The organism is Pseudoalteromonas citrea, from assembly GCF_000238375.3.
Classification (GTDB): Bacteria; Pseudomonadota; Gammaproteobacteria; order Enterobacterales; family Alteromonadaceae; genus Pseudoalteromonas; species Pseudoalteromonas citrea.
Genome location: NZ_AHBZ03000023.1, coordinates 288,358 through 346,028, shown reverse-complemented (window position 1 = coordinate 346,028; position 57,671 = coordinate 288,358). Strand labels below are relative to the sequence as shown.

Here is a 57,671-nt window from a genome sequence, read left to right as displayed (position 1 = left end):
CTTGCAATGTGCTATCCGCATGCTGTGCTTGCGGCATGATCTTATACAAACTGCGCGTCAGTTTACGAGTTACCTCATTGGCTTTTTCATGTCCTAATGCTCTTTGTGTGAGCTTTGAGGCAAACACCCGCACACACGGTAATAACGGATACAATAACTCCAATGTACCAATGTGATCATAGTGCGAGTGAGTTATAAACCAATATTTCACCTGTGTTAGATCACCAACAATATGTTTTAATTGCTGCAAAATTAGCGGAGCCAAGGGCTCCACAGATCCTTCCAATAAAGCCCATCCACCAGATACTTTAATCAGATACATGGGCACATCAATGGTGCCTAATAAAAACAAATTATTGTCGTGTTCACCAATATGTTGGTGCCATAAGTTACTTTCACTCATCATCGCGCCTAAAATTTCACCAAGGCGCCAGCCCAAGTCGCGCCAGCACCATAAGACAAGATCAGTACCCAATCCCCTTTTTCGATAACACCAGACTGGCAGCTTTGTGCCAGCGTAACCGCTGTAGAAGCCGACGCCATGTTTCCATATTCAGTAACATTGATTGGCATTTTTTGCGGGTCTATATCCAATTTATGCTGAATTTCTTCCAACATTCTTAGATTTGGCTGGTGGACTATAAACTTATCTATATCAGCAACTTTCAACTGGTTTCGCATCAGTATGGTATGAGCAATTTCACAAAACTTTGACACCCCATGCTCAAAAACATTGGGGCCATTCATACGCATAAAACTATGGCCAATTTCACCGTCATCTGCTTGATGAAATTGCCGCTGTGCGGTGCCAGGAACACGGGTTACTAAACTCTGCCACTGTCGCCCATCAGCATTTATCGCCATATCCACCAGCTCACCACATTGCCTATCAGCATCAGGGGTATCTTTAATTACAACAGCCCCGCTGCCATCGCCGAGCATCACTGCGAGGTTACGGCCGGCATCACTGGTATCCATACGTTTGGATAACAGCTCTCCAGCAACGACCAGCACGCATCGCCTTTCTTTTGCTAAGATAAAGTTTTTGGCAATGTTAATGCCATACAACAAGCCACTGCATTGGGCACGAATATCAAAAGCAGTGACTTCTGATAAGCCCAATTTATCAGCCAATACACAGGCTTGAGATGGGTCATGAATGTCTGGGCTTAACGTATTTACAATTAACATATCAATGTCTGCAAGCTGCACATTAGCTTGTGTAATCGCCATTTTTGCCGCCGCTAACATCAGATCACTGCATGATTGCGTCGGCTGAGCATGAAAACGGGTTTTCACACCGATGCGAGTACGGATAAAGTCATCGGAGGTATTGATCCGCTTTGCAATTTCATGATTATCAACTTTATTCTCTGGCAAGTAATAGCCAGTTCCAACAATATAACTGTGGCTCATAACACGTCCTTTTTGCTGTGATTACCTGTTTCTAATACGCTTTGGTGGATCTCTGGGGCATACTTTGGCAATGCCCCCAACTGCCACACTTGGGCACCAAACCCCCAACCAACGGATGGGCTAGCAATGATAATTTTGCTGTTTTCGGGTATTAGGTGCTGTTGTAGTGCTAAATTAAATGCAATTGGCATGGCAGCCGATACCGCACAGCCATACTGTTGCATAATTTTCAGTGTTTTCTCTGGGGGGACATTTAACAGCGCACACCAAGCATCTATTAACTTGCGGGCCGGTTGATGGAAAACATAAAAATCAATATCGGCATTGCTCAACTCTGCTTTTACCAAAGCGCGCTTTACCAATTTAGGTAGATATTTTGGAACAAACTTTCCCATCTCACCTGCACCAGAGTCAGCCATTTGAAAACTCATATGGGATGGCGTATTCACCTGCTTGTCCCAACTCACAGTCGCTAGATCATAGTTTTTTGAAAAGCTTTGGTAAGCTTGTGATTGAATACCGAGTGCGGGGTCATCATCATGGCTGAGAATAATAGCAGCGTAACCATCACCAAAATTCATGCCATTCACATTCGTTCGATCCATCACTTCGTGTGTAGACTCTTGAACTATTAACAATACCTTTTTAGCCTGCCCAGTTTTGATCGCATTGTGACCAACTTGCATCGCATCCATCATGCTTGAGCACTCATTTTGAATGTCAAACTCCATCGCGTTATCAAGGCCTAATACGCGCTTTATGGCATAGCTAATACGAGGATAAAATAGATTTTTAGGTAACCCACAAACCGTATTTTGAGCTCGCTGAATGGCGTTTGTTGAGCTGGTGATCAACAAGTCAATGTCATTGTAATTAACCTCAGCAAGCCCCATTGCTTCACGTGCAGCATCACACGCCAATGTCATAGGGCTATGTTTGCACTCATCAGTATAAAAACGTTGCTCAATACCCCACTTCTCTTGCCAAGCTAGTTTGCTCTGCTTGTCGATGTCAGGAAACCACTTTTCATCAAAATTACCAACCGATATGGTCGGTACTCGTGTAGCAATAGCACGAATAGTTACGCCGCATGTCATAGCATATCTCCTTGTATAGATGTTTCACGTGTCACTAAACGATGACGGAACGGCTCATAACTCACCCAAGTAACATCTTCAGCTCCCCGTTTGGCAGCCTCCCAATTCCACCAACGAATATGTGGATACTTCGAGGTCAGTTCAGATGTAACTTGCATCTGTAAATCAGGCGGTAAATCAAGTAACACCGGCTTATTAATATTCGTAAAACCGTCGACTAATGGCTCGAATGCCGCTATTAACTTGCTGAATAACTGTGGGTTACAGGCAGACAATGTGCTTTGTTCCCCTTCGAAAGCCAATGTCATCGGTGAGCAATCCACCAATTCATGTATACCAAGTGATGCTTGATTCACCTCTGAGGACTTAGCCACCATCAGTGCGCGCGCACCATGAAAACGACTATTTGCTTGCTCTACTGGAAAGGAGTTTGCTTCTATCACTAAGACATATTGCATATCAGTGCCCGTTAAATATCCATTTGCGACTTCCAAAGCTTGTGACCAAGCGGTATCTTGCAAGTCCAATACAAACGCATTACTCGCCATAATATAATTTTGCACTGGGTAACCTAATCGCGGAGTATGGAGCTGTGTTTTCTCAACCAAATGATCGGTACTTGTTGATAGCGTTAAGATCAAATCAATCTTCTCTGGATCAATACAACATTGCGCAAGTAACCCAGGGAGCACATCTGACAAATAGTCCATACAAGCTAAACGGCCCCCTTCTGGTGGTAGTAATTGTACTGATAACGCCATAACTTCAGACATATTTTGAACGTAATGAATCATGCAAATTCCTCTTCTTCGAGTGCAATATTGTTTGGCTGTACACAATATGCATTGCGATGTGCCATCATGCTGTGCAGTTGTGTTAAATAGTCTTTTGGGAGTAACGCTTGATAACGTACTGATGCGCTCTCTCGACTTCGGTAGATATCTGGCAAACTTCTAATATGTGGAATGCGCTCGCTGAGCACCCCTTGTAAAACGGCATCCACACTGCGGACCAAATGTGCTAATACCATGGCCCATACATCCAATAATGAGTTCGGGGTAACACATGGCGCACGCAATAATGTGAGCACCGTAGGTAACACGTGTGAAAAGCGCATTAAGGCAGCATTAAACGCCGCCTTATCTACTGCCGATATAAGTTGGCTAATTGCGTCATGCACGCTATCGATAGCAGCCATATCATTCATCATTTTTGCCTTTGCCCATGTATTGGTAGGCAATAATTGATGCTCAGCATAAACCTGAGATAACCACTGCGAGATAACCGTTGAATCACACAATGCGTCATTATCAATAATGAGCGCGGGTACACGGCCCATGGGTGAATATCGTAATAACTGCGCAGGTTTGCTCGCGTAAACGTCTAATTCAATATAATGATGGTCCAACTCCAGTAGCGATAAGATATAGCGAACACGCAATACATAGGGACATATTTGATAGCCAAAAAGGGTTAAATTAGGGGGCAATAAATGTGATTTATTCATGCGACCTCCCTCAATTGACGAAGGCGGCGTTTAAGCTTCTTCCCTGTTACACCGGTATGTGCATTCGACGCTTGAAATTCTAAGCTCGAGAGCGCAGGAATATGATGTGAGTGTAATAAATGATTAATTCTATTGAGCAGCTCAAAATCGAGGATCAGTTCCGCGTCTGCAATTAATTCAACACAGATATGCGCCACACTATACGCATCATTGTCGAGACTTGGCCCTGCATAAATGCTGCACTCAAACACATCTTTAAAATTGCTTAATATTAACTCTTCGGTTTGGCAACTATAAATCGTCCCATCACAGGTATTGATTGGATCTGATGTTCGATCAACATGATAGAATAACCCTGAACTATCGTAATAAGCTAGGTCACCCGTTAACCAGTAGCCTGCTAATTGCGCTTCTTCGGTTTGCTGCTTATTATTCCAATAGCCAGCAGTGACCGTACCGGACTTCACTCCTAGCTTACCAATTTCACCTGCCGGCAGGATTTGCCCATTCTCGCTTAATATAGCCGCCTCAACCCAAGAAAAAGGTTTACCAATACACCGCTTGAATCGATTAGTCTTTAAGCTATGAATATTACGAAACATCGCAAAACCAAATTCAGACGAGCCTAAATTATCAATAAAAACAGACCCGGGCTGCGGCTGATCATTGACGTAATGTTGGCCCAATGAGATCAGCTTGCGGATATGCGATTCATGGTTGGCATCCCCAGTTGCAATCCAATAGTTCACCGATGCAAAGTCTTCCGCCACCAGCGGCTGCTTGCATAAGTCGACATAGGTCTTAGGAAAAGCAATGATCAGATCATGCTGATACTGTTTAATGCTATGTATCAGGTGCTCGGGACGCTTATCACTGAGTAAGTAAATCTCAGCGCCTCTTAATAAGCTCGACATCAATACGGATATAGCAGAACTATGTGAATGAGGAAGTGCACTGAGCACCTTGGTTCCCTGTTGCTTGTGCAACTGGGATTTCACACCAAAAAAGAAACTATGCTGGGTAAATGTAACCGCTTTTGGTATACCCGTTGTACCAGATGTATGGGCAAGTAGTACCACATCATCATCTTTGAACGACTTTGCTGGTGGGATGGATTGAGAACATAGCACCATGAGCTTATTAACATTCACCAACGGACTATCGACAGCAGCACACGCTTTAAGTGCTGCTTCTTTGTCGTCATCATGAATTAACACGCCGACGTTGGTACTTTTACAAAATGCCAATACCGTATCAGCAGGCAGTTTATCGTTAATACATACTGGGATCGCACCTAAGCGATTGAGCGCCAAATAATGCAAAAAATAACTTAAGCCGTCGTCCAAATATAAACCAACCAAACTCCCCTCAGACACACCCAAAGCACAATATTTACTGGCTACTTGATACACGATTTGTTGAATATCATTAAAGCTAAAATGTGTTTGCTGTCCCGCATAAAGTGGGATGGTTTTATCAATACTGAGAACCGGCTTATGCAAATCCACAGGCAATGCCATTATTGCTTCATAAAAATTACCTGCACCGATAGAGTCGTCGGCCTGAATTTGCGCGATCAAACTTTTCGAAAACATCATATATTCCTTATTTTTAGGCTGCTTCGGAATTGGCGGACGTGTCTATACACGCCAAACCTGTTTCAAGTAACCAATTTTTGAGCATACTCATCCCTCCTTCTGACGCGATGGACTCTGGATGAAATTGCACACCATAAATTGGCAACGCCTTATGCTTTATCGCCATTATTTCAGTATGTTCCCCCCCCTCACTGACCGTCATCGCGGTGACTTCAAGGCAATCAGGCAACGGTAGCGCAAGACTTAAACTGTGATAACGCACAACACGTAAAGGAGACACCAAGCCGTCAAACAACCCTGTTGCGTGATGAGAAATATGTGAACATTTGCCATGAATGGGTTCAGCTGCATGCTGCACTTTGGCACCAAATACATGACCAATAGACTGATGGCCCAAACACACGCCTAAAATGGGGATCTTTCCAGCAAAGTAACGAATGACTTCGCACGATACGCCTGCTTGCTCAGGCCCAAAAGGTCCCGGCGAAACAATGAGCCCATCAGGGGCAAGCGCGACAATATCAGCCAAGCTCAACTCATCATTGCGAACCACTTTAATGGTGTGGCCCAAGGCTGCCACATAATGTACTAAGTTATAGGTAAACGAATCATAGTTATCGATCATTAACAGCATGCTGTCATCTCCATATTGTGTGACGAGTCAGTAATGCCCAGTGCCAATAGCAAAGCTTTACTTTTATTTAAGGTTTCTTGCCATTCATTTTCAGCAATCGAGTCAGATACCACACCGGCACCGGCTTGGAGGTGTAAACACCCGTCTTTGATCAGGGCTGTTCGGATCACAATAGCCAAATCAACATCTTCTCCTGATATCACGCCAACACCGCCACCATACAAACCTCGTCTTACTGGCTCATAGTGATCAATTAATTGCATTGCACGTATTTTTGGCGCACCGCTGAGCGTACCGGCGGGTAACGTGGCGCGAATAAGATCTAACGAGCTAATATGCTTCAACTGTTTAGCTCTGACTTCTGAAGTGATATGCATCACATGCGAAAAATGTTCGACAGACATTATTTTGGGTACCGATACCGACGAGAGCTTTGCCACTTTACCTAGGTCGTTACGTGCAAGGTCAATCAACATTAAATGCTCAGCACACTCTTTGGTGTCATTAAGCAATTCGATTTCAAGCTGTTGATTTTCTTTTTCACACCCACTGCGATGCCGGGTTCCCGCCATTGGAAATGAAATTAACGTCCCATTTTCACTGCGGATCAACGTTTCAGGAGAGGCCCCAAATACACAACTTGCAGCAGTACGGACATAAAACTGATAAGGCGACGGACTCATATTACGAAGGCGCGCAAAAAACTCTATGCCGCTGCCTGTCACGTCAACACACATTCGCTGTGACAACACCGCTTGCATAATTTCACCATCAATAATGTGTTGCTTTAATTTGCCAACCGCATCGATGAACTCAGGTTTTTTAAATTGATATTGCACAGGACCTAAGACCGTATCTTTAGCCCACGTCTGCTCATTTTCAATTAAAGTCAGTGCCGGAACTTCATCGTCCAACGCATAGGCAATCGACCACATACGTTGCGTGTGATGATCCAATATCAATAACTGCTTTGGCAGTAGCATGGTTACATCTTGAGAATCCGTTAAGTCCTTTAACTGTGGATCCGGCAGTTTATTTGGCTCAAAGTAGCGCACGCTCTCATAGCCAAAACAGCCAAACCAACCGCCACTAAAACAAGGTATATCCGGCACCTCAGGAATCGAAAACTCCGAAAGCATGCTCTCTAATGCCGCCCATACTGCCGTAGGTTGATCAAATTGTTGTGTTTGCTCTGTATCTTGCATACTCAAACACAGCCTATTTTTCTTAACCGTAATGCGCGCAAGAATAGATAACCCGATCACACTAAATCGCGGCGGCATCGATTTAGTACCGGCATTGTTATATTCAAAAATAAATGAGTCATGTCGGTCGGCATAACGTTTGTAAAGTTCAATTACATCATTATTTTTATACGATAGCGTTTGTACTTTGTAAGTTAAGGTAGGCTGCATTACGCGACCCCTTCACTGAGACGCTGTAATTGGCGACGAATGACTTTGCCATTGTCATTTCTTGGCAATGCAGTAAGTGTTTCAATATAAATAGGTCGTTGAAAGTTCGATAACTCATCGGTACACCAACCCTTAATTGCTGCGATTAACTCATTGGCAGTGTTATTATTAATAACCACATACAATGCTGCGCGTGTTAGACCATATTCATCTTCTGTAGGAACTAGCGCCATTTCAACAATGCTTGAGAATTCAATCATGATCCGTGCTTCTATCTCTGCGGGGATCACCCAACGCCCATTCACTTTAAATAAATCATCGGCTCGGCCTTTAAAGTGAATATTTCCTTGTACGTCGCGCAGTGCTAAATCTCCAGAGTCGTACCAACCCAATTGAAATTTATCTTTCGTTGCTTGCGGGTTTCGCCAATAACCCTGTGCAACACTTGGGCCCTTCACCCACATTTTTCCACATACATTATCTGCTACGCTGTGTCCTGCAGCATCACGAATATCAATATCGTACCCTTCCAGTGGCTTACCAAGCGTGCCAGGTACCGCGGTCTCCCTCGTGTGACTACAAAATATGTGACATAACTCTGTTGAGCCCAAACCATCTAAAATCGCCGTGCCAAACATTGCCTGCCAGTGTTGAAATAGCTGTTCAGGTAATGCAGCACCAGCAGAAACAGCTATGCGAACAGAGCTAAATGCCGCGACGATACCCTGTTGAGATAAGAGTGCTTGATATATCGCAGGAACACCGAAAAATACGGTTGGTTTATATCGTGATACGTTAGCCATAACCGTTTTTGGAGTCGGCCAATTAGCATCTAAAACAACACTACCGCCACACTCAAGCGGAAAGAAAACACTGTTACCCAACCCGTAGCCAAAAAACGACTTTGCTAGCGAATAAAATCGGTCATCACTTGTCACGCTGAGCGTTTTTTGGGCAAATGCTTGGTAGCTCTGTAATGCATTATTAGAGGAATGCATTACCCCTTTTGGGTTACCTGTAGTGCCAGACGTGTACTGCATAAAAGCAATGTCATCGCCGTGCTTAAAATGAAAACCTGACCAGTTATCAACGCCGGTTGCTAGTAAGCTTTGATAGCCACAAAAGTGAGTTTCGTTGCCAGCACTATAAAACTGGCAAGATATGCCATCGACTGTGTGGTGTATCAATATACTCGCATCACTGTCTTCGATGATAAATTGCTGATTACCATCTGATAACTTGGGATTGATCACAATTGGAATAGCACCACAAGCCAAACTTGCTAAGAAGCAAGTATATAACTGTGTACTGTCATTCATTGCGATGACAATGCGATCATTCGGCTTTATATCAAATGCCTCAAATGCTGACGCTAATTGACACACTTGTTGCTGTAACGCCAAATACGTGACATTTCCTTGTTGCGAATAAACAACCACTTTATCGGGTGATTTTGGGTTAATAAGCCAACGAGCAGCTAAGTTTATAAAACTCATCACCTACCCCTTGGTACTGTTTCAGATCCAAGACATTGCGTGCCACAGTTAAATATATCAATCATTCCTTTTACCTCCCATTTCATGAGTAATTACTGCAAAAAGCCAAACATACACACCCACTACCTTTACTTAACCTGTAAGCAAAAGTTCCCTCATTCCTAGGCTGCTTTTCGCTGTGTGTACCCTATATCTAAAATTATTTTTATAGCGACAAAAAAGACATAAAAGATAAATAAAACATAAATTTAGATGACAACCTCACACATAAAAATTAATCAAACCGCTGATTTTTATGAATAAATTTATATTTATTTTTGAAAGGGAGATTTTTATAAAGAGATAAAAGAGGTTATTTAAACTGACAAAGTACACCTACTAAAACTCAACGAACGATGCAAAAAGTGTAAATGTTTTTAATGAAGGATCGCCACAACAGTTTGTTCAAAAAACAGCTGTATTATATTTATTACTAGGATATTTGTAGAAAAGCTGCAAAAGCTTGATTTTGAATGTTATTTGTAAATTTTAAATGGTTGTAATGACGCAATAGTAAGTTCATTCATGGTGAGCAAATAAGGAGTAGCGCGTGGATAATAGCGGATTGTAATGTTAATGCGCATCATGGCATGGCATACCAACTAATGCGCAAAAATAAGAATAAGGTCTTGTGTATTTCTACACCTTAATTCACTTTTATTTGGAAGTTCCATTCCGACTCACAGTAAACAGAATAGGGCTTTTGCAATAACGAAAACCATCTTTTGAGTTCACTTTGTTGAAGCTCAGAGTGCGTTAATTGTTTATATCGTCGTTCATCACTTAGTTGCCAATAATGCGAGAACTGTTGTTTCATTTTGTCTAGTTGTAAAATCGCATTATCAACATCGCCAAGTCTATAAAAAGCCAATGCCGTATAATCATACATTAGCTTCTTATTAAACTGACCCGAACTAGCCAATTCTATCGCGCTTTGATTATCCCCAAGCGTGAGGTAGGTGTACATTAAAGAATAAACCGCGTAGCTCAATGAGTCGTGCATATTTAAACGTTGATATAGTGTATGGGCAGCTTTTTGGTTTTTTAATGCAGAATGGCTTTGTTGTAAGGCAAGTTCGGTCCAGCTTAACAATAAATAAGCATCAGCTTTAATATTGTCATGACTGTTAAAAGCCTCTAGGTTACCAAGTAGTCGCTCAAAACTTAGTTTTGCATGATGCAACGCAGCCTTATCATTATTTGCAATACCATGATCCATTTTGGCCATACTCAGTAATAGCTGATTTCGATAGCGCAGTGGCGCCATATCGAGCTCATCGTTTAAGACTTGTTCAGCGAGTTCAATATATTCAATGGCTTTTTCTCCTTCATGTAGTTGAATGAAGTAAAATCCAAGATAATTTGCTATTTTTATTTGATACACCAATTCTTGCTGATCCGTAGCCAACTTTAGCGCCCTAAGCAAAGCCTGATTACGCTCCTCTAAAGGTGCTAAGTAATTTTGACCCAAAGCAAAATAGGTTTTCATCAAAGAGCTTAAATTGCCATTTTGACGATAATAGCGCACTGATTTATATAAACTTTGTAAACTATCCTCAAGATCAACCGTTTGATCTGTTTCAGGACCCGCGGGAGGGGGATTACCAATATAATATAACCGCCTAGCTTCAGACTCCGTCATATCATGTATTTCAAATAAGTTCTTAGCTTGAGAAATAAAATGCCGATATTTATGCCAATTCTGTTGCTGCCATGCAATTGTCGCGAGCTTTCGATAGATCTTTGACCGTAAGACATCATTATCTATCTCATCTGTCATCACTAATGCATGTTCTAGCAATGTGTTTGCTTGCGTATATTCCCCTTTGGCGACTTTCATTTCACCCCAATACTCAAGCATCCGCGCGTTAAGTGACGGCTTAGCCAATAAAGTCGGATGTTGCGATAGCTGCTCGAACATGTCTGCCGCTTTTTGCAATCGACCTGTATGCCAATACGTTCTGGCCAACTCAACCAATGCGTGAACATTATTAGGGTCATGAAGCACTGATGCTTCAAAATAACGCATAGCAAGGCCGACCCCTCGAGTTTCCAATGCATACAGGCCTTCTAAATAATCTTTGGTAGAAAAGTCACTTTCAGAAACATGGAATGTGCTTACCATGCCGGTTTTACCCACTAATTGTTGTGCGAAGGTTGTTGCTAGGTTTGGTAAAGGGTGGTTAAGATCATCACTATATATAACCCCCTTTTTAATATTTCCTTGAATATCTGACAAGGTGTAGTGAAACACAAAGCGACCACTTTCTTGCGACACCGTCGCCTCTAACCATCGCTCAGCATGCCCCTGCTCAACAAGAGATTGTAAAGTAGCACCAACATTATTGTGTGCTTCATGCTCTTGTGAAAGCAAGTGAAAAGAAGGTTTATTGGGGATCACGGTCACAATGCCTGATTCTTTTAAGTTTTGTATTAATAAATGCCGCAACCCGTAATTAAGCCAATCAAACTCCGTTTCGCCAGTCAAATTTTTAAACGGTGCGATCAATAATCTTTCATTGTGATGAGGTTCACTCATACTTGTTGGTCGTGTATCAACCATTGTAAAGCCGATCACCAAAAACAGTCCCGCAATCAAGAGTAATAGCGACAATAAAAATACCGGCAGGCGCTGATGAATACGGCTAAATAGCCCTATATTTTGCTGAGTATTCTGTAATGGCTCATCTATAGAAACTGCATCATCAGGCACGTCAACTTCACAGATCCAAATATAGCCTCGCTGCGGATATGTTTTAATAAATAAGGGGTTTTGTACACTGTCGCTTAACTGCTTGCGTAACTCTCTAATACTTTGTGTTAATGAGCTTTCCCGATATTCCCCATTCACCCACAAAGCAGAAAGCAGCTCTTCACGTGTGATTATTCGCCCCGCGTTGAGTAAAAAGTATTCCAATAATTGGGCGAGTTTAGGTCGCAGTTGTACGGCATCTTCTTGAAGATATAAAACACCCAATATAGGGTCAAATGAATAACTATTAAACGTGTACGACATAATTCCTTCACAGCTCTACGTTAAAAATAATCAAATATTATTATTAGATAAAATAATCCGACCTTATTGTAGTAGTAACACGCACTAGAAATTACATAAATGAGACAAAAGGTTTACAATATCGTTCTAATGGCCGCAATGGTCTGCTTTTAGTGTATAAACGCCCTCTTTTTGATTACTTTCCTTGTATTACCAAGTGCACAAAGACTAAAGAAGCGCATTCAGGTTTGTTTTTCATATTCGTTCTATCAGCAAAACAGCTCAGGTTGTTTGTCCAAGTGACTTAGTAATAAAAATACCACTTAAATGACTTTAAAAAGCAGAGCTAGATCAATCTATAGCTGTATTTTGTAAAAGTAATGCGTTATTGGTGTTAAATATAGTATCTATAACTCTTTAAAAAATGATAAGTAAGGTACTTAATAATGTCGCACCCTGTGCGTCACTAAAGCAGATTGACTCGTCGACTATTTTTCTTGTTTGCTTTTATAAAAACCGTCACGGTTGCTAATAGCTCAGTTTGCGCCTTTGCTGTACAATTAGTCTCAATATATATGCTTAACTAACGGCCTTATGAACACACAAGACACCATCGTAGCTCAAGCCACCGCACCGGGACGCGGCGGTGTGGGGATCATTCGCGTATCAGGCACATTGGCAACACTCGTTGCCGAACAGATTGTCGGAAAATGTCCAAAAACACGATATGCAGAATACTTGCCATTTAACACCCTGCAAGGTGAGCAATTAGATCAAGGCATTGCACTGTATTTCGCGGGTCCAAATTCATTTACTGGTGAAGATGTTCTAGAGCTGCAAGGCCATGGTGGCCCCGTTGTGATTGATATGCTACTCAAAGAAATTTGCCAGATCAGTGGCGTCCGCCTAGCTCAACCTGGTGAATTTTCAGAGCGAGCGTTCTTAAACGACAAGATGGATTTAACCCAAGCAGAAGCAATCGCCGATCTTATAAATGCCACCAGTGAACAGGCAGCAAAAAGTGCCCTTCATTCTTTACAAGGTGACTTCTCTAATCATATCAATACGCTGGTGGAGAAAGTGATCCATCTACGTATGTATGTTGAAGCCGCTATTGACTTTCCTGATGAAGAAATTGATTTTTTGTCTGATGGTAAAGTCAGTGGTGATTTAAATGCCATCATTGATCAGTTAAATGAAGTACGTAAACAAGCTAAGCAAGGCAGTATCATGCGTGAAGGAATGCGTGTGGTGATAGCTGGCCGCCCAAATGCCGGAAAATCTAGCTTACTTAATGCATTAGCTGGTCGAGAAGCGGCTATTGTGACAGACATTGCAGGTACAACCCGCGATGTATTACGTGAACATATTCATATAGATGGCATGCCACTACACATAATTGACACAGCAGGACTACGTGACAGCCCAGACAAAGTCGAACAAATTGGTATTGAGCGAGCTTGGGATGAAATAAGCCAAGCAGACCACGTGCTATTTATGGTCGATGGTACTGACACAGACCACACTGACCCAATGCAAATTTGGCCTGAGTTTATGGCGCGTCTACCGCAAGGCATGGCGGTCACGGTCGTGCGCAATAAAGTCGATTTATCACAAGAAGCGGTCGGGATGTGCCAACAAGGCGATTACCCAGTATTACGTTTGAGTGCAAAAAATACCGATGGCATAGATTTGCTACGCGATCATCTAAAAGCTTGTATCGGTTTTCAAGGTGCAACTGAAGGAGGCTTTATGGCCCGCCGCCGTCACTTAGATGCGTTAGAACGTTCAGCAGAGCACTTAGATATTGGTAAAACACAGTTAGAAATGCACATTGCCGGTGAAATTCTTGCTGAAGAGCTACGTTTAACGCAGCAGTATTTAAACGAAATTACCGGTGAATTCACCTCTGATGACTTACTGGGTAAGATCTTCAGCTCATTTTGTATCGGTAAATAAGCACTTTTTAACAAAATTAAGGGGAGTACTCCCCTTTTTTACACTACATCGAAGACTATCTCGACCACTCACACACAACATCAGAGACATGATCAGCTAAGTATTTTTACCACACTAAAGTAACCGTACCCTTCTGTATTTATGTTCAAATTATGCTTACTAAGTAAGCTATATTTATCGGACATTCGTTTCCCACACAACCGGTATTGCCCGCATTTTACTTTTACGCGGCCGGTTTATCGCATAACCTAAATGTGTATCAGCTCAAATTAACACCGCTTTTCGATCTACACATGAAAAACCTAGCTCCAGGACGTAAAAAACCAACATTTCATTGCGTAAATAACAGGCTAATTTTCCATAGCCGAGTACTCAGTATCGTTATTACAGATCAGATCCGGTCATTTTTAGATTATTTTAATATATGGATCTAACTTTATAGATCTAAAAAAGCAGATCGAAATCAAGCACTTGATCGTTATGCACAACTAAGTTGTCCACACATCCAAAAACCAAGCTAAAAACAGCCAAAGTACGCTAAAATAGTGTCTAGTAGGTGCTTGAGCAATAAACTTATCGCAAAGATTTACTCAGTTTATCCACATAAAGCTCACTAAAAACCAGTTTGGAATATTTTATTAATCCATTTAAATACAGTAAGTTAAACAAAAAATAATTATTTTGAGTGAAAAACGCACGCTATTTTTTATCCAATCAATTTACGCACCTCTTTACTTCTTCCACAGGCACTATATGATGACGCCATTAAAATTACTTGATCAATTATAATGACACAATTAGAGATCATCGTTGGAAGTCAAATGGGATCAGCTGAATATGTTGCCGATCAGCTAAAAGAAGCCTTAGAAAATCAAGGGTTTGTTGCTAATTTGCACGAGCAACCTGACTTAGCACACTGTGAACATGATCACTGGTTAATCGTAACCTCAACCTATGGTGCCGGTGATTATCCAGAGAACTTATTGTCATTTATTGATCAAGTAAATCAGCAAGGTAGTATGAGCTCTAAGCAGTTTGCTGTCGTCGGGTTGGGTGATACCAGCTATGACACGTATAACCATGCAGCAAAAAATATTGCACAGTTATTGGTAGATAAAGGTGCAACAAATATGCTGCCGGTTTTAGAGATCAATGTATTAGATGAAGCACTTCCAGAAGACACGGCACTGAGTTGGTTACCACTGTTTAGTAATGCACTCATGGTATCTCAGTAGTCCTCATTGATCTTTTACACATAAGTTATACACATTTTTAGAGATTTTAAGATCGGATTGTGGATAACCTTTGATCTACCTGCAGATCTAACCATAGTTATCCTTGGGATAATTATAAGATGATCTAGCCCTGTGTATAAATAGCCATTTTGATCAGAGCTTATCAGATACTTGATCCGATCCTATTCACACTAATTGATCTGATCTAAGTCTTTGCTGTTAAATAGGTATTCCACCTTACTCACAGAAAAGCGGATCACTAGTAGTAAGATCTAATAAAGATCTTTAAAAAGATCTTATTTATATTAAAAGATCTCTTTTGAGCTTTTTTACTGATTGGTTAGTATTTAGTCATTTCACTTCTGAGTATTTCTAGGTAGAATACGCATCCTTTCAAAATCGAACCGGTAATTTTTAAGTAGGATCCCGTAAATGATTTATCATGAACATTTTGACGTTATTGTAGTTGGTGGTGGACACGCAGGTACTGAAGCTGCGCTTGCTGCTGCTAGAATGGGTATGAATACCTTATTGTTAACACACAATATGGATACTCTGGGTCAGATGTCATGCAATCCAGCAATTGGTGGTATTGGCAAAGGCCATTTAGTAAAAGAAATTGATGCACTTGGTGGTGCTATGGCGAAAGCGATAGACAAAGGGGGTATTCAATTTAGAACACTAAATTCTTCAAAAGGCCCAGCCGTCAGAGCAACGCGAGCACAAGCAGATCGCGTACTGTACAAAGCTGAAATTCAAGCGATTTTACAAAACCAAGACAATTTGAAGATTTTCCAGCAATCTTGTGATGACTTAATCGTTGAGCAAGATCACGTAAAAGGCGTTGTAACTCAAATGGGATTACGCTTCAGTGCCAATTCAGTGGTACTGACTGTGGGAACATTCTTGGGTGGACAAATTCATATAGGTATGGAAAATTTCAAAGGCGGAAGAGCTGGCGATCCCCCTTCGATAGCACTTGCTGATCGCTTACGTGAATTACCATTTCGTGTTGATAGATTAAAAACAGGTACTCCACCACGTATTGATGCCCGTACTGTTGATTTTTCTGTTATGCAAGCGCAACCAGGTGATACACCTACCCCAACCTTTTCATTTGTGGGTAAAGCATCTGATCACCCACAACAGATCCCCTGCTATATCACTTATACCAATGAAAAAACCCATGATGTGATCCGTGAAAACTTGCATAGATCACCCATGTACGCAGGTGTGATAGAAGGAATTGGTCCAAGGTACTGTCCATCAATTGAAGATAAAATTGTTCGATTTGCCGACAAAGACAAGCATCAGATCTTTGTTGAGCCTGAAGGGTTAACGTCCTATGAGCTCTATCCTAATGGTATTTCCACCAGCTTACCTTTTGACGTGCAGTTACAAATTGTGCAATCGATAAAAGGGTTTGAAAATGCTCATATCTGTCGCCCAGGTTATGCGATTGAATATGACTTTTTTGACCCGAGAGATTTAAAGCAATCATTAGAGACTAAATTTATCAATGGTTTATTCTTTGCAGGTCAAATAAACGGCACTACAGGTTATGAAGAAGCCGGTGCTCAAGGTCTGATTGCAGGCATGAATGCTGCCTTACAAGTACAAGGTAAAGATGCCTGGACACCACGTCGTGACCAAGCATATACCGGTGTATTAATTGACGATTTAGCGACACTTGGTACGAAAGAACCGTACCGTATGTTCACTAGCCGTGCTGAATACCGATTATTATTACGTGAAGATAATGCCGATTTACGCTTAACCGAAAAAGGCCGAGAGTTAGGTTTGGTTGATGATGAAAGATGGGCTGCATTTAACGACAAACTTGAAGTAATGGAGCAAGAGTCACAACGCTTAAAAGCAACGTGGATCCATAAAGATCACGCTGCCATTGATCAAGTAAATAGTTTACTTAAAACCCCCTTAACACGAGAAGCTAGCTTAGAAGATCTGATCCGTCGTCCAGAGATCAAGTATCATGATCTGATGAGTATTGAAGGGTTGGGATCTGATGCGACGAATGTTCAAGCTCTTGAGCAAGTAGAGATCCAAACTAAGTACGCTGGATACATTGCGCGTCAACAAGATGAGATCAATAAACAACTGCGTCATGAAGAATCATTATTACCAAAAGAGTTTGATTATAGCCAAGTAAGTGGCTTATCAAACGAGGTGGTTGCTAAGTTAACCGATGCTCGACCAGACACCATTGGTCAAGCTTCTCGTATTTCTGGTATCACCCCAGCAGCTATTTCGCTATTATTAGTGTATCTGAAAAAGCAAGGGCTGTTGCGCAAGTCAGCGTAACGGCAATGGGATCTCGTGTTACATCAACAACTATCTTCTTTATTAGCGCAGACGGATATTGCGCTAACTGAACTTCAACAGCAGCAGCTAGTGCAGTATGTTGAATTATTAGACAAATGGAATAAAGCTTACAATTTAACCTCTGTACGCGATCCGAGTGAAATGGTTGTTAAACACATCATGGACTCACTTATGGTTGCCCCTCACTTAGCTGGTAAACATTATATTGATGTTGGTACGGGTCCTGGATTACCGGGTATCGTATTGGCCATTGCTTTGCCTGACACGCAGTTTGTATTACTCGATAGCCTTGGCAAACGAGTACGTTTTTTAATGCAGGTAAAACATGCGCTTGGCTTAGATAATGTCACACCAGTTCAGTCTCGTGTTGAAGATTATCAGCCAAGTGTTAAATTAGATGGTGTGCTTAGCCGCGCATTTGCATCATTACAAGATATGGTGCAGTGGTGTGAGCATCTAATTGATAATTCTGGTCGCTTCATTGCGCTAAAAGGTCAATTTCCTGAGCAAGAATTAGACAGCTTGCCAACAGGTGTGCACTTTGAGCAAAAGATTAGCTTAGAAGTTCCTGAACTGGATGCTGAGCGACATTTAATTATTCTTTCTAAAGACTAAGCTTTCCGAGGACACTGTGGCAAAAGTTATTGCAATTGCAAACCAAAAAGGTGGCGTTGGCAAAACCACCACGGCTGTAAATCTAGCCGCATCGATGGCTGCGACCAAACGTAAAGTGTTACTTATTGACCTAGACCCGCAAGGTAATGCAACTATGGGCAGTGGTGTTGATAAGTATGGTGATGTGCCAACTATCTATGATTTACTGATCGAAGAGTCTGCAATGGCAGATGTGATCAGTACTGAAACCTCAGGTGAATATCATTTAATCGCAGCTAATGGGGATGTGACCGCTGCCGAAGTTAAATTGATGGAGCTATTTGCACGTGAAGTACGCTTAAGAAATGCGTTGGAAGCGATTCAAGATCAATATGAGTTTATTTTTATTGATTGCCCACCTTCATTGAATATGTTGACAGTTAATGCGATGGCTGCGGCCGATTCTATTTTAGTACCCATGCAGTGTGAATATTACGCACTTGAAGGGTTAACAGCATTGATGGATACAATTACTCAGCTTGCGAAGTTAGTGAATCCGAATTTACAGATTGAGGGGATTTTACGCACCATGTATGATCCTCGTAATCGATTGGCCAATGATGTATCAGAACAACTGAAACAACATTTTGGCGAGAAAGTGTACCGCACTGTGATCCCACGTAATGTGAGATTAGCTGAAGCGCCAAGCTTTGGCGCACCTGCGATGTATTACGACAGGGCATCCAGTGGTGCAAAAGCATATTTGGCGTTAGCAGGAGAGATGCTACGCCGAAAAGAACAGCAATCTGCTGCGGTTGCCTAAGAGGATAATAATAACATGTCGGTTAAAAAACGTGGTTTGGGGCGAGGATTGGATGCCTTATTAAGCTCAGCGAAGCCAGCTCCTTCTTCAGAGCCGGTACCCATTGATGTGACTGTCGCTGACGAAAAGCCAGTGGAGTCTGAAAAGCAAAACTCTGCCGTGCACGTTGATGGTGAGTTACAACGGTTACCTATTGAATATTTGCGACCTGGGAAATATCAACCTCGTAAAGACATGTCAGAGCAAGCACTTGAAGAATTGGCTGGCTCAATTCGTGCACAAGGTATATTACAGCCGATAGTTGTGCGCCATATCAGTGATACGGATTATGAGATAATTGCGGGTGAACGACGCTGGCGTGCTGCGCAATTGGCGCAACTCAGTATGGTGCCGTGTATTTTAAAGCAGGTTGCTGATGAAGCCGCTGTAGCGATAGCGTTGATTGAAAATATTCAGCGCGAAGATTTAAACGCCATGGAAGAAGCGGTGGCACTACATCGTTTACTCACCGAATTTGAATTAACGCACCAGCAAGTTGCAGAGGCCGTGGGTAAATCGCGTACAACGGTGACAAACCTGTTACGTCTTAATAATCTCAATGATGATGTTAAAATATTGTTGGAGCATGGTGATATAGAAATGGGCCATGCACGCTGCCTATTAGCACTCTCTGGAGAAGCGCAATCTGAGGTGGCTCGAACAGCCGTCGCAAAAGCCTTAACAGTGCGAGAAACAGAGAAACTAGTTCGTAGTATTTTAGAGCCTGTGGACAAAAAAGAAACAAAAGAAAAGGACCCAGATGTCAGATTGTTAGAGCAACAATTAGGCGAAAACTTGGGCGCTAAAGTGGAAATTAACTATAATAATCGAGGTAAAGGTAAGCTGGTGATTTCTTACACTAGCTTAAATGAACTCGATGGCATCTTGGGCCGCATTCACCCAGACATGCAACAACCGCCAGAATGACCAATAAATAAACAATGGTGGTGCTGAAAAAGCGCCACTATTCGTCTCTTCAAGTTGCAAAATCACCAAAAATAAGTATAATTTCGCCAGTTTTCATACCCTGATTAAGTTTAAGGTCATAAAGGTTAATTAAAAGTGACTCATTCGTTAGCTGGCCCGTATAGACGTGCCGCATTAAAAGGCGTATTACTTCAGGGTATCGTAGCAATCGTCGCTGCAGTAATAGTTTTAATAGCTTGGGGAGTGCATGCGGGGGCATCAGCAATAGCCGGTGGCCTAGTCTCAGTACTGCCTAGCTTAGTGTTCGCTTTATACGCCTTTAGATATATGGGCGCGAGTAAAGCAGAGCAAGTATTTGACTCGATAAAACGAGGCAATGGATTAAAGTTTTTGCTGACTGTGTGTTTGTTCGCACTGGTATTTAAGTATTTTTCAGTCATGGCGCTGCCATTTTTTTGCTGTTACATACTGGTGATGTTCACACAATGGTTGGCACCGATTTTTTTTAATCATTAACTTTTGGGATAAAACATGGCTGCAGAAGAAGTTACTCTATCAAGCCATATTCAGCATCACTTGACCAATGCCAAGATGTGTTCGACCGACGCCGGTCTTGCCTTCAATAAAGCATGTGCGGATAGTGGTTTCTGGACATGGCATATAGATACCCTCGCATGGTCAATCGGTTTAGGTCTGATATTTTTATGGATCTTCCGTAGTGCCGCTACTAAATCTACCACTGGTGTACCGGGTAAATTTCAGTGTTTCATTGAAATGATCGTGGAGTTCGTTGGTGACAACGTACGTGACACTTATCATGGTAGTAGCAAACTTATAGCTCCATTAGCTCTAACAATCTTTGTTTGGGTGTTCTTAATGAACCTAATGGACTTAATACCTGTCGATTTCCTACCTGCATTTGCTGGCTTAGTTGGCGAAACTGCATTTGGTATGGACTCACATGATGTGTACATGAAAATTGTACCGACTACTGATATCAACTTGACCGCTGCGCTTGCGATTGGTGTGTTCTTATTGATGATCGGGTACTCAATTAAAATCAAAGGCATTATTGGCTTTATTAAAGAGCTTACGTTGCACCCGTTCAGTTCAAATAACAAACTGGTTCAGGTTCTTTTGATCCCGTTTAACTTGCTACTAGAGACGATTGCACTGGTTGCTAAGCCGTTCTCGTTAGCACTTCGTTTGTTCGGTAACTTATACGCTGGTGAGTTGATTTTCATCTTGATCGGCGCAGTTGGTTTAATGCAACTACCGTTGCACTTTATTTGGGCTGTATTCCACATCTTAGTAATCGTTCTGCAAGCATTCGTATTTATGATGCTTACAATCGTATACCTAAGCATGGCGAGCTCAGATAATCATTAATTTTTATTTTATATTTTAACTTTAATTTACAATTGAAACTTTGGAGAAAAAAATGGAACTAGTATTAGGTCTTAAGTACATCGCAGTTGCTCTACTTATCGGCTTCGGTGCTATCGGTACAGCGATCGGCTTCGGTAACATGGGTGGTAAATTCCTAGAAGCATGTGCTCGTCAGCCTGAACTTGCGCCTTCACTACAGGTTAAGATGTTCATCCTAGCTGGTCTAATCGATGCCGTAGCAATGATCGGTGTTGGTATCGCGATGGTATTGTTGTTCGTACTTTAATTTAACTTTTTGAACAGCTTACTATTTAAGGAGGAGCGGTTGTGAACTTAAACGCCACTCTTATCGGTGAATTAATTGCGTTTACGGTCTTCGTATTATTTTGTATGAAGTTCGTATGGCCACCACTAAATGGTGCAATTGAAGCTCGCCAGAAAAAAATCGAAGATGGTTTAGCTGCCTCTGATAAAGCCGAAAAAGAACTTGAACGTGTGCGTCTAGAAGCTGCAGAGCAGTTGACAGAAGCAAAAACTCAAGCGGCTGATATCATTGATCAAGCTAAAAAGCGTGCAGCGTTAATTGTTGACGAAGAGACAACTCGTGGTCAGCAAGAGCGTGAGAAAATTATTGCTCAAGGACACTCTGAAGTTGAATCAGAGCGTAGCCGTGTGACAGAGGACCTGCGTAAGCAAGTTGCTACTCTGGCAGTGGTTGGCGCTGAGAAGATTTTAGAGCGTGAAATCAATCAAGCCGCACACAGTGACATCGTTGAAAAACTTGTCGCTGAGCTGTAACGGAGGGTATGAGCATGTCTGAATTGACTACTATCGCTCGCCCATACGCTAAAGCGGCTTTTGAACTTGCTGTTGAAAAAGGCAATGTTGACGCTTGGAATGACATGTTGTTCTTCGCTGGCCAAGTGGCCAGCGATGAGCAAGTGGCTTCTTTGCTTGCAAGCATGCCAACTGCTGCAGAACAAACTGATGTATTACTGAAAGTATGTTCTGAGCAACTCAACGAACAGGGTCAGAATCTTATCAAGCTGATGGCCGAAAATGAGCGTTTAGCCGCCATTCCAGCAGTTGCTGATATTTTTGCTGAATTTAAAGCAGAATATGACAAAGAAATCGACGTTGACGTGATTTCGGCAACTGAACTTGCTGGTGAACAGCAAGACAAATTGGTCGCGGCACTTGAAAAACGTTTCGCACGCAAAGTTAAGCTGAATTGTAGCATCGACGAAGCCGTAGTTAGCGGCCTTGTGATCAAAGCTGGTGACACCGTTATTGACGGAACTGTCCGTGGCAAACTTGACCGCCTAGCGGCCTCGCTACAATCGTAATTGGGAAAATGAGCATGCAACTTAATTCCACAGAAATTTCTGCGCTGATCAAACAACGTATTGAGCAGTTTGAAGTTGTAAGTGAAGCACGTAACGAAGGTACAATTGTATCTGTTACAGATGGTATCATCCGCATCCACGGTCTAGCTGACTGTATGCAAGGTGAGATGATCGAGCTTCCTGGCAACCGTTATGCTATCGCACTAAACCTTGAGCGTGACTCAGTAGGTGCAGTAGTAATGGGTCCTTACGCCGACCTTAAAGAAGGCGTAAAAGTACAATCTACTGGTCGTATCCTAGAAGTACCTGTTGGTCGTGGTCTACTTGGTCGTGTTGTAAACACACTTGGTCAGCCTATCGATGGTAAAGGCGCACTAGATAACGACGGTTTTGAACCAGTTGAGAAAATTGCACCAGGCGTAATCGAGCGTCAATCAGTAGACGAGCCAGTACAAACTGGTTATAAGTCTATCGATGCAATGATCCCAGTTGGTCGTGGTCAGCGTGAGTTGGTTATCGGTGACCGTCAGACTGGTAAAACTGCACTAGCAATCGATGCAATCATCAACCAAAAAGGCACAGGCGTTAAGTGTGTGTACGTAGCGGTTGGTCAAAAAGCATCTACGATTGCAAACGTAGTACGTAAACTTGAAGAACATGGTGCACTTGAAAACACAATCGTTGTTGTTGCATCAGCTTCAGAATCAGCAGCGCTACAATTCCTAGCGCCATTTGCTGGTTGTACTATGGGTGAATACTTCCGTGACCGCGGTGAAGATGCACTAATCGTATATGATGACCTGTCTAAGCAAGCTGTTGCTTACCGTCAGATCTCATTGCTATTGAAGCGTCCACCAGGTCGTGAAGCATACCCAGGTGACGTATTCTACCTTCACTCGCGTCTTCTAGAGCGTGCATCGCGTGTAAACGCTGATTACGTAGAGAAGTTCACTAACGGTGAAGTGAAAGGTAAAACAGGTTCATTGACAGCATTGCCTATCATTGAAACTCAAGGTGGTGATGTTTCTGCATTCGTACCTACTAACGTTATCTCAATCACCGATGGTCAGATCTTCCTAGAAACTGACTTATTCAACGCAGGTATCCGTCCGGCAGTAAATGCTGGTATCTCGGTATCTCGTGTTGGTGGTGCTGCGCAAACGAAAATCGTTAAGAAACTGGGTGGTGGTATCCGTCTAGCGCTAGCTCAATACCGTGAACTAGCAGCGTTCTCTCAGTTCGCTTCTGACCTTGACGATGCAACTCGTGCTCAACTTGAGCATGGTGAGCGCGTAACTGAGCTAATGAAGCAGAAACAATACGCACCAATGTCTGTTGCTGAAATGTCTCTGTCTCTATTTGCAGCTGAGAAAGGCTTCCTACAAGACATCGAAATCGCGAAAATCGGTGACTTCGAAGAAGGCCTAATTGGTTTTGCAAACAGCACATACGCAGAGCTAATGGCTCAAATCAATGAAACAGGTAACTACAACGCCGAGATCGAAGCGCAGTTGAAAGAACTTCTTGAGAAGTTCAAGTCAACGCAAACTTGGTAATTTAGTTATGCATGGTGGGTGTTATCGCTAACACTCACCTTGATTCGGAGAGAGAGTCATGGCCAGCGGAAAAGAGATTAAAAGCAAGATCGGGAGTATTAAAAATACTCAGAAGATCACCAGCGCAATGGAAATGGTTGCCGCTTCTAAAATGAAGCGTGCGCAAGACCGTGTGGCGTCAAGCCGTCCATATGCTGAGAACTTACGCAAAGTGATCGGTCGTGTTGCTCAAGCTAATCTTGACTTCCATCATCCGTTCTTAGAAGAACGTGATGTGAAGCGAGTTGGTTATATTGTTATCTCTACTGACCGTGGTCTGTGTGGCGGTTTGAACACGAATGAGTTCAAAAAAGTGACACAAGACGTACAAGCTTGGAAAGAAAAAGGCGTAGACGCAGAATATGCAACGCTAGGCGGCAAAGCTGCTGGTTTCTTCCAACGCTTCGGTGGTCAACTACTCGCTAAAAAAGCGGGTCTTGGAGATGCACCTTCAATTCAGGACGTAATTGGTCCTGTTAAAGTAATGCTTGATGCATTCGCTGAAGGAAAAATTGACCGTTTATTCGTGGTATACAACAACTTTGTAAATACCATGAAGCAAGAGCCAGTAATCGATCAGTTATTACCTTTGCCAAAAGCTGAAGAAGAAGTATCAGCTCACGCTTGGGACTACTTGTACGAGCCAAACCCAGAGGCTATTTTAGAGACTCTGTTAGTACGCTTCATTGAATCACAAGTGTACCAAGGTGTAGTTGAGAATGCTGCCTCTGAACAGGCTGCCCGTATGGTTGCGATGAAAGCCGCAACTGATAATGCTGGTGACCTAATTGATGAGCTGCAACTGATTTATAACAAAGCACGTCAAGCTGCAATCACACAAGAGATCAGTGAGATTGTTAGTGGTTCGGCTGCGGTATAACGCTTCGGCAAAGTTTAACGAGAGGAATAGACATGAGTTTAGGTAAGGTCGTCCAAATTATCGGCGCCGTTGTGGACATCGAGTTCCCACAAGATAGCGTGCCAGCTGTATATGAAGCAGTAAAAATTACAGAAGGCGACTTAGTTGGTTTGACTCTAGAAGTTCAACAACAACTAGGTGGCGGCGTAGTTCGTGCAATCGCACTAGGTACTACTGACGGTTTACGTCGTAGCACTGCAGTAGAAGGTACAGGCGAGCCAATTAAAGTTCCAGTAGGTACAAAGACCCTTGGTCGTATCATGGACGTATTGGGTCAGCCAATCGATGAAGCAGGTCCAATTGGTGAAGACGAGCGTATGTCAATTCACCGTGCAGCCCCTTCATATGAAGAGCAATCAAGTTCAATCGAACTACTAGAAACGGGTATCAAGGTAATCGACCTTGTATGTCCGTTCGCTAAAGGTGGTAAAGTTGGACTATTCGGTGGTGCCGGTGTAGGTAAAACCGTAAACATGATGGAACTTATCCGTAACATCGCAATCGAGCACAGTGGTTACTCTGTATTCGCAGGTGTTGGTGAGCGTACTCGTGAGGGTAACGATTTCTATCATGAAATGAACGATTCAAACGTACTTGATAAAGTATCGCTTGTTTACGGTCAGATGAACGAGCCTCCAGGTAACCGTTTACGTGTTGCACTGACAGGTCTTACTATGGCAGAGAAGTTCCGTGACGAAGGTCGTGACGTACTTTTCTTCGTAGATAACATCTACCGTTACACACTTGCAGGTACTGAAGTATCAGCACTTCTAGGTCGTATGCCATCAGCGGTAGGTTACCAGCCTACACTAGCTGAAGAAATGGGTGTACTTCAGGAGCGTATCGCGTCGACTAAAGCTGGTTCAATCACATCAATCCAAGCGGTATACGTACCAGCGGATGATTTGACGGATCCATCTCCAGCTACAACCTTTGCTCACTTAGATGCAACAGTTGTACTTTCACGTGATATCGCATCTCTTGGTATTTACCCAGCGGTAGATCCACTAGATTCATCATCTCGTCAGCTTGACCCACAAGTAATTGGTCAAGAGCACTATGATACTGCACGTGGCGTTCAGACAGTTCTTCAGCGTTATAAAGAGCTTAAAGACATCATCGCAATTCTAGGTATGGACGAGCTTTCTGATGAAGATAAGCAAGTTGTATCTCGTGCACGTAAAATCCAACGTTTCCTATCTCAGCCGTTCTTCGTTGCTGAAGTATTCACGGGTGCGTCAGGTAAATACGTTTCACTGAAAGACACTATTGCAGGCTTCAACGGCATCTTAAACGGTGAGTATGATGATCTGCCAGAGCAAGCTTTCTACATGGTTGGTTCTATCGACGAAGCAGTTGATAAAGCAAAAAACATGTAATTTAGGGGGTTATTATGGCAATGACAGTACAACTTGACGTAGTAAGTGCAGAGCAGAGTGTATTCTCTGGTAGCGTCGCTACAATTCAAGTGACAGGTAGTGAAGGTGAGTTGGGTATTCACCCAGGTCACGCCCCACTCCTGACTGGCCTAAAACCTGGTATGGTACGTTTAGTTAAAGCAGACAGCAGCGAAGAGATCATCTACGTTGCTGGCGGCACACTAGAAGTTCAACCACAGACAGTAACCGTCCTTGCTGACGTTGCTATCCGTGGTGAAGACCTAGATGAGCAAGCCGCTGAAGAAGCTAAGCGTGAAGCGCAAACTCAAATGGCATCAGGGGCAGCTTCAGAGCTTGACCACCAAGCTGCCGCGGCACAACTGGCTGAAGCAATTGCTCAGCTACGCGTTATCCGTCAATTGCGCAAATAAGTACAAACCTATCTGGTTTAAAAAGCCCACACCTTTTGGTGTGGGCTTTTTTGTACTAAATTAACGGAGAATAGTTAATAGATAAGGTTAGAAGGCATCTTACTTGCTAGATTTAATACTAGATGTCCGCTTTATACTGTAATTTATGTTACACAAGACACAATTTCATAACACGATTATGCAAAAAATCATGTGAAAGTTATTTATATATTTAGCGTTAAATGTAACAGGCCTGTATTTATCAAGTATATATGGGTTAAGATGCATTTATATTATCTGCTACTGTATGTAATAAATGAACGAAGTTAGCTTTTCTCGCACTGTTAAAAAAGTCACTTTTGGCGCTTGGAGCTTAGATCCCAAGCGGCAATGTATATTTGATGGTGAAGTCGAACGTGAACTTGAGCCTCTGTTATTCAAAATCCTGTGTTATCTAATTATCAATAATGAACAGATCATTACTCGCCAAGATTTAGTGGATGATGTCTGGTGTCAGAATTACGTTGATGATAATGCAATTAATCGTGCTATGTCAGAATTACGTAAAGTGCTGAAATCAGACAGGCAACGAGGTGTTGTGGTAAAAACACACTACCGTAAAGGTTATAGTTTTTTCCCCGATGCGCATATTGAATATTTCGATAAGAAAATTAGCATACCAGAAAAGGAGCCTATAGAGTCAATAATTACTACTTCGGCAGATAAGCCAATAAGAACCTCTCCTCTTAAAGTTGTTATGATTATATTGGCGTTTTTAATTTTTGGTATAATTTATACAAAGCTTCCCAGTGATTATACAAAGCTTACTTCTAGTGAAGCGGATGTAAAAATTACCAAGGTTAATTTTAGTGAGCAATTTCTATCATGGATGACTGGGAAGTATACTCGCGTAATTTTATCACCGAATAAAGCTTTAGCTGTATTTTCATTTATTCCAAGAGGTCAGGATCATGAAGTTCTTGTCTTGAAGAACCTCATAGATGGCTCGGAAAGTAAAATTGGGGATAAGAATCTAAAATACTACCCAATCGGCTGGTCGTCAGATTCGAACCGTATATTTTATCGTTTAACGAGTGAAGGGGTATGTGAGGTATGGCAAATCAGTACCGATTTCATTAGTTACAATAGCCACCTATTTGATTGTCAAAATGGAATAAAGAAAGGTGGTGGTGTGGGTGATGGTCATTTTGTGTATTCAAAACATGATTATCGAGGCAGAGATCAGCTTTCAGCTTTGACAAATAGAGACTTACAGACAGGTGAGGAATTTCAAATATCGTCTCCAAATTTAAACTCTTACGGTGATGAGTTTCTATTGTATGAGAAGTCTCTAAACGCAATTTTCTTTGAGCGTCATTTATTTGATTCAGTAGAACTATATATGACAGATCCTGATGGCAGCAACCAAAGTAAACTGTTTGAATCAAAAAATAGGATTTGGTCGATAAATTATGTAAAGGAAGGTAATAAGCTAGTTTGGTTTGATAATCAAAAAAATGAATTAATTGAATACTCATTGTCAACGAAGTCAGTTGTCCAGCGTGTAACTTTGAATGAAGATAAGGTATATGCAAGTCATCACCCAATTTCAATTGACGAAATGCTTGCGGTTAGTTACCCGTTTGCACAGGATATATATCGTTTTAATTTAGATATTAAGGAATTAGAAAGCGTCATACAAGATGATGAAATCCAGTTTTCGGCTATCTATGCAAAAAATGAATTCTACTTTATAAAACGTTATGTTGGGAATAATGCAATCTATAGAAAGAAAGGGGCTGGGGAGAATATTCGTGCAGACTTTCCTAGTAGTAACTATCGTTCAATTAAGTTTGACGAACATAGTGAGCGGTTCCTACTTGCATATCCTGAACGATTAGAGGTCTATAGCAAAGATTTTGAATTACTAGATACCATTTTTGCGACTGGGACTATTGTATCGGCGGAATTCTTACTTGAAGGGAGAATTGGCTATATTGAATTAAGTAAAGAACATTTAAATAGCAGTGTTTTTATTTACTCAATAAATGAAAAGCAAAGGCATAAAATGCCCTTAAAGCATGCATTATGGTTCGATCAGTATAAAGATAGCGTATATATATATTTGTCATCAAAAGATGAGCTAAGCTACTTTGATAGTAGGACTGGAGATGTTGTTAAAACATTATCCTTACCTAATACTGGTGAACCGCATATATTTGAAATAGGAAATGAGCAAATTTTCTACTCTAGAGGCTCAAAGGTTTTTCAGGTTTACGATGATGAAATCGAGCTTATTAAAAACTTAGGTGCTAAGCAAATATTTGACATGAGTTACTCGAGTCATGAAAATGAATTGATATTTAGCACTGTAGAAGAAGTAGAGAATCAATTGTTAAAACTATTACGACCTTAGAGATATAACCCTAACTTTAAGGCCGTAAAGTCCCAGCTTAGAACTTTGCGCTGACAATCTCGTTCAAAGCATCCATTTTCTCAATATTACTAGCGGGATGATGTGATAAGCTATAGTTTAGAAACTGCTTATCTAGAGGTTCCATCTGTAAAAGGGGGAGTAGTTTATAAACTATATTTAATAGCCACATATAGCTATTGAGTTGAGCCGAGGATGTGTTTTGTGACGTATCATCAGAGAAATCAAAAGACTTTTGTACACTGAGGCTCGATGGAGCTAATTGACTCTCCTTTATACTTTCATGGCAAAAGTTTGTAAATTCTTGGCTGGCAATTTGGGTAAAAGAAATAAAACTTTTTAAGAGTAAATTAGCTTGAGAGTACTCCTCTAGATCTGCACTTACCATTTCATTTTGTAACATTTTTATCCAATGAGCATATTGCTCTACATGCCTTCTATATTGGTTGTCAAATTTATGATTGGTGGTCGTTGTAGGTTGCTCATTGCTTTGTGACAAGTGCCAAGATCTCAAGTTAGACCGGAAAGGGAGTGTGTTTATGCATACCCCTTGCTCTTTATTGGATTTTTGAGGTAAGTAGCAGCTTGCTAGTAGTATAAGTAAATTAAAGCTATATAAATGAGTCGGTGTACGTTGGGCTCTAGCTTTAATAATATGCTGTGATAGATCTCTTTGCGTATTAAATATGTTGCTCCATTGCTCTTTACTGTTATATATAGACAAAATTTCATCGGAACTAAGGAAGTCGCTAATCCAACTATTATTATCGACAATCAAGTTATGATCGATATCTATATTTTCTAACTTCATGAGTTTTGATTGAGTGGCTAAATATTTTGTTTCATCATAATTTGGTGATGGGTATTTACAGAGAAAATTCGAAACACTTTCTTCTAAAATATCTAATAGGGTATCATCATAGAAGTAACTTTCAAGAGACAAGTAAATAACAAAATTAGGCCCATTTTGCCAGCAGCTACTTACATACCAATCATGGTAGCATTGTTTAGAAAACTCTTTCATTAGTTTTGCAAATAGCTTTTCGTAAATTACAGTATCGTTCGAATTGTAATAAAGTCTGAATATAAGATAGCTCATTACTGACCTCTATATTTTAAATGAGTAAATTAATATTTCGTTCGATTTTTTAATATATCGAATTCTCGTAATGGTAATTATCACTTTAGTGTCTAAATAACTTGGCATCAGAGCTTTGCATTCGCTTGTATCGGTACCATGATAATTGGATCATGCAATGAGTGTTTAGTGAAAATTCACTCTTAACAAGAATAGGGTGCCATTTTATTTCTATATTCTTGTGTTTATTAACACTATTAATATTGTTATCCATTTTTATTTATTCAACAGCGGTACTTTTTTTATCGAGACTTCGTATGCAAAAACTTTAGGCTTACCATGATAATTTCGAATAGTTCAAGGTATGCATGCTTTAAGCGACGGAAACATATTGACGTAAAAAAGAGTTAGGTGCAAACATTTGGAATTTAATAAAAAACCATTTAAATCAATGATTTATTGTTATATGTTATCTGGTTATAAGTTATTGGTAGTGACTTTGTACGAACTTATATACATATATAAGATGAGTTTATTTGAGGTGTTTTTTTTTTATTATTGCACTTATTAGTGTAGTAATAGCTACAGGAAATAACAGTTTCACTCGGCCTTGTTGATCAAATAGCTAACTACCAATCAATTTCTCAGTTTTAACTTTGTTGCTGATATTTGGGCATACCTAGCCCATTCATTTTATTTATTGCCTTCACTTTAATCATCGTTTCAGTATGCTGACTATTGAATTGACGACTTTTCAGCTTATCACCCATTAATTGTTTAAAACGATACATCGCCGTCTCGGCAAGTGAACGAAGATGGTACCCTGAATTCATTTTCCACTGCGTTAACCCTATTTGGTGCATCATAAATATGGCATTGTTTCTGGGGTGTCCTTCTTCCCAGTATTGGGCATTCTCTCTTGGCGGTACCCGCATAATCGCACCTTTTGCTGCGACCTCCTCATAGCAACTGCGTGTGTCATATGCACCATCACCTGTGACTCTGTCACTATTCCTGCGCAGTGGCCTGATTAAACTGGCAAGGGCTTCACCATCTGACACATTTACCATCGACAGCTCAGCACCCACAATATCGTGACTTGTCGCATCAACGGCCAAGTGCAATTTTCGCCAAGTTCGGCGCTTAGTCGCACGATGTTTTCTTGTATGCCATTCACCATTTCCATACACTTTAAGGCCCGTGCTATCGACCACAATATCTATAAAGCCTTTGCCTGCGCTTTTTCTATATTGCACATCAAGTGTTTTACTGCGTTTGCATAAACAGCTATAACCCGGTGATTGCAGCGAGGTATCCATCGTAGTAAGTAAGGAATTTACAAACCCTTCTAAGGCCCTGAGTGGCAAATGGAATACGGCCCTTAAGGTTAAACACGTTTCAATTGCTAAATCAGAATAGTAATTTGAACGACCACGGCCACCGTGCTTTTCAGTATTCTGCCACTTTGAGATGGCACTATCACTTAGCCAAATGTTGATGTTACCGCGTTGAACTAAAGCACGATTGTACTGTGACCAATTCCTAATTTTCTTCTTCATTTCAAGGCATGGGTTAAGGCATTTTATGATCTGATCACACCAAACCAAAGAAGTTCAATTATTTAGGAAACAACGGCGAAGGCGAGTGTGATTTATATATTTTATTTATTTCGACTGCATAACTCATAATGAGTAATTCATAAATTATATGTACTAGAGTGTAATGTGGATTTTTATATAGATTTTTAAATTAATAATTGTTGTCGATTTATGGTTGTTATTTAATGTTAGCTTCTATGATTCTAAGCTTTTAACCACAGTAGGCCTACTATTTTTATATGTTTTTAGTAGGCCTCTTGATGTTAAATAATACCGGTTACTTTGAATTCTCTGGGGCCCATACCGCCACCATTCATAGTACACGTGACATTAGTCGCATTCGGGAACTCTTGTAAGAAATAGCTTGTTGCAGCAGGGCAACCTACATGCATATGCAAAGTGTAGAATCGAGATATACTTGTTGCAGCAGATGAAGGCATGGCACTAACTAAAACAGCGGCTGTGAGTAATGATCTTAATAACATAATAATTTCCTTTTCAAATGTTGATTATAAAATATTAAGTTATCAATAGTAACCACCTTTGTTAATTGAATGTTTTTCATTCAAGGTTTATGTTTTTTAAATTTTTTTCTCTGTGGCAGTAAGCCAAGGCCTTGTTGATCAAATAGCTAACTACCAATCAATTTCTCAGTTTTAACTCTGTTGCTGATATTTGGGCATACCTAGCCCTGTCATTTTATTTATTGCCTTCACTTTAATCATCGTTTCAGTATGCTGACTATTAAATTGACGACTTTTTAGCTTATCACCCATTAATTGTTTAAAACGATACATCGCCGTCTCGGCAAGTGAACGAAGGTGGTACCCTGAATTCACTTTCCACTGCGTTAACCCTATTTGGTGCATCATAAATACGGCATTGTTTCTGGGGTGTCCTTCTTCCCAGTATTGGGCATTCTCTCTTGTCGGTACCCGCATAATAGCACCTTTTGCTGCGACCTCCTCATAGCAACTGCGTGTATCATATGCACCATCACTCTGTCACTATTCCTGCGCAGTGGCCTGATTAAATCACTAAGGGATTCACCATCTGACACATTGACCATCGATAGCTCAGCACTCACAATATCGTGATTTGTCGCATCAACGGCCAAGTGTAATTTTCGCCAAGTTCGGCGCTTAGTCGCACGATGTTTTCTCGTATGCCATTCACCATTTTCATACACTTTAAGGTCCGTGCTATCGACTACGATATTTATGAAGTTTTGCACATCAAATGTTTTACTGCGTTTGCATAAACAGCTATAACCTGGTGATTGCTGCGAGGTATCCATCATAGTCAGCAAGGAATTTACAAACCCCTCTAAAGCTCTTAACGGCAAGTGAAATACAGCTCTTAAAGTTAAACTGGTTTCAATTGCAAAATCAAAATAGTGATTCGAATGACCACGGCCACCGTGTTTGTCGATATTTTGCCACTTTGAGATGGCACTCTCACTTAGCCAAATATTGATGTTACCGCGTTGAACCAAAGCACGGTTATACTGTGACCAATTCCTAATTTTCTTCTTCATTTCAAGGCGTGGGTTAAGGCATTTAATGATCTGATCACACCAAACTAAAGAAGTTCAATTATTTAGGAAACAACGCCCATAAAACAAGCGAAAGTAATATTTATATAGCATTGTATGTAATCTTTTACGCAGAAGTGGTTTAGTGCTTATAGCTCAGCAGCTGTCTCATCATAGGTGCGTAATGTTGCTGTGTGTATGATAAGTGCCGGTGGTAGGTTTTTGATTTACCCATAGAGACCCCCTATTAGCATAAGGAAGTTTCTATTTATTACTTTTAGGAGGATTACAGTGCACTGGTCGATGGTATGAAATATTGTTTCTAATCACAATCCTCTTTTGGAAATTAATATATCTGAGAGTTCTTTTCGCTGTTAAAGCATACTTAATGCCATATGTGTTGATTCAGAATTGTCGCCGTTGCGATAGGGTTTATGCCATGTGATGACAATTGGTTTTATTCAGAGAAATACTAATTTTTCCATTTGGTAATTTATCGCCACTTGGAAAGTAAGGTAAATCTATAGATACGAATAACTGCTTGTATCGATAGTGGTTAATGGTTATTTGAATTGATTTATTTTTATAACAGAACCAAAAAGTATCGTTTTGTTTAATTGTGTAAGGGGCTTTGATCGTAGAGAACTCAATAATACTATACACGCGGGTAGAAATGATTTTGGCCAGTAACTCCCCTTTCTTTACTTCTGGACCAGCATCAATAAATTCGATGTACCCGGCATCTAGAGCTGATATTTTATTTAGCCTATTAGTTTTATCATTGCGATAAACTAAAATTGCGGAGTTGGAGTTTATATATTCACCTGCTTCATAAGCGGTATGTTGTAACGTACCAGATGAATGTGAATAATGGTACTCTCGGTAAAGTTGTTGTGTGTAAATCTCTCCTGATGCAATCGTTGTTATTAATGGCAGGGTTGCTAATGTCGGCCAAAATGGCATTTAGGGATTCCTTCCTAGTTTTTGGGGGGAGGTAAGAACGATAGGTGTAATTTTATAATACCTATCGTTCTCATATAACTTTTTGCAGTAGAAGGTTGGTATATCACATGACAATATCATTTTGTCTTGTTGGAGGTGGAGAGATAATAGAGTCTGTACCACCGCCAACTACTTTAGTAAGTTGCTTATTGATCAATGTGTCTTGGTTTAGTTTTTTTAGTTGCTTCTTTTTAAGTGTAAGTTTCATATTCTCTTCCTATCGTTATTTTTATTGTTGAGCTCATCATTGATTGTTATCAGTGTTGTGCCGTTTTGGATTGCATTTACTTTAAACCGAACACACCCGAAAATAAAAATTATAAATACTTATGAATAGTGAATAACGTTCTTGGTTAACTTTCTGTTTTTGTTATTTAATTTTGTTTTTTGAGTTTGTTTGTCATTTACCACACATCTAAGGACTCTCTTTTTTTCACCAGAAGAAGTAGTGGAATGAAGTTGAATATCTGAAAAACAACTGTTTGTTTTTTAACCTTAAATTAGCCGGCTTGTCGCTTTTCGAGTGCGTAATACTGAGGTAAGGGAAATATGTTCACTAGTAATTCGAAGAATTTAATATATGGGTGAGTTATTTGCATTTATTACAGTGCAACGGCCTTGTTTCCTAAATAATTGAACTTCTTTAGTTTGGTGTGATCAGATCATTAAATGCCTTAACCCATGCCTTGAAATGAAGAAGAAAATTAGGAATTGGTCACAGTATAACCGTGCTTTGGTTCAACGCGCAAAGTGGCAAAATATCGACAAACACGGTGGCCGTGGTCGTTTAAATCACTATTCTGATTTAGCAACTGAAACCTGTTTAACTTTAAAGGCTGTATTCCATTTGCCACTCAGGGCTTTAGAAGGTTTTGTAAATTCCTTGCTGACTATGATGGATACCTCACTGCAATCACCCGGTTATAGCTGTTTGTGCAAACGCAGTAAAACACTTGATGTGCAATATAGAAAGAGCTCAGGCAAAGGCTTTATAGATATCGTAGTCGATAGCACCGGCCTTAAAGTGTACGGAAATGGTGAATGGCATGCGAGAAAACATCGTGCGACTAAGCGCCGAACTTGGCGAAAATTGCACTTGGCCATTGATGCGACAAGTCATGATATTGTGGGTGCTGAGCTGTCGATGGTCAATGTGTCAGATGGAGAAGCCCTTGCCGATTTAATCAGGCCATTGCGCAGGAATAGTGACAGAGTGACAGGTGATGGTGCATATGACACACGCAGTTGCTATGAGGAGGTCGCAGCAAAAGGTGCGATTATGCGGGTACCGCCAAGAGAGAATGCCCAATACTGGGAAGAAGGACACCCCAGAAACAATGCCATATTTATGATGCACCAAATAGGGTTAACGCAGTGGAAAATGAATTCAGGGTACCATCTTCGTTCATTTGCCGAGACGGCGATGTATCGTTTTAAACAATTAATGGGTGATAAGCTAAAAAGTCGCCAGTTTAATAGTCAGCATACAGAAACGATGATTAAAGCGAAGGCAATAAATAAAATGACTGGGCTAGGCATGCCCAAATATCAGCAACAAAGTTAAAACTGAGAAATTGATTGGTAGTTAGCTATTTGATCAACAAGGCCTCAACGCGGTAACATCAATGTTTGGCTAAGTGAGAGTGCCATCTCAAAGTGGCAAAATATCGACAAACACGGTGGCCGTGGTCGTTTAAATCACTATTCTGATTTAGCAACTGAAACCTGTTTAACTTTAAAGGCTGTATTCCATTTGCCACTCAGGGCTTTAGAAGGTTTTGTAAATTCCTTGCTGACTATGATGGATACCTCACTGCAATCACCCGGTTATAGCTGTTTGTGCAAACGCAGTAAAACACTTGATGTGCAATATAGAAAGAGCTCAGGCAAAGGCTTTATAGATATCGTAGTCGATAGCACCGGCCTTAAAGTGTACGGAAATGGTGAATGGCATGCGAGAAAACATCGTGCGACTAAGCGCCGAACTTGGCGAAAATTGCACTTGGCCATTGATGCGACAAGTCATGATATTGTGGGTGCTGAGCTGTCGATGGTCAATGTGTCAGATGGTGAAGCCCTTGCTGATTTGAATATAGACAGAGTGACAGGTGATGGAGCATATGATACACGCAGTTGCTGTGAAGAGGTCGCAGCAAAAAAAGCGATTATGCGGGCGCCGCCAAGAGACAATGCTCAATATTGGGAAGAAGGGCACCCCAGAAATAATGCCGTATTTATGATGCACCAAATAGGGTTAACGCAATGGAAAGTGAATTCAGGGTACCATCTTCGTTCATTTGCCGAGACGGCGATGTATCGTTTTAAACAATTAATGGGTGATAAGCTAAAAAGTCGCCAGTTTAATAGTCAGCATACAGAAACGATGATTAAAGCGAAGGCAATAAATAAAATGACTGGGCTAGGCATGCCCAAATATCAGCAACAGAGTTAAAACTGAGAAATTGATTGGTAGTTAGCTATTTGATCAACAAGGCCCTGCGCAACTAATAGCGGAACATTACTGGAGGTGGTTATTTACCTAATGCAGAGAAGAGCGTTACAATAAGTCTATAGACAGTTGCGATTAAAAGTATGGATATAGCTTCTATATGGTAAAATCAATAATGAAAACGATCAATATATGAAAAAGGACCAAGCTTACAATGGCATTGACTTCTATTATTCTAGCTGCGGGTAAAGGTACTCGTATGCGTTCAAAACTTCCTAAAGTCCTCCATTCAATAGCCGGTAAACCTATGGTACAGCATGTTATTGATAATGCTGTTGCGCTTGGAGCACGTGCGACAAATTTGGTTTTTGGCCATGGCGGTGAACAGTTACAAGAAACGCTTGTAAATAATGACCTTAATTGGGTTCTACAAGAAGAGCAATTAGGCACAGGTCATGCTGTGGCTGTTGCCATACACCATATACAAGATAACGATACTGTGCTTATTTTATATGGCGATGTACCATTAACGAAGCGTTCTACGCTTGAGCGTTTGCTCGCTGTAACTCCTGAAAATGGATTAGCTGTTTTGACTGTAGATTTGGTCAACCCGAACGGTTATGGCCGAATGCTTCGCGAAAATGGCAAGTTAGTTGGGATTATTGAGCAAAAAGATGCCTCTGCAGAGCAATTGCGTATTACAGAAATTAACACCGGAATTATGGCCGCCAATGGTAAGTTGTTAAAACGATGGTTAGGCAACCTTTCTAATGATAATGCCCAAGGTGAATATTACCTCACTGATATCGTTGCGATGGCACATAAAGATGGTGTTGAGATTACATCAGCTCAACCTGATGATCCCATGGAAGTAGAAGGGGCAAATAATCGTGTGCAACTTGCAGCATTGGAGCGTGCATTTCAAGCATGGCAAGCTGAAACGTTAATGTTAAATGGGGCGACACTTGCTGACCCTGCACGAATTGATGTGCGTGGTACCGTGACTACAGGTCAAGATGTGCATATTGATATTAATGTTATTTTCGAAGGTAATGTCACATTAGGCAATGACGTTGTTATTGGCCCTAACTGTGTCTTGAAAGACTGCTCTATCGCAGATGGCGTGGTGATCAAAGCAAATACGATGATTGAACAAGCTCAAGTTGCCAGTGCGTGCACATTGGGGCCCTTTGCGCGTTTGCGCCCTGGTGCCGTTATGGAAGAAGACTCTCACGTAGGTAATTTCGTTGAAATGAAAAAAACGCGTTTAGGTAAGGGCTCTAAAGCAAATCACCTAACTTACTTAGGTGATACTGAGGTTGGGGAAAAGGTGAATATAGGCGCAGGGACTATCACTTGCAACTATGATGGCGTGAATAAATCGAAAACGGTGATCGGTGACAATGCGTTTATCGGCTCGAATTCATCACTTGTTGCCCCTGTTGAAATAGGATTAGGTGCAACTGTCGGTGCGGGTTCTGTGATAACCGCACATGTTGACGATGAGCAATTAGCGGTAGCACGCAGTAAACAAAGAAACTTATCCGGCTGGCAACGACCAGTAAAAAAAGCGTAACTCTCCTATAACTTGTGAAGAGGAAATCCCTCTTCACTGCATGCCTATCAAGCTTGTTCCTTTCTTATATGCAAAGTGGTACATTAATGTAAGTTAATCAAAAATTAACAATAACAACAATTAAAAGGCCGGCAGTAGATTTATGGATAATCTGTTTCGTAAAGAAGTCATGGAAAATAAGCGGCATCGGCTTGAAGGTGCGGTGTCATTAGTGCAACCTCCTGTATTTAAGACACTGACACTACTTATCGTTGTTGTAGTGGTGGTGAGTTTATGTTTCTTATCATTAGGCAAATATACACGTAAAGAACGCGTCTCTGGGGTGATAGAGCCAAATACAGGCTTACTCAAATTAAAAGCATCTCAAACCGGAGTTATTTCGGAAATATTGGTTAAAGAAGGAGACTATGTCGCCAAAGGGGATCCTATTTTACGGATTGCATCTGCAAAGCACAGTAAGCATGCCGTTGAGTTAAATCAAGCCTTACTTAATCAATATAGTTTTCAATTAAAAAGTTTAGAACAGCAGCTTGAGCAGCAAAAACGACAAGATATATTAGATGCTGCAGAACTTACACAACAAAAAAAATCGGCGTTAGCGCGATTAGATGAATTAGACTCTCAAGCCAGTACGTTTGCACAAAGGTTAAAACTCAATGAGCAAATGGTGACTCAAATCAGTACATTAAAAGGTACGGGTTATATTTCTGAGTTGGAACTACAGCGGCAAAAAGATACGTTACTCTCATTACAACAGCAGTCTTCAAGTATTAAATCAGAGCGACTGTCGCTGCAAAGTCAGATAGAGCAGTTAGAAAATCAGCTTATCAAACTCCCGCTAGAACAAAGTAGTCGCTTATCACAGTTATTGTCTCAGCAGGCAGATTTACAAATCCAGCTTTCTTCTATCGAGCAACAGCGTTTAGGTGAATTACGGTCTCCTAAATCAGGGGTTGTAAGCGGGCTGCTAGCTAAAGTCGGTAAAAATGTGAGAGAAGGGCAGAACTTACTGTCTGTCTTGCCTGAAAACAGTGAAATGCAAGCGGTTATTTTTGTACCTACTTCAGCATTTGGCTTTGTCAATGAAGGTCAGCAAACGCGCTTGCGTTACCATGCTTTTCCGTATGAAAAGTTTGGTGTATATGATGGAAAAATCATGGAAGTGAGCAACAGTGTTATTTTACCAGAAGAAACAAATACGCCAGGTATTATTTCAGAGCCCGCTTATCGAGTCGTGGTGACGCTGGATGATCAGCATGTGAGAGCATATGGAAAAGCCTCGGCATTGCGCCCAGGGATGATGCTAGATGCGGATGTTATTATTGAAGAGCGTTCTTTATTACGCTGGCTTTTCGATCCGGTATTTAGTATTCAAGGTCAGCTATAAGCTGTAGACAATAATTAGAATAAAGGCGGCTTATTATGCAAGTTGAAGACGAAGCTCCAGTAGCAAAGCTACAGTTTTGGTCAAGGAAATCACTCCCCATAATCCTGCAATCTGAGGCGGCGGAGTGCGGCTTGGCCAGTTTGGCTATGGTGGCAGCATATCATGGTTATGATAGCGACCTTATTTCGCTAAGACAAAAATTTAGTATCTCAATGGAAGGGGCAACACTTCTCGATATTATGCAATTTGCAGAGAAGTTGGAGTTAACCTCTAGGCCATTGCGTATTGAGCTTGAAGATCTCGATGCTCTTCAAACCCCGTGTATTTTGCATTGGGATATGAATCATTTTGTGGTGCTTAAAAAGGCGAATGAAAAGCGCATTGTTATTCATGATCCCGCCGCAGGCGAGAAAACGTTCACCTTAAAAGAAGCGTCAAACCATTTTACTGGTATTGCATTAGAACTTACCCCGACGAAGAGTTTTGAGAAAAAGGAGGCATCACCAACACTTAAATTTTCTGACTTTTGGAGTCGGATCACTGGGTTAAAACGTTCGCTATTTTTAATTTTTGCACTATCCATGCTATTACAAGTATTCACCCTTGCAGCGCCTTATTATATCCAGTTGGTGATAGATGATGTGGTATTAACTGGTGATACCTCTTTACTCACGGTGTTGGCGGTCGGATTCTTTTTAGTCATGATTTTTGAAATTGGTACTAATGTGCTGCGAGGTTTTACTCTGCTGCATTTTGGTAATCAGATGAATATTCAGTTAGGTGCAAATCTCTTTCATCATTTAGTTCGTTTGCCATTGTCGTATTTTGAAACGCGTCATATGGGAGATGTGGTTTCTCGATTTGGGTCATTGCAACAGGTTAAGCAATTGCTGACCACAGGGGTTATTGAAGCGATTATTGATGGTTTGATGGCAATTATCACACTGGCCATGATTTTCTTCTATAGTCCGACACTCTCGGTTGTGGTTTTAGTTGCTGTTATTGCTTATGCATTGGTACGAATTGCTATGTACAAGCCATTTCGTACCATTAGTGAGCAAGAGATCATGGCGCGTGCGGAAGAAAACTCAAACTTTATGGAGACCGTTCGAGGCATTCAGACCATTAAACTGTTTGGCTCTGAAGTAAAACGGGAAGGTCAGTGGCAGAATCGCTACGCTAATGCCATTAATCAAAATATTCGTTTAGGTAATTTCCAAATTGGTTACGATGCAATTAACCGAGCTTTGTTTGGTATTGAAAATATTGTTGTTGTTTACTTAGCGGCACATTTGGTGATCCAAGGGGGGTTCAGTACCGGAATGCTCTTTGCGTTTATGGCTTATAAGCGTCAATTTATGGATAAAACGGCAAACCTGATAGAAAAGCTAATAGAATTTAAAATGTTAGGTTTACACTTTGATCGTATTGCTGATATTGCCCTGACTGACAAAGAAGAGCTTCAGCCGGACAACACCAAAAGCCATAAGATTGAAGGGGGTATTGAGCTAAAAGGCATTAGTTTTGCTTATTCGGATGCAACGCCTAATGTGCTAAATAATCTCAATTTAACGATTCAAGCTGGTGAGTCTGTAGCAATTACAGGCCCATCAGGGTGCGGTAAATCAACGTTATTAAAAATTATGCTCGGCTTAAACCAAGCTAAAAGCGGTGAAATATTAATTGATGGAGTTGCACTGGATCAAATTGGTGCGCGTCAATATCGACAACAAATAGCCGCTGTTATGCAAGATGATGAACTATTGTCGGGTTCTGTGGCTGATAATATCGCCTTTTTTGATACGCCTATAGATATGGAACGGGTTGTTTATTGTGCTGATCTTGCGGCAATACACGATGATATTAGTGCTATGCCAATGGGGTATGATAGTTTAATTGGCGATATGGGCTCCAGTTTATCTGGTGGACAAAAGCAGCGTATTATCCTTGCAAGGGCTTTATATAAAGATCCTAAAATACTATTTATGGATGAAGCAACCAGCCATTTAGACACCACTCTAGAGTCAGATATTAACGAAGCAGTATCACGTTTAAAAATAACACGGGTCATTATTGCACACAGAAAAGAAACTATCGCTTCGGCGGATCGAGAAATAAAATTACAGAAATATAAAGTTGAGCATATCGAAGAGGCTTGATTTAAATGTTTGTTATTAAAAAGGAAGCTTTAGTTAGCTCCTTTTATAAACTTTTTATTTTAAAGGTTTTTGGTTGATATAAAGGCGGTTTTTAATAATTTTCACTTGGGTTTTTACTTGTTTAATGTTTTTTATACGCTGAAGCTGATTTTAATTTCCAACCCTCTCTATAAGTATAAGTAAAGCTTGCAATTAATAATGGGTTTTGTCTTATTTTATATGTGGGGTGAGAGATTAATTGTTTTCTTTATTTTGAGTGTGTAATGTATAAAGGTTTTATAATTTCTATTTATATAAATACAACCGTTAAAGCAATGTGGTGAAGAGGTTTTATCTTTTTATTCTACGCTTTAAGGCCAAGTTTCAACATGATTTAAAGTAAATAAACCTTAATGTTAACGTCTTTTTTGGTGGGGGATGGGTTAAGTTAAGTTTTTAATTCTTTATTGAAGGTGGAATAGTTTTCCACCTTTTTTATTAATATTAAGGCTCTACGCATCCGTGTTGAGCACAAAAACCATAACGGTTACCAGTGTAACAGTTAATAGTTCTTCCTGGAGCTGGGTAGCTGCTATCAGGGCCTGCTTGACCACCTGCGACTTGTGGTGTCATACCCGCTGGCATTGTTTTTACATCACTTGAAAGCTTTTTAACGCTTTTTTTATTTAGTTTTAATTTCATTATAAATATTCCTTTTTATTTGTACCCTAGGTGGGTTTAAATAACTTGGCACTGGAAATGTTGGTTTTTCAAGTGTTTTTTTATTTGTGTGACTTTAAATTTATTTACTTAAGGTTGAATTGTTAAGTGCTATTAAGTACCTTATAGCTATGTATAAGGTAAGTTAACTTAATCTAAGGATGAAGATGGTTGGTACATCAGATGTTAGTGAAGTGAAAATTACAAAAATTAAAGAAATTATTCAAGAATTAACGAATAAAGTAGCTTCTAACTGTAAACAAGAAAACAGCAATGGATTATTAAGTGGGTTAGCTGGTCAATTACTTTTCCTATATAATGCACACCGCTTAGATTCTAGTTTTGTTAATGAGGAGGTGTTTGCAGAACACTTAGATCGCCTTCAACAAGGGTTACCAGATCAGTCATTTGAATTAAGTAATGGGTTAGCGGGTCAGGCTTGGGTACTTGAGTATTTTAATCAAGCGAATGCAGAAGATTACGAACACGATTTATTAGATGATATTGATGGTTTGTTTGTTCAGGCGCTGGGCAGCTTACCTTGGGATGGTGAAATCGAAATGGTATTGGGTTTGGCTGGGTATACGCCTTACGCATCTCGCCGTGCTAAGTTCAGCGACCAAGAGAAGTTATATGAGGTCATCGTTGATGGCTTTGAGCGCAACGCGACTGAATTGGACAATGGGCAAATAACCTGGTCTCAACCATTAGACTCTGTCTATCGTTTTGATAAAGGAGATGATAGAGAGAACCCCAAGAAGTCCACGGGTGCTGAATATAATTTAGGTCTTGCACATGGCGTACCTGGTATCATTGCAGCGTTACTCCACGCTGTAAATGTTCCTTCATTACGCGAACGCGTTACTAAATTGCTGCTCGGTGCCTCTGATTGGTTACTAGAGCAGCAAAATAAGAGCATTGAGCCGCATTCTGCTTGCTTTGGCTGCTCTGCCGATGGAGCATCTGAATCGCGATTGGGTTGGTGCTATGGTGATTTGACCATTGCGTTAACGTTAGCACGCGTTGGTAAAGCGCTAGATAGACCGAGTTATGTTGACAAAGCGCTGGAAATTGCAGTCCATACCACGACACGAGATGATAAGTCAGGCCACATTGTAGACGCAGGCTTATGCCATGGTTCTGTGGGGCTGGTCACTATTTATCAAATGTTGAACAATATAATGCCGCATCCCGCACTGGAAACGGCCACACATACTTGGTTAGATTACAGCCTTGCCAAGTACGATGAGAAGGGCATGGAGTCTTTTTATTCTTACAATGGCTTATCAAAATCTCACAATGAAGACTTTAGCTTTTTAATGGGGTATGCGGGTATTGGTTTAGCATATATCGGGTTCTTAGAAGACGATGTAAGTTGGACTGATTGCTTGTTATTATCTTAAGGTTTGAAAATGCAGAATAAAAATAATAATCATAAGAACAATTCGTTAGCAACAAAGTCTGTAGAAAGCAGTACTTTTTTTGTTGCACGAATTCCTAGACTCCCTGTTGAGAGTTTAACCGCATTTGCCAATGAAGAGGCAGATATCAATACCTTATTACAGGGGTGGTTAGACACCCCAGGTGTAGAAGAAGCGGTTTATTTAGCGAGCCCCTCACTACTTGAGCGAATTGAACAATGGCGCTCAAAGCCTGAGTCGAAGCAGGGTAAAAAGGTCGCTAGAGCATTACTTAAGTACATGATCAGAATGAGCTCAAGGCCAACGCCGTTCGGTTTGTTTTCTGGCATTCACCAAGGTCAGGTAGGTGATAACACTCAGCTCATTGCGAGTGTTCACACTAAAGATGCTCGTAAAACTCGGCTTGATATGTTTTATTTGTCTGCGCTAAAAGAGCATTTTATCAAGCACGCCTCTCGCTCAGATACCATGACATATAAACCTAACTCTTCGCATTACTTTGTAGCTGAACAGTGTCGTTATATAGAAACATATTTATCTGATGACAGTATGCAATATCGCTTGAGTGCGGTTGAAAGTGATGAGTATTTCCGTTTCGCGCTTGAAAAAGCAGGACCAGGTATGAGTTTTAATGGCTTAGTATCTGCGTTTTGTAGTGAATATGCGCAAGCTGATCAAGAAGAGGTTGAAGCGTATATTCAAGATTTGATCGATGAGGGCATGTTGATTGCAAACATTCCTTTACCGCTCACTGGCGATTCTCCAGATTTGGCACTCTTAAAGTCTTTACAAGGGATTGAAGAACATGAAGCTGCTGATCATTTAGCGACGGCACTCGCACAAATAGATCAGTTGGATGAACAAAAAGCGGGAAATATCACGCCATACAAGCAGCTATTGTCGCATTTAGAGAGTCTACCGGTTAAGGCGCAAGAGAATAAACTTTTTCAATCAGATGTTTATCGCAGCTTTGAGAGTTGTCAGCTCAGTGAAATGGAAATCAAGCGTTTTCAAAAGCAAATTGAATTACTGTCGGGATTGAGTTTATCGCCTGAGTCCAGCGCGTTGAGTAACTTCGTCACTAAGTTTAATGCACGTTTTGAAGGCCAGTTTGTGCCATTGGATGTGATTTTAGATGATGAGTCAGGCATTGGTATTTCAAATGAAACGGGTTACGAGGCCCCATTGGTTGCAGGCCTTAATTTGGTGCGCGGTGGCGCATCTAATGGCAATGCGCCAGAAGTGAGTATGCTTGATACTATTATTGAAGAGGCGATCAGTTTACCGGAAAACCGTAGCCTAACGAGTATTACACTCAAGAGCAAAGAGCTTAAAGCGAAGATCACAAATAAAGAAGCCGTAAAGAAGTACCCGAGCTCTTTTGCGGCTATGATGAGCTTGTATCAAGATGATAGACAAAACCCAATTATGCAATGGAACGGCTGTTATGGTCCTTCTTCTGCTAATTTACTGGGGCGTTTTTGTCATTTAGACGAATCTCTCAAACTAGATGTGATTAAAGAGTTGGAGCAAGAGCAAGCTCATTCACCTGAGGTTATTTTTGCTGAAGTTGTGCATATGCCTGAAGGGCGACCGGGTAACGTGATCGCGCGACCACATTTACGCCAATATGAAATTGTTTTTATGGCAGACAGCAGTTTAGACTCTGACTATCAGATCCCGTTAAGTGATTTATATGTTTGGGTAGAAGGGCAAAAGGTAAAACTGTGGAGTAAACGTTTAAATAAACAGGTCATTCCGCGTTTATCATGTGCACATAATTATTCGAACCGCAGTCTAAGTGCCTATAAGTTCTTATGTATGATGCAACATCAAGACGGACAAGCTCCTAACTTTAGTATGCCTAGCAGCACTGCACGCGCTGCGTTTGTACCGCGTATTATGCTGGACAATCTCATTTTGAGTGAAAAGGTGTGGCGTATAGATAGAAAGCAATTCGAGGAAGTGAGTAAAAAAGGTCAATTCGATCGCGTGAAGCTCGATGCGCTATTGGCAAAGTATCAGCTCGATCCGCAAGTGAGCTATGCGATGGCAGATAACGTCCTAAACTTAGATTTACGCAGTGCTGAGATGTTTGAGATCTTACTTGCGGAAACTAAGGGTCAACCGCGTGTTGAATTAAAAGAAGTGTTACATGAGCAATTTAAGTCTCGCTTTGTTGATGCCCAAGGGCAACATTACAACAATGAGATCATTGTACCGTTTTTTAATCACTCCGCGACGCCATTAAGTCATTATGCAGATAGTCCGCTCGCAAATATTATGGCGACGCCAATTAAACGCCGTTTTAGCGCAGGTTCAAATTGGCTCAGCTTAAAAATATATTCAGGCAACTCATTAGTAGAGCAATTATTAAGTGAGCAGCTACTGCCATTAATTGAAGAAAATGCTGACTTATATGATAAATGGTTCTTCATTCGTTATGGTGATCCTGACTGGCATTTACGTTTGCGTTTTCATGGTGAGCCAAGCCAGCTTTGCGGTGAGCTATTGCCAAAGCTTAATGCCTTATTAGACCCTATGGTTGAGTCTGGAGAATTACATAAAGTAGAACTCATGACCTATGAGCGTGAAGTGGAACGTTATGGTGGTCCAGAATCAATGGCGTTGGTTGAGTCATTGTTTATGCTAGATAGTGCGTTAATAGCCAGAGCATGCGCACTGATTGATGAACATGGCGAAGGCGTGCGTTGGCGTATTGCACTCAATTGTACAGATAGGCTGCTAACGTTGTTTGAATATTCAGCTGAAGAACGATTAACCTTAATTAGCGGCTTACGTGATGGTTTTGGTCGTGAGTTCAATGAGAGCAGTATATTACGAAAGCAGCTCGGTAATCGATATCGTGAATATGAAACACAACTGCACGATGACTTTGTGAAGTTACATGTTGCATCTGAGGGTGAGTGTGATGAATTACAGCGGTCGTTATTGGTATTATTGGAGCAATGGCAAACACAAGCATCTCCTATCGTTGCCAAGCTCAATGCATTGATCGCAAGTAATGCGCTTAATTGTACCCGAGACTCATTATTAAGCTCTATCTTACATATGCATAATAACCGTATGTTTAAAGCGTATGGACGTGAACAAGAGCTCGTTATTCATGATTTATTGCGCAGGAAGTACTTTTCAGCTGATAAGAATGGGAAAAGCAGTTAATTTAATATATTAAGATCTTGCGTAAACAAATAAAAACGCCAAGTAGCATAAGCTTACTTGGCGTTTTTGCTATTGGCCCAGAAACAGCATGACTGCTTATAAAAATACGGCACGACTAGAGGTCGTGCTCAACCCACTTTAGGCCTTATTTACTTACCAAAAAGCGATTTGCGATTCAATATTTTACGCACTAGCCATTTTACCCATGAATAACTGCGTGTATCACTGGCAGCAGATTTAAACCACAGAGCGGTTTGTTTGTTACGCTCGGTTTGTATGTGTTTTCGATGACATTCTTTGGCAGCTCGTTGCCAATCTTGTTGTTTAATGGCGTGATGTAATTTAGGCCAATGGTTAGCAAGGTGATGGCTACCTAAATTAAATACCATGTCGAGTAGGGCACTTTTAACTGGGTTGGGTAGTGAGTGAAACTCTTGCTTAAAGCCATTTTTACGATTAAATATGACAGCAAGCTCTCGCTCAAATTGGCCGAGATGGTGATGTAAAACGATATCGCACTGTTGCTCTGGCAAATATAGCTGACACTGTGCTTTATACCATTGAGCCTTGTAGCCTGAAGGCAGCTGAGACAAGCGGAGGTATTCATCGCGCTTTTGCTTATTGGTTGCTGGCTTATGCTGTTTGGTATGCATTAGTAACGCACAAAACTGATCGACATTTGCCATCATAAACCCAATGCCAATGGTCGGGTTCCCGCGACTGTCTAAATATAAGTGATCAACTTTTCCTTCAAATTGTTTTAAATTCGCAATAAAGTCAGAGTGTTTTTGTACCATAGGTGCTCATTTGGGTTGATAATGTGGGCAAGTCACAATGGGGGACTTCTTCGATATGAGAGGTTTGATTTACCGTATAGCATTCTTTAAGAACTGAACAATAACAGGCTTTTGCGTTCACCTTGTTAATGTTATTGTCGATTTGCATCCAAAGGCTGCTATTGAAGTTTGTTTTTTGCATGGTAAATACATTATAAACTTCACCATCGGCTAATAAAACATTGTTTGTCGTGCTTGATACTAACCAGCCAAAGGCATTTCGGTAGTTAATGTCTGTGTTTTTAAGCTCTATATCAGAGAGAGCTTGTTGATAAGCGTTTAAATTGCAGCAATCATTCAGCAATTCTAGTATGTCGTAATGCGGCGTTCCTTCGTATTCGTATTCGATATAGTGGATCATTGCCGGGCCGGTCCCCGAATTCTGAATATTCATATTGATTGTTTGCTGTTCTTCATTCACATCAAAGTTGGAGTAACCCATTTTCAACCACGGCCATGTTTCGGCTTTGAGTTGTCGATTTGCTGCGGCAACTTGTTGCTGAGATGCTTTAGCCTGCAAGTAGGTGGCATAAAAGGAGGCGGCTGAGATTGCAATGGCACACAAAGCTAACATGGTATTAAGCTTTGAGCGCGTTAAAAGGGGTTTATGTTTCACTTTTACGGTTTTATTCGTATGTGATGTTGATGTGGCTGGTGGCTGCGTGTTTATTGTCATTTTATATGCCTGCTGCCTTTATAAGGGTGCTAAAAACACTGTGAGTTGCTTGCCGATTTGTAAGGTTTCTTTAGACAAGTTATTCCACTGCTTTAATTTACTGACGGTGACATTAAAGGTGCGTGCAATACGCCACAAACTGTCCCCAGATTTAACCGAATAGTCGATTTTCTTGTCAGCTAAAAGAGGTAACAACAGCGTTTTACCCGCACGAATACGTGTGCTCTTTAATTGATTAAATGTTGTCAACTGCGCCACAGTTAATGAATGGCGTTGAGCAATAACACTCAGACTATCACCTGGTTGAATTGTGTATTGTTGCCATTGGTTTGATGGCATATTAGGTTGTTGCGCAATATAACTGTGCCACTGTGATGTATGTTTTTTCTCGATGACAATATGAGTCGGCCCATCGAGTAAAGCTGGGAATCGAGTGTAGCCAGGGTTGAGTTTTTCTAGTGATTGCCACGTCAGTAAATCGTTTAAAATCACGCCATTCTCTAATAGTAGAATATCAATAACGGCCTTGTTAGCAATGCGAGGGAATTTCATTTTCTTCTGTTGTAACAAGGTTGCAGCTGCAAGTAACTTTGGAACATAATGACGCGTTTGTTTTGGTAGTTTTAGGCTAAAAAAGTCACTGGATTTACCTTGCTTGAGGTTATTACGGATGGCTCTTGCAACGCGGCCTTCACCGGTATTGTAAGCTGCAATGGCATGGTACCAGTTGCCATCAAAGCGTTTATGTAAGTAGCTAAGAAAGTCTAAAGCCGCGTTGGTTGCGTCTATTACGTCTTGTCGGCCATCATACCAAGGGCCTATTTTAATGCCATAATGCTTGGCAATTAAAGGGGTAAGCTGCCATAAACCCGATGCATGTTTATGTGAATAGGCACTGGTATCAAAGTCACTTTCTATCAATGGCATAAGTGCCAGCTCTATGGGTAATTCCCTTCTCTCGACTTCGCTGACGATGTAATGCAAAAAAGGCCCTGCACGTTTACTGATCTCATCCATGTAGTTGGGGTGTTGTAAGTACCACTGAACTCGCTTTTGTACACTAGGGTGTTGTGAAGGAGCAAAACTCAGCTGTAACGCGATACGTTGCCACACATCATCCACTTGGGTTGGGTCAATAAAAGCGGCTTTACTCGGTATGACCTCGTTCGACGTTTTATCCATTATGGTGCGCGACGTATGATTGAACTCAGGTTCTTGCGTGTGAGATTCATCAGGCACCGTTTTAGCACACCCCGTTAATATGAATGCTGCAAGTATTACGAATAAATAGATCAACGGCATAAGTGGCTTGGGCCTTTATAATTATTATTTGAATGACGATTGTATCTAAATTTTTTTGTTTAGAAATAGGAAACAGCGAAGAATAGCGACTTTTTCTTTATCAGCTACCATAAAAATACGAAGGGTTAGAACGCCCTCGTCACGGTTCAGTCATAGTATTGTGGTGAACTGTACATCTAAATAACTTTAATTTTCGCGAAGGCTTTTTATGTTCAAACGTTCATTACTCACACTTTCTTTAATAACAGGCTTATCGGGCTGTGTGCTCGATGGCGATGATGGCATTGCTGGAGTGCAAGGAGAAGCTGGCGAACAAGGAAGTACCGGAGAAGCGGGTCAAAATGCACAGAGCGCCCTCAAAGTAAGCTTGATAGGACGTGGTGTACTAAACGCACAAAGTCCAGAAGGCGCTGCAGAAATAGTCGCCTACCATGCACAAAAGCAATGGATATATGCCATTAATAGTTCGGGTGAGCAGGCTGTGATTGATATTTTGCCAGCGACAAGTTTCGCAAATGAAGCATTGACGCCTAATGCACAAGGCGTGGTGACGAATACCAACTTGGCGAGTGCTATAACGCTGATGTTAAACGAACATACGCCAGGGGATGCGAATAGTATCGCGATAGACGAAAACGCGCACTTATTAGCGGTTGCTATGGCGGCAAAGGTGACAGGTGAAAATGGCCATATTGCTTTTTATGATATTTCAGGAGATGCCCCCAGCTTTATTAAAAACGTGGCTGTGGGCGCACTGCCCGATATGGTGACATTCAGCCATGATGGTAAAAAGGTTGTGGTAGCCAATGAAGGAGAGCCTGCCGGAGATTACAGTGTTGATCCTGAAGGAAGCATAAGCATTATTGATGTTACTGGCGGCGTTATTGCTGATGCAGCCACTGAACTCAACTTTCAAGCGTACAATGATAAACAAGCTGAATTAGAGTCAAAAGGGGTCGTATTTGCAAACCCCACCGGACGGACTATAAATGGCAAGCTAATACAGACATCCGTGGCTATGGACTTAGAACCTGAATACGTGACTATCTCTAAAGATAATCGCTATGCGTATGTTTCAATTCAAGAAAACAACGCCATGGCGATTGTTGATTTGACTGATAACAGTATGAAGGTAATGGGGCTTGGTTTTAAAGATTGGTCAGAACTTATGCTCGATGCGTCTGACAAAGATGGCGGTATGAATTTTAACAAGTACCCCGGTTTAATGGGGATGTACCAACCTGATACTATTTCAGCGTTTACATGGAAAGGTGCAAACTTCATTGTGACAGCCAATGAAGGGGATGGCCGAGAGTATTTTTTTAACACCGTTGATGAAGCTGATTGTATGAACAAAGGCGGTTTAGAGTTTGATGAAGATGATGGCTGTTTGGCTTATACCGATGAAATTCGTGCAAAAGATCTGACACTTGCGAACAACTTTTCTTACGTGAATAACGATAATAATGACATCGGCCGGTTGAAAGTGAGTACTGTGCAAGGAGATGCTGATAATGATGGAGCATATGAGCAACTTTATACCTACGGTGCACGTTCATTTACAATTTGGGACGACAATGGGCTGGTGGTGTTTGATTCAGGTGACCAAATAGCCCGCATTACTGCGTCAGTACATGGCGCCGCATTTAATAACGACGAAGATGAAAACGAAGGCGATACTCGCTCAGATGCCAAAGGCGCTGAACCTGAAGCTTTGGCTCTGGGTAAAGTGGGTGATCGCCAGCTAGCGTTTGTAGGCTTAGAGCGTATGGGCGGTATTATGATGTATGACATCACGAACCCGTATGATGTGCAGTTTGTCGATTATTTTTATAATCGAGGGACACTCGAAGGCGAAGATATATCTGGTGATTTAGCACCTGAAGGAATGGCTTTTGTGCCGGCAGAGCAAAGCGCTACCGGTAAGCCTTTACTCATTATTGGCAATGAAATATCAGGATCAATTGCGGTATGGGAAATTGCACAAGTGCAATAAGTATTTTAACAATTTAAAGCGAAAAAATAGGGCTGTTATTCAGCCCTATTTTTATTGCTTAAATTAACTGACTGAACGAGTTAGATCCATCGACTCTTCTGTAGCGTTTGGTCTTGCTGCATATTGATACTTCCCCAGGAAAAAGCAAAATAGTGCAGTTAATATAAGTGCGCCATTAACAAGAAGTACATCAAGTTGAAGGTAGGCATAAGGTGTATAACCAGAGATAATTTGTATTAGGTCATACAGGGGACATATAGCAAATAGGGTTGCGGCACATACGAGTTGCTGCACCATAGCTTGGCGAATGGCTTGACGTTTCATGCTATTAAATAGGGCATGTATGAGACTGATCCCGATCGCGCAAAAAAACAAGGTTGGGAGCAGTTCGGTGCGAGACCAACTTAGCGGGGCAAATCGTGTTCCGACAAAGCTACACGCCACGGCAATTAAAGTCCCTGTTGAGAGTGCTAAGGTCATACCTTTCACAAAGGCTAACCCCCTCTTACTTTGCTGACGACTATTTTCCCGTTTTTCCAGCCAGATAAGGTTGCCAGATAAAATGAGGTAACAACAACCTAGCCCGAGAATGAAATAGACAAACTTTAATGTGATCCCACCAAACTCGCCAAAGTGTAAGCTGCTGAGCGTTGTGTATGTGGCTGCTGTGGGCGCTTCAATCGCATTATAGTCTGCCAATTTAGTCGCATCTTTTAAGGCGTAGGTGACATGGGTTGTCGGTATTAAATCGTGGTGTTTTTGTAATCTAATTTCAGCTACGCCATTCTCATCACCCGCGCCATACAAATTTACTACGACTATTTTATGCTCTGGGTAGTCGGCGCGAACCTTTTGTACGATTATATCCACTGAGTTGTGACTAATGGAATTTCCAGAGGCTTCAACATGCGGTAAATCGAAAAAACCAGCGGTTTTAATTAAGGCAGGAATGTCCCCTTTAAACACTGCAAAGCCAAATCCTGCTTGTAATAAAATACTTAAATTAAACATCACCCCAGTGAGTGCAAAAATGAATGTGAATGGTAAAGAAGAAATGCCAATTAAGGTATGTCCATCAAGGTAGGTATCTTTATTTCTTTTGAGACGATATTGGTAAAAATGGCTAACTAGCTTCTTTAACACCATACAAATACCAGATAGCACCATGACAAAAAACAGCAAAGTGATCACCCCGACTATTTCTGTACCATATGGCAGCAAGAGACTGATATGCAGCATATAAAGCATATCACTTAGATAGAACTGCTCGGTGTTTACTGGCAGCTGTTCGCCAGTATTAGCATCAAAGTTAAGCTGGTGATCTTGATGGTGTCCATCGTCTGTTTCTGTTTCAAAGGCAGTGTAATAATAGGGCTGTTCGTCCGTAGGTAAAGAAATAAGTAAGTTGTGATGCGTGGGGATATTGTAATTTTTAGCGCTAATATTATCTAGGATGGTGGCAACAGATGCGACTTCTCCAGCAAGTGGCGCAGGGGCATGATATTGGCTATCCCATTGCACAATATTATATCTGAAAAATGATAATGAACCGCAGACGAACACGATCATTAACACACCAGAGATGATAAGCCCTAGCCAAGCATGTGCATGGGTTAGGTTTTTTAAAGTACTTTTATTCATGCTGTAGGCCCCGCTGCAGTGAAAAAGATGACAATAAAAGTGAGAATGGTAGGCACTGACGCCTTGGCAGCCCTCAACCACGCTTGCTTGCTGTTATCTGCTGCATAGCACCAGGTCATAATGCCAGCCCATGCGCTGAGCGCTAATACAAGCCCTAAAGCCAGTACCACCCCAATATAATCAGGAAGTAATAAGCTGATGCTGCTAGGCACCAATATCATAACGATTAGTCCACTCAGTAAGCCTGCAAATGTTTTATGCCACATGGTTAGCTCCAAGTAATTGAAAAAGGAAACTCAGTAGGATGACAAATATAAGGCTTGGCCATGCCCAAGCTGGTCGGTGAGACAATAAAAAAACAGGCGCAGGGACAAAAAACATAAATAAAATTAGAGGAGTAAGTAAAGCTGTAGCAAGACCAGCCTGACTATTCAGTAGCATCAAAACGGTGAGCACTACGACGGCTCCAGTACATGTTAGACTGAGTTTTCGTGCAGTCGACTTGGTTTGTGTAAAAGATTGTCTAGGGCTTGCTCTGTATAGCAATACCCCGCACAACCAATAGGCAGGCAATAAAAAAAAGTAGCTCATGGTTAATCCCTCAAATTTTATTATATTTATGACTCAGTTAAAACGACAAAAAGATGTCATTTAATTGAGCATCTTTTTGTCGGTTGTAAAGTCGCTACTTACGAGCGGTTTTATATTACCAATCAAAAGTACCGCGGAATGTAAGCGACAATTCGCTTGGTTTACCAATGCGAGGGTTCCGTGCTCTGTGTGCGACGTAATACTCTTCATCAGTGATATTTTTACCTACGAGATAAATCCCATAGTTATCCCACTCATATCCTAATTGCATATCAACGATTGTTCTTGCATCGTTATGGAGATCAAAATACAGATCACCTGGTTCTAGACCATCTCGGTATGGATTTGCTCTGTTTGGAGACTCACTGGCATAGCTAATATTTAGATTGGCAAAGAACCCCATTGAGTCTTGGTAAGTGAGTCCAATATTATGCGTTCTTTGTGGAGCAGGAAACGGGCGACCCGATAGATCAAAATTGGTGTTGCTGCCATCTTGGTTGGGGATCTTAATGGTAAAATCAGTAAATTCCGTACCAGCATAACCAATTGCGGCATAGGTTTTTAAATTATCATTGATCGTATAATTGAGCTCTAATTCGAACCCTTTTACTTCAGAAGTACCCGCATTAACCGTTTGTATATCAAAGTTATTAGGGGAAAGCTGGGCGGATACTTGTTGATCTTTCCAATCTAGGTAAAATAGGTTGGCATTGGCCGTGAACTTACCATCTAACCAAGTAGAGCGCACTGAGAGTTCGTAGTTATCCGTTGATTCAGGTTTATATACAAATACATTCGCACGGGCTTGGTTTACACCTACGCCGCCAGAACGATAGCCTTTTTGAAAAGTGAATGTGGTGGAGATATCATCATTTACATGATAACTCACACCAACCTTGGGTAACACGGTACTGAATGAAGCATCACTTAATGGCGCGACTTGCGATGCGCTGTCGGCAAGGCCAACAACCAACGCGTTTATACCACTGATCAGTGGTACTACCCCTTCATATGGCGTGCCGATATAACTACTGGGGTTAGGTAAGGCGTTTTTGTTAAGAATATCGTATTGTGCCTCACTGGTATTTTCTTGTTTTTCTCTATCAAAGCGAATACCTGCAAGTAAGTCCCAATGCTCGTTCAAATGCCAAACACCATCAGCGAAAAGAGCATAGCTGGTGATATTGCTGGTTGTTAATGAATAAACTTTTGTTTTTGCTGGGTTAAAGTCAGCGTATTGCCCTAAGACTAAATCAGCAATGTGTGGGCTGAGTTTATATTGTGATTGCAGAGCGCTACTAGATAGGCCTAATCGAGCCAATGAATAATTGTTAAAGCCTGTACTCACTTCTTCCTGTTCACTTTTGAAATAATACGCACCTGCAACACCGCTAAAGTTATCATAGTCAAAGTTTACTCTGAACTCTTGCGTCAGCGTTTTTTCTTCGTTGTTGTAGAAGGCGGCACTGCCTGTATCAACTACTGGTGCGTTACCATAACCTTGCGGGTAATCTGAATCCCATGAGTAGATTTCAACAACATCTGAATAGGTGGTGTAAGATGCCAGTGAGATAAGGCTATTAATATCATAATTGACAGAGAGAGATACTAGATCTGTTTTGACTTGCCTTTGTCGCGTGTCGTTATAAGAGGTTGAACGATTGCTAAAGGTATCTGCACCGGCGTCTTTCGTCAGGTTGGCATCTCCATATTTGCGTTCAGCGTTCATAACACTGAACATAGTAGATAGGTTTTCCATACCAGCTGGTTCATAACGGAGTTTAAGACGATATGTATGTTCGTTGTCAGTATCAGAGTGGCTGTTATCGTATAGGTTGGTGATAGAACCATCGTAACGCTTCTCTTCGCCACTAAACCTAAAAGCAAGCTCATCGTCTATTAAGCCACCACCCAATGCAATACCGGCTTCTTGCTTATTATTTTCACCGAGCGTCAGTTTAAACTGTCCTTCCTTATCGTAGCTTGGTGCTTGGGTATTTAAGATCACCGCACCGGCCAACGAATTTCGCCCCTGTAAGGTAGATTGTGGGCCTCTAAGTATCTCTATTTGCGTTGCATCCCATGTAGAAAAAGTACCATTTCGAATGAGTCCTTGAGGGACAGGGGCGCCGTCAATATAGACGCTGGCAAGAGCGCTGTGCCCATCACCTGACACATTCGAACCATCAATACCACGAATGCTAAAGCCATAATCGGTTGCATGTGCATTAGCTGTACTAACTAAGGCGTCTGTAAAGGTGTTGATTTGTTGGTGCTCTATCGTTTCTGCGGTTAATACGGCAACACTGGTGGTAGTTTCTTGTAAACTACGGGCTATTTTATGACCAGTAACAACGATACTTTCAATTTTTACATCGTTCTGTGTATTCGTTTCAGCTGCTAATGTGGTATTCGATAGTGCTATTGCAGGGAATAGAAAAGTGGCGCGTACTGCAATAGAGAGAGTAGAGAGCTTCATGGTTTCCTTCAATTAATAATTGTTTTTATTTGTATTTATGGGATTATGCTAACACGGATAGTATTGCAAATCATTACTGTTTAGCCTGCTTTTTATACTTTTTTTGTGTTTAGGTAATGTACTCTTGTGACCTGACCCTGTTTATCTAAATTATTGAATTTAAGAATGTTGATCTATTGTGGATAATATTCCCTTTGGCTTTTTGTAAATCAAAGGGAATATGATGTGTTTTAGCCTGAGAGCAATTAAATAGAGTGGGTCATCGATAAGGTAATTCTTGGCTTGGCGAGATCATACAAAGTACGGCTATCATTCAGTGTCCCTGAGCGATTTACATTGAACCAATGTTGTTGGAATGTTGTTTTTTCGTCACTGAGCGCCGTTACGGCGAGCTTGATATGGGTATCTTTAGTTAGGTTTAATTCCGTAAATAGGTTTAATGTAGACCCTGTATGCTCGGTGTAAATTTCATCAA

Annotated in this window: 46 protein-coding genes and 2 pseudogenes (2 of these 48 only partly in view); 24 read left to right on the top strand and 24 right to left on the bottom strand. The window is 41.1% G+C overall.

The window, feature by feature from the left end:
- The 10 genes from PCIT_RS17425 to PCIT_RS17380 form a co-directional block, all read right to left on the bottom strand.
- Positions 1 to 403, bottom strand: partial view of an MBL fold metallo-hydrolase gene (locus PCIT_RS17425; protein WP_010366247.1) — the 5' portion only. It extends 542 nt beyond the left edge of the window; 403 of the gene's 945 nt are visible here — the first part of the coding sequence; the start codon lies at positions 401 to 403; the stop codon falls past the left edge of the window.
- Between the two features lie 8 nt (positions 404 to 411).
- Positions 412 to 1,416, bottom strand: a complete 1,005-nt coding sequence (locus PCIT_RS17420; protein ID WP_010366244.1) for a 3-oxoacyl-ACP synthase III family protein — start codon at positions 1,414 to 1,416, stop codon at positions 412 to 414.
- Positions 1,413 to 2,513, bottom strand: a complete 1,101-nt coding sequence (locus PCIT_RS17415; protein ID WP_010366243.1) for a 3-oxoacyl-ACP synthase III family protein — start codon at positions 2,511 to 2,513, stop codon at positions 1,413 to 1,415. Before PCIT_RS17415 ends, PCIT_RS17420 begins: the two co-directional genes overlap by 4 nt.
- Positions 2,510 to 3,307 (bottom strand): beta-ketoacyl-[acyl-carrier-protein] synthase family protein, encoded by a 798-nt coding sequence (locus PCIT_RS17410; RefSeq protein ID WP_010366241.1) that lies wholly within the window; start codon positions 3,305 to 3,307, stop codon positions 2,510 to 2,512. Before PCIT_RS17410 ends, PCIT_RS17415 begins: the two co-directional genes overlap by 4 nt.
- Positions 3,304 to 4,020: a glutathione S-transferase family protein gene (locus PCIT_RS17405; protein WP_010366239.1), complete on the bottom strand. Its 717-nt coding sequence runs from the start codon at positions 4,018 to 4,020 to the stop codon at positions 3,304 to 3,306. The genes PCIT_RS17410 and PCIT_RS17405 overlap by 4 nt, the downstream gene beginning before the upstream one ends.
- Positions 4,017 to 5,618 carry a class I adenylate-forming enzyme family protein gene (locus PCIT_RS17400; RefSeq protein ID WP_084622707.1) on the bottom strand — a complete coding sequence of 534 codons (1,602 nt, stop codon included), beginning with the start codon at positions 5,616 to 5,618 and terminating at the stop codon, positions 4,017 to 4,019. Before PCIT_RS17400 ends, PCIT_RS17405 begins: the two co-directional genes overlap by 4 nt.
- Positions 5,619 to 5,631: 13 nt before the next feature.
- Positions 5,632 to 6,252, bottom strand: coding sequence for an anthranilate synthase component II (locus tag PCIT_RS17395; RefSeq protein ID WP_010366236.1), 621 nt, complete (start codon positions 6,250 to 6,252; stop codon positions 5,632 to 5,634).
- The gene (locus PCIT_RS17390) at positions 6,243 to 7,667 is read right to left on the bottom strand and encodes an anthranilate synthase component I family protein (RefSeq protein ID WP_010366234.1); all 1,425 of its coding nucleotides are present in this window, start codon (positions 7,665 to 7,667) and stop codon (positions 6,243 to 6,245) included. Before PCIT_RS17390 ends, PCIT_RS17395 begins: the two co-directional genes overlap by 10 nt.
- Positions 7,667 to 9,163: an AMP-binding protein gene (locus PCIT_RS17385; RefSeq protein WP_010366232.1), complete on the bottom strand. Its 1,497-nt coding sequence runs from the start codon at positions 9,161 to 9,163 to the stop codon at positions 7,667 to 7,669. Before PCIT_RS17385 ends, PCIT_RS17390 begins: the two co-directional genes overlap by 1 nt.
- Before the next feature lie 685 nt (positions 9,164 to 9,848).
- Complete coding sequence (locus tag PCIT_RS17380) at positions 9,849 to 12,218, bottom strand: winged helix-turn-helix domain-containing protein (RefSeq protein WP_010366229.1); 2,370 nt, start codon at positions 12,216 to 12,218, stop codon at positions 9,849 to 9,851.
- Positions 12,219 to 12,791: 573 nt separating this feature from the next.
- On the opposite strand from PCIT_RS17380, the gene mnmE reads away from it, so the two are divergent.
- From mnmE to PCIT_RS17300, 16 genes are all read left to right on the top strand, one after another.
- Positions 12,792 to 14,156 carry a tRNA uridine-5-carboxymethylaminomethyl(34) synthesis GTPase MnmE gene (gene mnmE / locus PCIT_RS17375; RefSeq protein WP_010366227.1) on the top strand — a complete coding sequence of 455 codons (1,365 nt, stop codon included), beginning with the start codon at positions 12,792 to 12,794 and terminating at the stop codon, positions 14,154 to 14,156.
- Between the two features lie 788 nt (positions 14,157 to 14,944).
- The gene (locus tag PCIT_RS17370; protein WP_040698351.1) at positions 14,945 to 15,391 is read left to right on the top strand and encodes a flavodoxin domain-containing protein; all 447 of its coding nucleotides are present in this window, start codon (positions 14,945 to 14,947) and stop codon (positions 15,389 to 15,391) included.
- A gap of 432 nt (positions 15,392 to 15,823) precedes the next feature.
- Entirely contained in the window at positions 15,824 to 17,713 is a 1,890-nt protein-coding gene (gene mnmG, locus PCIT_RS17365; protein WP_010366222.1) for a tRNA uridine-5-carboxymethylaminomethyl(34) synthesis enzyme MnmG, read from the top strand.
- Positions 17,714 to 17,728: 15 nt separating this feature from the next.
- Positions 17,729 to 18,349, top strand: a complete 621-nt coding sequence (gene rsmG / locus PCIT_RS17360; RefSeq protein ID WP_010366220.1) for a 16S rRNA (guanine(527)-N(7))-methyltransferase RsmG — start codon at positions 17,729 to 17,731, stop codon at positions 18,347 to 18,349.
- A gap of 16 nt (positions 18,350 to 18,365) precedes the next feature.
- On the top strand, positions 18,366 to 19,151 hold the full coding sequence (locus PCIT_RS17355) for a ParA family protein (RefSeq protein ID WP_010366218.1): 786 nt from the start codon (positions 18,366 to 18,368) through the stop codon (positions 19,149 to 19,151).
- A gap of 15 nt (positions 19,152 to 19,166) precedes the next feature.
- Positions 19,167 to 20,117, top strand: coding sequence for a ParB/RepB/Spo0J family partition protein (locus PCIT_RS17350; protein ID WP_010366216.1), 951 nt, complete (start codon positions 19,167 to 19,169; stop codon positions 20,115 to 20,117).
- Positions 20,118 to 20,252: 135 nt separating this feature from the next.
- Positions 20,253 to 20,633, top strand: coding sequence for an ATP synthase subunit I (locus PCIT_RS17345; RefSeq protein ID WP_010366214.1), 381 nt, complete (start codon positions 20,253 to 20,255; stop codon positions 20,631 to 20,633).
- Positions 20,634 to 20,648: 15 nt separating this feature from the next.
- Positions 20,649 to 21,506: a F0F1 ATP synthase subunit A gene (atpB, locus tag PCIT_RS17340; RefSeq protein WP_010366212.1), complete on the top strand. Its 858-nt coding sequence runs from the start codon at positions 20,649 to 20,651 to the stop codon at positions 21,504 to 21,506.
- Between the two features lie 52 nt (positions 21,507 to 21,558).
- Entirely contained in the window at positions 21,559 to 21,792 is a 234-nt protein-coding gene (atpE, locus tag PCIT_RS17335) for a F0F1 ATP synthase subunit C (protein ID WP_004335261.1), read from the top strand.
- Positions 21,793 to 21,833: 41 nt separating this feature from the next.
- The gene (gene atpF, locus PCIT_RS17330; protein ID WP_010366190.1) at positions 21,834 to 22,304 is read left to right on the top strand and encodes a F0F1 ATP synthase subunit B; all 471 of its coding nucleotides are present in this window, start codon (positions 21,834 to 21,836) and stop codon (positions 22,302 to 22,304) included.
- 14 nt (positions 22,305 to 22,318) lie between these two features.
- Positions 22,319 to 22,852, top strand: a complete 534-nt coding sequence (atpH, locus tag PCIT_RS17325) for a F0F1 ATP synthase subunit delta (RefSeq protein ID WP_010366188.1) — start codon at positions 22,319 to 22,321, stop codon at positions 22,850 to 22,852.
- A 14-nt stretch (positions 22,853 to 22,866) separates the two neighbouring features.
- A complete protein-coding gene (atpA, locus tag PCIT_RS17320; RefSeq protein ID WP_010366186.1) occupies positions 22,867 to 24,408 on the top strand; it encodes a F0F1 ATP synthase subunit alpha in 1,542 nt (513 codons plus the stop codon).
- Between the two features lie 58 nt (positions 24,409 to 24,466).
- Positions 24,467 to 25,327, top strand: coding sequence for a F0F1 ATP synthase subunit gamma (gene atpG, locus PCIT_RS17315; RefSeq protein ID WP_010366183.1), 861 nt, complete (start codon positions 24,467 to 24,469; stop codon positions 25,325 to 25,327).
- 32 nt (positions 25,328 to 25,359) lie between these two features.
- Positions 25,360 to 26,745, top strand: coding sequence for a F0F1 ATP synthase subunit beta (atpD, locus tag PCIT_RS17310; RefSeq protein ID WP_010366182.1), 1,386 nt, complete (start codon positions 25,360 to 25,362; stop codon positions 26,743 to 26,745).
- An 11-nt stretch (positions 26,746 to 26,756) separates the two neighbouring features.
- Positions 26,757 to 27,176, top strand: coding sequence for a F0F1 ATP synthase subunit epsilon (locus PCIT_RS17305; RefSeq protein ID WP_040698348.1), 420 nt, complete (start codon positions 26,757 to 26,759; stop codon positions 27,174 to 27,176).
- Between the two features lie 295 nt (positions 27,177 to 27,471).
- Complete coding sequence (locus PCIT_RS17300) at positions 27,472 to 29,571, top strand: winged helix-turn-helix domain-containing protein (protein WP_010366178.1); 2,100 nt, start codon at positions 27,472 to 27,474, stop codon at positions 29,569 to 29,571.
- Positions 29,572 to 29,608: 37 nt separating this feature from the next.
- Here the strand turns inward: PCIT_RS17300 and PCIT_RS17295 are convergent, their stop codons facing one another.
- From PCIT_RS17295 to PCIT_RS17270, 6 genes and pseudogenes are all read right to left on the bottom strand, one after another.
- Positions 29,609 to 30,613 (bottom strand): hypothetical protein, encoded by a 1,005-nt coding sequence (locus tag PCIT_RS17295; protein WP_157592908.1) that lies wholly within the window; start codon positions 30,611 to 30,613, stop codon positions 29,609 to 29,611.
- 704 nt (positions 30,614 to 31,317) lie between these two features.
- Entirely contained in the window at positions 31,318 to 32,226 is a 909-nt protein-coding gene (locus PCIT_RS17290) for an IS5 family transposase (RefSeq protein ID WP_192992824.1), read from the bottom strand.
- Between the two features lie 302 nt (positions 32,227 to 32,528).
- Positions 32,529 to 32,750 carry a hypothetical protein gene (locus PCIT_RS17285; RefSeq protein ID WP_010368155.1) on the bottom strand — a complete coding sequence of 74 codons (222 nt, stop codon included), beginning with the start codon at positions 32,748 to 32,750 and terminating at the stop codon, positions 32,529 to 32,531.
- Between the two features lie 171 nt (positions 32,751 to 32,921).
- Positions 32,922 to 33,802, bottom strand: a pseudogene (locus PCIT_RS17280) (IS5 family transposase).
- Between the two features lie 429 nt (positions 33,803 to 34,231).
- Complete coding sequence (locus tag PCIT_RS17275; protein ID WP_010368156.1) at positions 34,232 to 34,762, bottom strand: hypothetical protein; 531 nt, start codon at positions 34,760 to 34,762, stop codon at positions 34,232 to 34,234.
- A 103-nt stretch (positions 34,763 to 34,865) separates the two neighbouring features.
- On the bottom strand, positions 34,866 to 35,009 hold the full coding sequence (locus tag PCIT_RS17270) for a hypothetical protein (RefSeq protein ID WP_157592793.1): 144 nt from the start codon (positions 35,007 to 35,009) through the stop codon (positions 34,866 to 34,868).
- Between the two features lie 483 nt (positions 35,010 to 35,492).
- Here PCIT_RS17270 and PCIT_RS17265 point away from each other — a divergent pair, with 483 nt between their 5' ends.
- From PCIT_RS17265 to PCIT_RS17245, 5 genes and pseudogenes are all read left to right on the top strand, one after another.
- Entirely contained in the window at positions 35,493 to 36,365 is an 873-nt protein-coding gene (locus tag PCIT_RS17265) for an IS5 family transposase (protein WP_192992823.1), read from the top strand.
- A 48-nt stretch (positions 36,366 to 36,413) separates the two neighbouring features.
- Positions 36,414 to 37,253 (top strand): annotated as a pseudogene (locus tag PCIT_RS17260) (IS5 family transposase); the annotation flags it as partial.
- A gap of 211 nt (positions 37,254 to 37,464) precedes the next feature.
- Positions 37,465 to 38,826 (top strand): bifunctional UDP-N-acetylglucosamine diphosphorylase/glucosamine-1-phosphate N-acetyltransferase GlmU, encoded by a 1,362-nt coding sequence (glmU, locus tag PCIT_RS17255; protein WP_010365940.1) that lies wholly within the window; start codon positions 37,465 to 37,467, stop codon positions 38,824 to 38,826.
- A gap of 142 nt (positions 38,827 to 38,968) precedes the next feature.
- Positions 38,969 to 40,213, top strand: coding sequence for a beta-barrel domain-containing protein (locus tag PCIT_RS17250; protein WP_021032312.1), 1,245 nt, complete (start codon positions 38,969 to 38,971; stop codon positions 40,211 to 40,213).
- Positions 40,214 to 40,248: 35 nt separating this feature from the next.
- Entirely contained in the window at positions 40,249 to 42,372 is a 2,124-nt protein-coding gene (locus tag PCIT_RS17245; protein WP_010365944.1) for a peptidase domain-containing ABC transporter, read from the top strand.
- 483 nt (positions 42,373 to 42,855) lie between these two features.
- Here the strand turns inward: PCIT_RS17245 and PCIT_RS17240 are convergent, their stop codons facing one another.
- Positions 42,856 to 43,053 carry a hypothetical protein gene (locus PCIT_RS17240; protein WP_010365946.1) on the bottom strand — a complete coding sequence of 66 codons (198 nt, stop codon included), beginning with the start codon at positions 43,051 to 43,053 and terminating at the stop codon, positions 42,856 to 42,858.
- 185 nt (positions 43,054 to 43,238) lie between these two features.
- On the opposite strand from PCIT_RS17240, the gene PCIT_RS17235 reads away from it, so the two are divergent.
- A complete protein-coding gene (locus PCIT_RS17235; protein ID WP_010365947.1) occupies positions 43,239 to 44,474 on the top strand; it encodes a lanthionine synthetase C family protein in 1,236 nt (411 codons plus the stop codon).
- Between the two features lie 9 nt (positions 44,475 to 44,483).
- Complete coding sequence (locus tag PCIT_RS17230; RefSeq protein WP_010365950.1) at positions 44,484 to 47,675, top strand: lantibiotic dehydratase; 3,192 nt, start codon at positions 44,484 to 44,486, stop codon at positions 47,673 to 47,675.
- Between the two features lie 149 nt (positions 47,676 to 47,824).
- Here PCIT_RS17230 and PCIT_RS17225 read toward each other — a convergent pair whose 3' ends face one another.
- The 3 genes from PCIT_RS17225 to PCIT_RS17215 are packed head-to-tail and all read right to left on the bottom strand — an operon-like array spanning position 47,825 to position 50,489.
- Positions 47,825 to 48,472 (bottom strand): lysozyme family protein, encoded by a 648-nt coding sequence (locus tag PCIT_RS17225; RefSeq protein WP_010365951.1) that lies wholly within the window; start codon positions 48,470 to 48,472, stop codon positions 47,825 to 47,827.
- Positions 48,453 to 49,187 (bottom strand): hypothetical protein, encoded by a 735-nt coding sequence (locus PCIT_RS17220; protein WP_010365952.1) that lies wholly within the window; start codon positions 49,185 to 49,187, stop codon positions 48,453 to 48,455. The genes PCIT_RS17225 and PCIT_RS17220 overlap by 20 nt, the downstream gene beginning before the upstream one ends.
- Positions 49,188 to 49,205: 18 nt before the next feature.
- Complete coding sequence (locus PCIT_RS17215) at positions 49,206 to 50,489, bottom strand: LysM peptidoglycan-binding domain-containing protein (protein ID WP_010365953.1); 1,284 nt, start codon at positions 50,487 to 50,489, stop codon at positions 49,206 to 49,208.
- Positions 50,490 to 50,697: 208 nt separating this feature from the next.
- On the opposite strand from PCIT_RS17215, the gene PCIT_RS17210 reads away from it, so the two are divergent.
- Entirely contained in the window at positions 50,698 to 52,485 is a 1,788-nt protein-coding gene (locus PCIT_RS17210; RefSeq protein WP_010365954.1) for a choice-of-anchor I family protein, read from the top strand.
- Positions 52,486 to 52,548: 63 nt separating this feature from the next.
- On the opposite strand, the gene PCIT_RS17205 is transcribed toward PCIT_RS17210, so the two are convergent.
- The 4 genes from PCIT_RS17205 to PCIT_RS17190 form a co-directional block, all read right to left on the bottom strand.
- Positions 52,549 to 54,126, bottom strand: coding sequence for a PepSY-associated TM helix domain-containing protein (locus PCIT_RS17205; protein ID WP_010365955.1), 1,578 nt, complete (start codon positions 54,124 to 54,126; stop codon positions 52,549 to 52,551).
- Positions 54,123 to 54,392 carry a hypothetical protein gene (locus tag PCIT_RS17200; RefSeq protein WP_010365957.1) on the bottom strand — a complete coding sequence of 90 codons (270 nt, stop codon included), beginning with the start codon at positions 54,390 to 54,392 and terminating at the stop codon, positions 54,123 to 54,125. The genes PCIT_RS17205 and PCIT_RS17200 overlap by 4 nt, the downstream gene beginning before the upstream one ends.
- A gap of 440 nt (positions 54,393 to 54,832) precedes the next feature.
- A complete protein-coding gene (locus PCIT_RS17195; protein ID WP_010365960.1) occupies positions 54,833 to 57,196 on the bottom strand; it encodes a TonB-dependent receptor in 2,364 nt (787 codons plus the stop codon).
- A 245-nt stretch (positions 57,197 to 57,441) separates the two neighbouring features.
- Positions 57,442 to 57,671, bottom strand: the 3' end of a protein-coding gene (locus PCIT_RS17190; protein ID WP_010365962.1) for a TonB-dependent receptor plug domain-containing protein. It continues 1,789 nt past the right edge of the window; only the last 230 of its 2,019 coding nucleotides appear in the window; its start codon lies beyond the right edge, outside the window; its stop codon occupies positions 57,442 to 57,444.

Bases quoted from the DNA above. Each gene is read 5' to 3' on its own strand.
- PCIT_RS17420 (WP_010366244.1), bottom strand. From the start codon at position 1,416: ATGAGCCACAGTTATATTGTTGGAACTGGCTATTACTTGCCAGAGAAT.
- PCIT_RS17415 (WP_010366243.1), bottom strand. From the start codon at position 2,513: ATGACATGCGGCGTAACTATTCGTGCTATTGCTACACGAGTACCGACC.
- PCIT_RS17410 (WP_010366241.1), bottom strand. From the start codon at position 3,307: ATGATTCATTACGTTCAAAATATGTCTGAAGTTATGGCGTTATCAGTA.
- PCIT_RS17405 (WP_010366239.1), bottom strand. From the start codon at position 4,020: ATGAATAAATCACATTTATTGCCCCCTAATTTAACCCTTTTTGGCTAT.
- PCIT_RS17400 (WP_084622707.1), bottom strand. From the start codon at position 5,618: ATGATGTTTTCGAAAAGTTTGATCGCGCAAATTCAGGCCGACGACTCT.
- PCIT_RS17395 (WP_010366236.1), bottom strand. From the start codon at position 6,252: ATGCTGTTAATGATCGATAACTATGATTCGTTTACCTATAACTTAGTA.
- PCIT_RS17390 (WP_010366234.1), bottom strand. From the start codon at position 7,667: ATGCAGCCTACCTTAACTTACAAAGTACAAACGCTATCGTATAAAAAT.
- PCIT_RS17385 (WP_010366232.1), bottom strand. From the start codon at position 9,163: ATGAGTTTTATAAACTTAGCTGCTCGTTGGCTTATTAACCCAAAATCA.
- PCIT_RS17380 (WP_010366229.1), bottom strand. From the start codon at position 12,218: ATGTCGTACACGTTTAATAGTTATTCATTTGACCCTATATTGGGTGTT.
- mnmE (WP_010366227.1), top strand. From the start codon at position 12,792: ATGAACACACAAGACACCATCGTAGCTCAAGCCACCGCACCGGGACGC.
- PCIT_RS17370 (WP_040698351.1), top strand. From the start codon at position 14,945: ATGACACAATTAGAGATCATCGTTGGAAGTCAAATGGGATCAGCTGAA.
- mnmG (WP_010366222.1), top strand. From the start codon at position 15,824: ATGATTTATCATGAACATTTTGACGTTATTGTAGTTGGTGGTGGACAC.
- PCIT_RS17350 (WP_010366216.1), top strand. From the start codon at position 19,167: ATGTCGGTTAAAAAACGTGGTTTGGGGCGAGGATTGGATGCCTTATTA.
- atpB (WP_010366212.1), top strand. From the start codon at position 20,649: ATGGCTGCAGAAGAAGTTACTCTATCAAGCCATATTCAGCATCACTTG.
- atpE (WP_004335261.1), top strand. From the start codon at position 21,559: ATGGAACTAGTATTAGGTCTTAAGTACATCGCAGTTGCTCTACTTATC.
- atpH (WP_010366188.1), top strand. From the start codon at position 22,319: ATGTCTGAATTGACTACTATCGCTCGCCCATACGCTAAAGCGGCTTTT.
- atpA (WP_010366186.1), top strand. From the start codon at position 22,867: ATGCAACTTAATTCCACAGAAATTTCTGCGCTGATCAAACAACGTATT.
- atpG (WP_010366183.1), top strand. From the start codon at position 24,467: ATGGCCAGCGGAAAAGAGATTAAAAGCAAGATCGGGAGTATTAAAAAT.
- atpD (WP_010366182.1), top strand. From the start codon at position 25,360: ATGAGTTTAGGTAAGGTCGTCCAAATTATCGGCGCCGTTGTGGACATC.
- PCIT_RS17300 (WP_010366178.1), top strand. From the start codon at position 27,472: ATGAACGAAGTTAGCTTTTCTCGCACTGTTAAAAAAGTCACTTTTGGC.
- PCIT_RS17295 (WP_157592908.1), bottom strand. From the start codon at position 30,613: ATGAAAGAGTTTTCTAAACAATGCTACCATGATTGGTATGTAAGTAGC.
- PCIT_RS17290 (WP_192992824.1), bottom strand. From the start codon at position 32,226: ATGAAGAAGAAAATTAGGAATTGGTCACAGTACAATCGTGCTTTAGTT.
- PCIT_RS17285 (WP_010368155.1), bottom strand. From the start codon at position 32,750: ATGTTATTAAGATCATTACTCACAGCCGCTGTTTTAGTTAGTGCCATG.
- PCIT_RS17275 (WP_010368156.1), bottom strand. From the start codon at position 34,762: ATGCCATTTTGGCCGACATTAGCAACCCTGCCATTAATAACAACGATT.
- PCIT_RS17270 (WP_157592793.1), bottom strand. From the start codon at position 35,009: ATGAAACTTACACTTAAAAAGAAGCAACTAAAAAAACTAAACCAAGAC.
- PCIT_RS17265 (WP_192992823.1), top strand. From the start codon at position 35,493: ATGAAGAAGAAAATTAGGAATTGGTCACAGTATAACCGTGCTTTGGTT.
- glmU (WP_010365940.1), top strand. From the start codon at position 37,465: ATGGCATTGACTTCTATTATTCTAGCTGCGGGTAAAGGTACTCGTATG.
- PCIT_RS17250 (WP_021032312.1), top strand. From the start codon at position 38,969: ATGGATAATCTGTTTCGTAAAGAAGTCATGGAAAATAAGCGGCATCGG.
- PCIT_RS17245 (WP_010365944.1), top strand. From the start codon at position 40,249: ATGCAAGTTGAAGACGAAGCTCCAGTAGCAAAGCTACAGTTTTGGTCA.
- PCIT_RS17240 (WP_010365946.1), bottom strand. From the start codon at position 43,053: ATGAAATTAAAACTAAATAAAAAAAGCGTTAAAAAGCTTTCAAGTGAT.
- PCIT_RS17235 (WP_010365947.1), top strand. From the start codon at position 43,239: ATGGTTGGTACATCAGATGTTAGTGAAGTGAAAATTACAAAAATTAAA.
- PCIT_RS17230 (WP_010365950.1), top strand. From the start codon at position 44,484: ATGCAGAATAAAAATAATAATCATAAGAACAATTCGTTAGCAACAAAG.
- PCIT_RS17225 (WP_010365951.1), bottom strand. From the start codon at position 48,472: ATGGTACAAAAACACTCTGACTTTATTGCGAATTTAAAACAATTTGAA.
- PCIT_RS17220 (WP_010365952.1), bottom strand. From the start codon at position 49,187: ATGACAATAAACACGCAGCCACCAGCCACATCAACATCACATACGAAT.
- PCIT_RS17215 (WP_010365953.1), bottom strand. From the start codon at position 50,489: ATGCCGTTGATCTATTTATTCGTAATACTTGCAGCATTCATATTAACG.
- PCIT_RS17210 (WP_010365954.1), top strand. From the start codon at position 50,698: ATGTTCAAACGTTCATTACTCACACTTTCTTTAATAACAGGCTTATCG.
- PCIT_RS17205 (WP_010365955.1), bottom strand. From the start codon at position 54,126: ATGAATAAAAGTACTTTAAAAAACCTAACCCATGCACATGCTTGGCTA.
- PCIT_RS17200 (WP_010365957.1), bottom strand. From the start codon at position 54,392: ATGTGGCATAAAACATTTGCAGGCTTACTGAGTGGACTAATCGTTATG.
- PCIT_RS17195 (WP_010365960.1), bottom strand. From the start codon at position 57,196: ATGAAGCTCTCTACTCTCTCTATTGCAGTACGCGCCACTTTTCTATTC.